This is a genomic window from Acinetobacter sp. V115_6 (assembly GCF_031799025.1).
In the GTDB taxonomy this organism is placed as follows: domain Bacteria; phylum Pseudomonadota; class Gammaproteobacteria; order Pseudomonadales; family Moraxellaceae; genus Acinetobacter; species Acinetobacter pittii.
The window spans coordinates 1,441,788-1,499,458 of record NZ_JAVQNO010000021.1; the positions used below are offsets into that span (position 1 = coordinate 1,441,788).

Below are 57,671 nucleotides of genomic sequence, written 5' to 3' on the forward strand. Positions count from 1 at the left end.
CAGCATCATTTACAATCTCAGGCACCTGAAAAACTGTTTTTACACTACCCGACTCTGGATTCACTCTTAAAATCTTACCTGTTGCGCGCTCTGTTAACCAAATTTGATTATCTGGTCCCCATAACAAAGCATGCGGCTTATTTAAATTAGACAGAATAACTTTTTTGTCAAAGTTTTCTGTTTTTGCTTTAGCGAATTGAGATGGAGTAAGAGGAACATCAGCAAATGCTGAGAGTGTAACTAGCTGAGCGGCGCCTAATAAAGCAATTTTTGCCAGTAAATGTTTATTCATGTGTCCACCTTATAAATTGTCAAAATTTTCCGAGAATTTTTAAACCTCTAATAAAGGGTTTGTAAGAGTTCTCTATATGATTTGTATTATGATGAATAACGAACCTATTAAAATCTAAATTTCTGAAAGGCTCTGTTGCATAAAAGTAGCTATTAAAACTGAATAAACTCTCTTTAAGATGAGCAACTTAACTATACGATTTATCTATTCTATTCATTATATATCTGAACTTTTTTGAAATGCCCATGAGTTAAATAAATATTTATTAACGAAGTAATTGATAGTTAAAAATTAATACTCAAAGAGACAATTCTAATTATAAAAATATACATCACTAAAGACTAAAAGTTAGAAGCTGTAATTGAGAGCTATTTCTACAACGAAGGTGCCTTATGTGTGCAAACTTTAAACCTATTAAGAAAACACATGCCAATCAATTAGAGTTATTTGAACCTACTTTTGAATATAAGATGGATATTTTCCCAAGTGATGATTGCCCACTGATTTTATCGAATGAAAATGAGCTTGAGTGGAGAAAAGCTAAATTTGGAATGCTTCCCCCTTATGCCAAAGAAATTGCTTTCAAATATGCAACTTATAATGCCAGAACAGAGACAGTACAACAAAAGCGCTCTTTTAAACATGCTTGGTTAAATGACCAATTTGCGCTTATTCCTGTTGAAGCCATTTATGAACCTAAATATATCAATGGAAAAGCACATTGGTATGGTATTTTCCGTCAAGATGGGCAACCTTTTACCCTTGCTGCAATCTATGAAGAAACACTTATAGATGAACAGAAAGTTAGGTCAATGTCGCTATTAACAATCAATGCTGATCATCACCCTTTTATGAAACAATTTCATAAACCGGATGATGAAAAACGCTCAGTTATTGTAATACCAGACGATCTTAGAAATGATTGGCTCAACTGCACTCATTCTGAAGCCAAAGATTTTTTCTTAGATATGCCTGCGAATGAATTTGCCTCAATGCCAAAAGCTGAAATGAAAAATTATGATTAAATCGGTTTAGTCGACTTAGGTTAGTCAGCCTTAAAAACTTATGCTATTCTTCGGGCACTTTTAAATGCCTCAAACTCTCTATACCTATGACACTTACGCCACCTTAAGTTTATTTACCCTTATCTATTGTAAATAACTCATTACTGTTTAGTGATGTGGTGTAGTCGCTTGTGTTGGTATATCACATCACTAGCCTTTTCAAAATTTAGAACTTAGGCTATTTCTCATGTTATCGAATGTCCGAGAACAATGGTTCTCTAATGTCCGCGCAGATATTCTTTCCGGTCTTGTTGTGGGTCTTGCTTTAATTCCAGAAGCAATTGCATTTTCAATTATTGCGGGTGTAGACCCCAAAGTCGGTTTATATGCCTCTTTTTGTATTGCCGTTATTATTTCTTTCGTAGGCGGTCGTCCCGCTATGATTTCGGCGGCTACAGGCGCAATGGCTTTGGTTATGACAACGCTTGTAAAGGATCATGGTCTTCAATACTTATTTGCAGCAACAGTATTAACTGGCGTTATACAGATTTTGGCAGGATATTTCAAACTCGCTAAACTCATGCGTTTTGTTTCTAAATCGGTGGTTATTGGATTCGTTAATGCCCTCGCCATACTCATCTTTATGGCCCAATTACCGGAATTAATAAGCGTTACATGGTATGTCTACTTATTAGTAGCAATAGGTTTAGGAATTATTTACCTTTTCCCCTATATTCCAAAAATTGGAAAGTTCTTTCCCTCGCCCCTTATTTGTATTGTAGTAGTCACATTACTCGCTATTTTTTTAGGATTTGACGTTCGAACGGTTGGTGATATGGGTTCATTACCAGATACGTTACCTATATTTCTAATTCCGAATATTCCTTTAAATTTAGAAACCCTCCTTATTATTCTTCCATATTCTTTAGCCCTTGCCGCGGTTGGCTTACTTGAATCAATGATGACTGCAACAATCGTTGATGAAATGACAGATACATCTAGTGATAAATTTCAAGAATGTAAAGGTCAAGGTATCGCAAATATTGCTTCAGGTTTTATGGGCGGCATGGCTGGTTGTGCCATGATTGGTCAATCAATGATTAATGTAAAATCTGGTGGTCGTACACGTTTATCCACTTTTTGTGCAGGTATATTCTTACTTATTCTCGTTGTATTTTTAAGTGACTGGTTAAAGGTTATTCCCATGGCCGCTCTGGTTGCCGTCATGATTATGGTATCAATTAGTACTTTTGAGTGGAGTTCACTGACTCAATTTAAAAATAATCCTAAAAGTAGTAATGTCGTTATGATCGCAACCGTTATTGTAGTAGTTGCTACCCATAACTTAGCGTTAGGTGTATTAACTGGGGTATTACTTTCAGCACTTTTCTTAGCAAATAAACTAGAAAACGATATTCGTATTGAAACTTCATTCGAGGGTCAAGCTCGTCTATATGAATTAAAAGGTCAAATATTTTTCAGTTCATCTGAAAAATTTATGCAAGGTTTTAACTTTAAAGAAGATGTTAAAGAAGTCATTATTGATCTCACCCATTCTCATATTTGGGATGTGACCTCAGTTGCCATGTTAGATTCTGTTGTGAATAAATTTCAAAAGAACGGTATTCAGGTAACGGTTCGCGGTTTAAATGAAGCCAGCTCAATCATGATTGATAAATACGGTACTCATGCAAAAATCTAAAAAAGGTCCTTCGGGACCTTTTCTAATTTAAATAACTGCTTTTACTGCGCAGATTTATATAGCAACCGATTTGGGCTACCTGAAGGATTTTTTACAACATTACTACTTGCTTGATTTAAAAGATTGGTCGAGATTGTCTGAGGTGTTGCAGTGGGCGTACTTTGCAACATTTCAGCCACCACACCAGCCACATGTGGAGTAGCCATTGAAGTTCCATTTAAAACTTTAGTTGCTGTATTACTCCCAATCCAAGAAGAGTTTATCTGGCTTCCGGGCGCAAAAATATCAACACAACTTCCATAATTCGAATAACTCGCTCGAGTATCTGTACTATCTGTAGCAGCAACAGTAATTGCCTTACTTACTCTGGCAGGAGAAGAACTACATGCATCTGTATTCGAGTTTCCTGCAGCCACAACCATTACATAACCATTATTAAATAAGTTTTCTACTGCACTATCTAAAGATGTGTTTGCTTCACCACCTAAAGACATATTCACTACAGCTGGCTTTTTACCATTTTTCAATATCCAATCTAGCCCCGCAATCACATTACTCGAAGCACCAGATCCATCACATCCTAAAATTCGTATTGGTACTAAACTTACGTTCTTAGCAACCCCATAGGTACTACCACCAACTGTTCCTGCCACATGTGTACCATGACCATGACAGTCACTTGTACCATTTCCATCAGATATCGCGGTATAGCCACTTAATACCCGTCCAGAGAACTGTTGATGTGTAGACAATATTCCTGTATCAACAATATAAGCGGTTGTGCCTGAACCTGTTTGTAAGTACGAATAGGCTGAATCTAGAGGTAAGTTTCTTTGGTCAATACGATCTAGTCCCCAATCTGGGTTACTTTGCGTAGTCGCATCGACTTTCATGATTGTGTCATTTTCTACTGAAACGACTTTCGGATTTTTTTTCATTGCTTCAACAAAAGCAGTACCGGCAACATCGGGTAAATAAATTGCAAATCCTTTAAGTACAACATCATAGGTCTGTAATACCTTCCCACCATGTTGTTTAGCAATACCTTGTGCAAACTCGTTAGAAGAACCCACATCCTTATTAAGAATAACAATATATTGATTTTTAATAATTCCTTTTGCTTCAGATGAGCCTAATACAGAATTTGTTGTAGCAGGTGCAGCATAGGTTAAATGACTCAGCGCTATTGCTAAAAGAAAAGTCGAAACTTGGCAAAACTTCATAGAAAATCTCCATATTTTTTACTTTAGACATCATTGTTATGATCAGTACAGTCTTTATATTTAGGGATTAACATCTTTAGAAAGGAATTTTTATTATATTCTCCATATATTATAACCACGTCATGTTTTCATAAAACTTGGACCTATACAATGCTATTATCTTTTTTCATTTAAAATTGAGAACCAATTCAAATAAACCAATACATCAAACATTTTAGAATAAATAATTATCTTACTTTATTTATAATTTAGTTTAGGTAGGATGTATAATGTAAAAATATATAATCATTAAAAATAATATAAATGTAGAAATAATGAGATATGTTCCAGTTGTATTAAAGCTTTTTAAAAATTTCCAGATATCCATAAATAAAAATATAAAACAGTAAGTTATGAAAATTCTTGCAAATTATAATATAGCCTTCAACTAAAAGAGATTTACAATTTTTTAAACTATATGTGTTCAGTATCAAATATGTAAATATATATTGCAAAAATATATGATAATTAAGGAAATGTGCAGTCCTTTAAATGGCCATAATTAATAAATACCAAAATCAATTATATTCTATAGTTTTTTTAATTTTAGTTCTGGCAGCTCAACCTTACAACCAGCTAAATGATGCCTACAATTAACGCTATATTCGATAAAGCCATCTTTAATAAAGTAATTACAATATTCATTTATACTTATGATGGGATCAAATGTCGGTTTTTCCAAGTTACCATTAAAAAACCATTGGTTGCCGTTAGAGAAAGGATAATGTACAGGAATATAATGAAGATATCCGCAAGCAGGACACATATGTTTATACATGCCTCCTTCAAAATACTGTACTTTCATTAACACTCCTTTAAAAATAAAAAAGCCAACTCATAAGAGCCGACTAAACCATTTATTTACAGATACTATATATTATTAAATTATGTGATATAGCCTTCTCTCTTTTATTTTTCTGTTTTTAATTTATCTAACCTATATGACAAATTCATGAAGTTCCGAGTGTAATCTCACACTTTGTTAGTTTGGTAAAATATATTTTATATAATCCATTAATTAAATGATAATTCCAGTTAAATAATGAAAAGCAAATACTAGTTTGTTTCTTATTTGGCAGAGGGCTATGTGATTAACTCATATTAATCATTAAATAGATATTACCGCCATATCCAAGAAAAAATTCGAATTATCTTATTGTTTTTAAAATCAAATAAAAAAGTCCGCATCTTGGGAAGCTACGGACTTGAAACTCAACTAAACAACAGCTAAACATTTTGCCGCTTAGTGAGAAAGCACTATCTTTTTAATCTAATTAAGTTCTATAGTCAGGTCAATAAGGATACTTAATTTTTATAAAAATTAGGTTGAGTTGTGATTTATCTCACATTTTATCTTCTAATAAGTTTAATCTGTTTTTCTTTACTCAATTACATTCTATTTCAAACACTTAAATTAAAATATTATTAAAGTAATGATTTAAAATAGAATAATGGTTAATTTTAGGAATAAGCTTGAAAGAAACAAAATCCTGATCTTGCCTTTTCTTCATTTCAAAATAATTTTGGCTTTGCCATTTCAACTCATCAAGTTCGAGTTCACCACAGAAAATTGAACATGGAGTAGTAATTCGTTTTGACTGATGAACAGGGCTGTATTTTAAGATATCTTCGCTTGAAAGATTGAGAGCATGATTTAAATGTGTACTTTGTATAGGCTCCAAATCATAAATTCCACTTAACAAAACCATCTCAGATATGAGTGGATGGCCTAATGACAAAGCAGCCAGATGCGCCCCTGCCGAATGCCCAACCAAAACTACCTCATTAGTTTTCCAGTCTTGCTCTCGAATAAAATCGAGAGCTTGATTAATTTGAGAAGCGATATCTGAAATTTTGCTTTGTGGGGCCAGATCATATTCTAAAAGAACGCACTGGACTCCTTTTGCTAGAACATACGGTACGATGAATGCAAAATCTGATTTATCACACCATTGCCAATATCCACCATGAATAAAAATAACAGTCTTTTTGGTTTGCTCTAATGGGAAAAAATCTAAAGTTGACCGTGAGTGCGTACCATATTGGATATCTGCAATATGGGTAAATTTTTGATAGCTCAACAAGCTTGTTCTTTTAAATTCTGCCAATATTTCATGTTCATTCGCTACGGTTTTAGCATTGTCATATGGTCGCATAGGTCTCTCACTTCAAAGATTCTTCATGACTATTTAAAGCAAGCTTGGCTGATGAACGTTTTAAATAATAGAAAAATGTAAGAATAACAACTAATGGGACTCCAAACTGTAAAGTTGACTTGAATTCATTAGTAAACCATGTCGTGACAGTGATACTTAAAATTGCGATTAATCCCAACAGTGAAATTAACTGGCTCGCTGGAACCTTAAATTTTAACTGTTCTCCTTTTCGTGCCATATTCCTTCTAAAAAACATATGGGTAACAAAAATACTGCCCCAAGTGAACAACGCACCAAACATAGATAAAGCAATCATGATCGGGAAAGCCGAAGCTGGGTTAATGGTATAAATAATACTCGCGACTCCAATACCTACTGCTGACAATAACAACGCATTAATTGGTACACCATTATGACTAATACGGCCAAATAGTTTTGGTGCATCACCAGCTCGTGACAAGCTAAATAGCATACGTGTTGAGATATACAGCATACTATTCATAGCTGATAAGGCCGCGACAATTACAATAAAATTTAAAATACTATCTGCATATGGAATTCCTACAATTTTCATTACCATCACAAAAGGGCTGGTCGCTTCGGCTCCAATTAAAGTTGTCCAAGGAACAAGTGCCACAATGAGAAATAAAGACAGCAAATAAAATAGGATTAAGCGAATTGCCGTACTTTTAAAAGCTTTCTTAACAGCTCTTTCTGGATCTTTAGCCTCACCTGCTGCAACAGCGATCATTTCAATACTTAAATAACTAAATATTGAAATGATTACTCCAATCCAGACTCCACTAAAACCATGAGGGAAAAAGCCCCCATGCTCGGTTAAATTAGAAAGAACCTGAGCTGTTCCTCCATGACTTTGAGTCAGAATGCCAATTGCTAAAAGAATAAATACAATAATTGCAAAGACTTTTATGGTCGAAAACCAATATTCAACCAATCCAAAAGCTTTAACACTATATGCATTAACCACAAGTAACGTCAGCGAAAAAAACGCAATCCAGACCCAGGAACCGACATCTGGAAACCATAATTTCATATAGTCAGCAACTGCTGTAATTTCTGTACCGACCGCTAATACAATACACGCCCAATAACAATAACGGACTAAAAACCCAGCAAGCGGACTTACATAATGCTCAGCATATGCCCCAAATGAGCCTGACGTAGGGTGCTGGACTGTCATCTCAGCCAAACAAGCCATAATAGCAAATGCGATTAAGCCACCAATGGCATAACTCACAATGACGGCAGGACCAGCAAAGCTAATTGCGAACTTGCTTCCCATGAACAGCCCTGTACCAATCGCTCCACCAATCGCAATCATTCCCATCTGTTTTGCGGATAATTTTTTATGTAAACCCGCTTCTCGATTTTGTATTTCATCAAAACTGCTCATAGGCCCTCCTAGCCATTTTTCTGATATTGATCTCTAACGATCAGGTCACTTCACTGCGCACCAGATAACGCTCATTTTTCCATTCACTATTCAGCATAATTTGCTTAAGTTGTTGTACGGCATTCCAAATATCTTCAAATCCTAGATATAAAGGTGTAATTCCAAAACGTAATACTTCCGGCTCTCGATAATCCCCAATTACCCCACGCGCAATAAGCGCCTGAATAATTTCATAACCGAACTCATGTCTATAACTGACATGACTACCACGATATTTATGGTTTAAAGGGGTAATCAGTTCAAAACCAAACTGGGTACACTCTTGTTGAACAAGTTGAATAAACAAATCAGTTAATTTGAGTGATTTCTCACGTATTTGTTGCATATCAGCTTGTAAGAAAATATCGATACCACATTCAATTAGACTCATAGAAATGATGGGTTGAGTTCCGCACAAGTAACGGCGAATACTGTTAGCTGGTTCATAGTGCTGAGCCATATCAAAAGGTTTCTTGTGGCTCCACCAGCCTGAGAGAGGTTGCCAGAACTGATCACGATGCTTTCGATTTACCCATAACAACGCTGGAGAACCTGGGCCACCATTTAAATATTTATAAGTACAACCAATCGCAAAATCACTATTGCTCTGATTAAGATCCATAGACACCGCACCAACCGAGTGACATAAATCCCAAATAATCAAAGCATCTTTAGCGTGAATTTGTTGATTAATAGATTCCATATCATAGAAATATCCAGTCCGATAATTCACATGAGAAAGAACAACTACCGCCACATCTTTTGCTAGAACACGAGATAAACCATCGGTGCCATCAATCAATTCAACTTGATAACCCTGATGAATCAAATCGATAAAGCCTTCAATAATATAAATATCGGTTGGAAAGGCATCTTTTTCTGCAACAATAATTTTACGTTCCGGAAATTTTTCAGCTTGAATTTTTACCGCTGCTGATAAAACTTTGAATAAATTTAGGGTCGTTGAGTCTGAAATAACGACTTCACCTTTTTCAGCACCGATAAGCTGCGCGACTTTATCTCCGAGTCTAGTCGGTAGTCCCCACCAATCTGCTTTATTCCAACTATTAATGAGGTCCTCACCCCACTCTTTTGCAATAATATGCTGAGCAACCTCTAATGATTTTTTTGGTCTTGCACCCAAAGAATTACCATCTAAATAAATGACATTTTCTGGTAGTGCAAATTCGTCTTTAAACTTTTTGAGTTCATCTTCCTGATCCCAATAGAGGCATTGTTCGTGAGTAATCATTTGTTATTTCACCTATTTTCAACATTTCCTTTGTATTTGAATTTTATCATGCCAATTCTTTCGATTTATTCGATAATATTTGATTAAAATTTGCTATTTTCGTATAAAATTCGAATTGAAATTAAAAAACATGGATGAAATTCGAAAATGAATGTAGATGCAATTGATCTTAAAATTTTAAAATATTTGCAAGATAACGCTCGGTTAAGTAACCAAGAACTGGCCGATCTCGTTAACCTTTCGGCTTCAGCTTGTCATCGGCGAGTTAAAATTTTAGAAAGCAATGGTGTAATTGAAAAATATCAAGCGAAAGTTAATTATGAAAAACTAGGTATAAAAATTGAGGCAATTGTCGAAATAAAGCTTGCCCAACTCACAGAAAATGATCACAACTTCTTTTTAAGTCAGATCAAAAATTTTGATGAAGTCATTAATGCATATATTATTACTGGCGAATCTAATTATGTTTTACACGTTGCGACCAAAGATTTGAGTTCTTTTTCTCATTTCGTCATTAATACCTTAAATAAAATAAAAGGTGTAGTGAGCATCAATTCCAAGATCATTTTACAGAAGATTGTGCAAAAGCCACTTTGACCCATCATTTTTAATTATAGAGCCATCTCATGATCGAAACTCAGCGTTTAATTTTAAGACAGTGGAAAGAAAGTGATGTTGAGCCTTTTATAACAATGGGCTTAGATCAAGATGTTATGCAATTTTTCCCAAATCTATTAACACCCCAAGAAAGCCATAATTTAATCCAAAAAATTTCATCTCTTATTGATAAAAATGGTTGGGGCTTCTGGGCAGTAGAATTAAAAGAAACTCATCAATTTATCGGGTTTATTGGTTTACATAGCCAACCTGAACAATTTGACTTTTCCCCATGTGAGGAAATTGGGTGGCGACTTGCAAAAGACTTCTGGAAACAAGGTTATGCAACTGAAGGAGCAAAAGCGGCTTTAGACTATGGTTTTAATGTACTGAATTTAGATAAGATCGTTTCATTTACCGCTAACATAAATACACCCTCTCAAGCCGTCATGGAAAGACTTGGAATGCACAAAGTTAAAAACTTTGATCATCCCAAGGTTCCTCTCCATCACCAACTAAAAGCACATGTGTTATATGAAATTACAAGCTCTTCATTAATGTTTGATTAAAGTCAAAATTTTAAATTATTAATAAAAATTTTCTTAATCATCGAAATCATAGCCAACAGATGTAGAGCACTCCCAATACTCATGGATTTTACTTGCGATATCATCTTTTCCCATGGTAGTGAGTACATAAAAGAGTTTAGCCTCTTTATTTTTTCTTAGTATTAAGAGGTTGTAGTAATCATACTCAGGCCCATTAAGACCTAACGTTGGCTGTGATTCACAGTGCTTTTCTGCTTTGTAATGCCATTCAAGCTTATAAGTATCAAGGCCATCAGCAGCATTGATTACAATACCGTCATTGGCTCCGCCAATAAATCCAATTTTCATTGCTTTCTCTAAATTCTTATTAGGGTTAATTTTAAATATAACTTTAAACAAGTATCCTTCAATTTATAAAATGTATGTCAATACGTATCCTATGTAAGCAAAATTAACCATAAATATAGATGGCTTTTAAGATTTCTTAATTGCAAAACTTTGACTCCCTATTTTTACTTTAAACACAGGAAAAGTTTTCTATTAAAAAGCATTTATTATTGTTTTTTGTTTTTCAAAATTACACGCTATAATTTTCAAATCATTTATCCTCCCTACCCATCACATTAATCAAAACACCTTTTGAAAGAATTAATGGGTGGAGTTTTAAATTAATTTTATATCTCGAAGTTTCTTTAATTAATGATTTTAAAAAGGATATATGGTAGATGTGTCTTAAAAATTTTGCTTTAAATGATTTTGGAGATATTTAGATATGTCTAAAATCGTAATGTTTGACATGGATGGTACGCTATTAGATCTCGCTTTTGATGATTTCATCTGGAATGAATGTCTTCCCAAGCGACATGCAGAGATACATCAACTTCCACTCGACCAAAGCCAAAAAACACTATATCAGTTTTATCAATCACATAAACATACGCTTGTTTGGTATTCATCAATTTATTGGACCAAAACTGTAGGCGTTGATGTACTCAAATTACAGCAAGAATTTCAGACAAAAATTCAAGCTCGGTTTGGTTGTATTGAGCTTCTGCAGGAACTGAAAAAGCAAGGATATAGTTGTTGGTTAGTTACAAATGCCGATCGTGCAAGCTTACGGTTAAAGCTCGATAATGTTGCAATTGAACACTTCTTTGACGTAATCGTATCGAGTGAACAAATTGGTTATGCAAAAGAAGATATTCATTTTTGGCAAGAGCTCCAAAAATTACACCCTTTTGACCCAGACGTAACCATTTTTATTGATGATACAGCTGCTGTACTAAAAACAGCTGAAAAATTTGGTATCAAGCACTTGTTTACTATCTTGCAGCCCTCAACTCTAAAGGATGTAAGAAAGCATGAAGATTTAGAATATAAAGCGCTAGATCGACTTACAGAATTGCTGTCTATATTGAATCAAATTGATAGAAAGGATAATGATGTCAAAATCGCTTGAAAACGATGCTGTAGAGACCATGCGTATCGACAAATGGTTATGGGCTGCTCGTTTTTTTAAAACTCGTTCAATTGCTAAAGCAGCAATCGAAGGAGGTAAAGTACATCACAATAATGAGCGTGTAAAAGTTTCCAAAGAAATTCGCATTGGAATGGAACTTATTATTCAACAAGGTTTTGATAAAAAAACCGTTGTCGTAAAAGCGCTTTCGAACACACGTGGTCCAGCACCAGTTGCCCAGCAACTTTATGAAGAAACAGAAGTAAGTATTGCTAGACGGGAGTTGATTGCATCCCAACGAAAATTGCATAATCTTGCTCGACCTGATCATAGACCGAGTAAAAAGGATCGTAGACAGATTAATCGGTTTAAACAGGACAATGATCAACACTGGTCGTATGGTGATGAATAAAAACGTCGAGTTGTGTCGCACACACACAGACAACACATAGAAGCTATAGAAAAAATCTGTCACTATTAGCCCTGTGAAACAAGTTGAGATTCAATGCATCCACTTGGGTTAAACGTGATGAACTTAGAGTATTGAGGTTTTTGAGATGGATGAGAATAAAAGCAAAGCATTACAAGCCGCGCTAAGTCAAATTGAGAAGCAATTTGGCAAAAATACGGTGATGCGTCTCGGTGACAACACTGTTCAAGCAGTTGAAGCTGTATCTACAGGTTCTTTGACTTTAGATATTGCATTGGGGATTGGTGGTTTACCGAAAGGTCGTATCGTTGAGATTTATGGTCCAGAATCTTCTGGTAAAACCACAATGACTCTCCAAGCGATTGCACAATGTCAAAAAGCTGGTGGTACTTGTGCATTTATCGATGCGGAACACGCATTAGATCCACAATATGCACGTAAGCTGGGCGTGGACATTGATAATCTACTTGTATCGCAACCAGATAACGGTGAACAAGCACTCGAGATTGCAGACATGCTAGTTCGCTCTGGTGCAATTGATTTAATCGTTGTCGACTCAGTTGCTGCTCTTACTCCTAAAGCAGAAATTGAAGGCGAAATGGGTGACTCCCACATGGGCTTACAAGCTCGTTTAATGAGTCAGGCATTACGTAAAATTACGGGTAACGCTAAACGCTCGAACTGTATGGTTATTTTCATTAACCAGATCCGTATGAAAATTGGTGTAATGTTTGGTAGCCCTGAGACTACGACTGGTGGTAATGCATTAAAGTTCTATGCTTCTGTACGTTTAGATATCCGCCGTATTGGTCAAGTCAAAGAAGGTGATGAAATCATCGGCTCTGAAACTCGAGTTAAAGTTGTTAAAAATAAAATGGCTCCTCCTTTTAAAGAAGCTATTTTCCAAATCTTATATGGTAAAGGTACGAACCAGCTTGGTGAACTTGTAGATTTAGCTGTACAACAAGATATCGTGCAAAAAGCAGGCGCGTGGTATTCGTATCAAGGCAATAAAATTGGCCAAGGTAAAAACAACGTTATCCGCCACTTTGAAGAGAACCCTCAAATGGCTGGAGAAATTGAAAAGATTATCCGTGAGCAACTGCTAACTACGGGTACTAATGGTGCTGTACAGGTGGAAGATGAAGAAGAAGATCTTCTATTAGAGTCTTAATTACCGCTTATAAGTCTTAAAACGCCCTTCGGGGCGTTTTTTACAAGGAAATATTATATATGTTCAAAAGAACAGAAGAACAGCCCCAACAACGCTCTTTGCTTACAGGTCAACGTTTGCGCTCATATGCTTTTGCGTTATTGACTCGTCGAGATTATTCGAAAGCAGAACTTATCGAGAAATTGAATCGTTACGCACAAAACCCTGAAGAGGTTAAGCAACTTGTTGAAGAGTTATCTGAGCAAAATTATCAAAGTGACCAACGCGTTGCAGAACTAACATTGGCTAGCCAAATTCGTAAAGGCAAAGGACCAAAACGTATCAAACAAGCTTTAAAAACTAAACAAATCGAAAATGATTTAATTGCAGATGAAATTCATAATATTGATTGGGTGGAACAGGCTTATCAACTTAAAGTGAAAAAGTTTGGTGAAGAAGTAGAAAAAGATCCTAAACTTAAAGCAAAACAGATGAGGTTTTTACAATATAGAGGATTTGATTTAGATGTAATTATGAAGGCAATCCAACGGAGATCGGATTAGAAGATGGTGGCAACCCCACTAGCAAAACTTCGGCACATCATAGATCTGCTACCGTTGCTACCTTCCGGTCCTGGCGGGGTTCACAGAGTACAATTGCGAAGCCACCAGCGGGGCTACCATTGCAAAACAGAGTATAGAGATTTTTAAAAGAGTTGCAAGCCTTCTTCTCAATTTTAAGCAAGTTTATGTTTCAATTGATTAATTCATCGTCAAAAACATATAAATTCCTAGAAACTCTTATCTTATATTCTTTCTTGATACTTATTTTGAATAAAATATGCTTGAAGATTGTAAACTATTCTTGCATTTATATTGTTAGCTGTTTTAATTGCAATGATCAATTAAAACCTTAGATAGCTAATGTGAATAGTTTACATATTCCCTTCTCAAGTTAGCTTTTACATAAAATTATGGACCTATACTCATGCGATTGATGAAGCATTCTTTATTATTTATTGCCTTAATGAGCACTACTTCTCTCTATGCCAATATTCCAATTGAATCGCGCGGTTTAAGTCAAAGTGGTGGTAGTTCAACTAACACTTCATCGAATAACGCTTCAGTCCCTAGTAATTTAAATTGGGAATTGATGCAAAAAAACCAACAATTAGAAAATGATATACGTACCTTACGCGGGCAGTTAGAAGAACAATCGAATGATATTGAACAATTGAAAAAAGATTTATCTAATCGCTATACTGATTTAGACCAGCGTTTAGAATTACTGAATCAAAAAGTAGATCCAGAAAGTGCAACGCCAGACAATACAGCAAGTAGTGATGCTACAGCTACTGGCAGCTCAGAAGCTCTACCTACCGACAATAAAGCAGCAAGTACTACAACTTCTGCAAGTCAAGTTACTCCCCCCTCACAAACGCAAGTAACACAACCAGCTTCACCGCCTGCTACGCAAAACCAATCGAACCCTGTAGAACTTGAAAAAGCAGCTTATACTGTCGCTTTAGATGCCTACAAACAAGGTGGAGCGAAAAAAGCGATTGCTCCAATGCAAAACTTTATCAAAAATCATCCTAATAGCGTTTATACAGGGAATGCCTATTTTTGGTTAGCCGAGTTTAATTTAGCAACTGATCCGGTAAATTATAATGAAGCTAAAAAGAACTATAATGTAGTCGCTACGCAATACCCAAATTCTAGTAAAGCTCCTCGTGCGCTTTATCAACTCTACAGTATTGCCAAAGATGTTGATAAAAACACTGTATCAGCAAACCAATATAAAGCTAAAATCTTAAGTCAGTATCCAAAATCTGAAGAAGCCAAATTTTTTAATAAATAAAAGTTTTTAAGAAAAAAAGACACCGCAGATTGCGGTGTCTTTTTTTGAATATCTCGGGTTAACGCACAATACCACGTTCTGACTGCTCAACAGAGTCAATTAATAATTGAGCTTCTGGAACATTTGGAAGAATATCATTTTTAATCTGCTCAACAGCTTGAACAGAAGTCAGGCCTGATTTGAAAATCAATTTATAAGCTTCTCTAAGGCCTTGAATTGTATCCTTAGACCAACCCTTTCGGCGCATACCTTCTATATTAATACCAAACGCATGTGCTGGATTACCAGATGCCATAACATAAGCTGGCACATCTTTTAAAATTAAAGATGCTCCACCAACCATACTGTAAGAATCGATTTTACAGAATTGATGAATTCCCGAATTACCACCAATAATGACATGGTCACCGATATGAACGTGTCCAGCAACACCAACATTATTTGCGAAAATATTATGATCACCAACAATACAGTCATGTGCAATATGCGTATTAACCATCAATAAGTTATGACTACCTATTTTAGTTAAAGCATTATCTTGTACAGTTCCTCTATGTAAACTGCAATGCTCACGAATTAAATTATGATCTCCAATCTCTAACCAAGTTTCTTCACCTTGATATTTCAAGTCTTGGCAAACTTCACCAACACTTGCAAACTGGAAAATCTCATTATTTTGACCAATTTTGGTAAAACCACCAACTACAACATGTGAATGTAATTTAGTACCAGCGCCAATCGTCACATTTGGACCAATAATACAATAAGGTCCTATCTGGACATCCGGGGCAATCACTGCAGATGGATCAATAATGGCCGTAGAATGAATTAAATCGTGATTGCTCATGCCTGCTCTGTTTTTTGGTGTGAAATCATAATTTCAGCGGTTGTTGCTACAATACCGTCAACGGTAGCCGTACAGTTATATTTGTAGATACCGCGTTTTTGCATTACTAATTCAGATTTTAATACAAGTTGGTCGCCAGCAACTACTTGTTTTTTAAATCTAACCTTTTCTGCACCAGCAAAGAGGAATAAAGAACCCGGTTTTGGCGTCTCATTGTTCATAATAAAACCTAGAACGCCCGAAACTTGAGCTAATGCTTCTACAATTAAGACACCTGGCATAATCGGATATTCTGGGAAATGTCCTTGTAGGAACTCTTCATTGATAGAAACATTTTTATAACCAACAATACTATTGTCAGTAACTTCAGTCACACGATCAACCAATAAGAATGGGTAACGATGCGGCAAATATTGACGAATCGTTTGAATCTGCATTGGTAATTCAGGGATGGCAAATTTAGGTGTAGTTGACTCGGTCATAATATTCTATTTACGCAAATTAAAAGTTGATTCAAGAGACTCTATTTGAGCTTGTATATGATCAAGTCGTTTAGTGATTTGGGTCAATGGCACATCTGCTAATTGTCGCAAGCGTACAATTGTCTTTTTCCAATGACTATTTTCAAATAATCCAATTCCTGAAGAATAGGTACCAGCTTCAGAAATATTTTTTGTGACCATTGACATTCCAGTTAAAGTCACATTATCAGTGATTGAAAGGTGACCAGACACACCGCAAGCTCCTGCAAGAATACAGTTTTTGCCAATTTTAGTGCTTCCAGCAATTCCACATTTAGCAGCAATAGCTGTATTGGAACCAATATGAACGTTATGTGCGATTTGCACAAGATTATCAATAATTACCCCATCTTCCAAAATCGTATTATCTAGTGCCCCTCGATCAATACTACAATTTGATCCAATACGGACATCATTACCAATAATAACTGAACCTAATTGTGCAATACGATGCCATTTACCTTGATATGGTGCAAAGCCAAAGCCTTCACTACCAATTACAGTACTTGCATGAACTCGAACACGATCAAGTAATTTAGAACCGCCAGTAATGGTGACATGAGAATCGATAAAACAATCCTTTCCAATTTCCACATTATCATCCAGACGAGTATGAGACTGAATAATCGTGTTCTCACCTACTACACAATTTTCACCAATTACAACGTAATGGCCAATATATGCTTTTTCAGAAATAATTGCGGAAGGATGAATTTGAGCAGTACTTTCAATACCTATTGATGTGATCTTTTTATCAAAAGCATGGGTAAGGATGGCAAAAGCCAAATATGGATTATCAACAATAATAAAATTTTGTTTATCAGTAAGCTGTTCTTTAATAGAGCTTGTAACAATGTACGCACCCGCACGGCTAGCCTTTGCTTGATCGATATACTTTTCGCCATTTACGAAAGTAATATGAGAAGGTTCAGCATTTTCTAAACTTGCTAGGTTTATGAATTGAAGACTACCCGCACCGACTAACTCACCATTCACTAGGTGAGCTAGTTCATCTAAACGATAATGTTGCACTTTCATTAATTTATTTCATTGAATTAACCTTTTGTATCATTTTATCAGTTAAATCATATTTAGCGTCATAGGCAACGGTCGAATTTTTATTCAAAATGAAGTCAAGATTATTTTCTTTTCGTAATTGTTCAGCTGCTTGCTTCACACGACTCTCGAAAGTTGAGTTCATTCCTTGCAAACTAGTTTGAACTTTAGATTGCAAACCTTGTTGAGTTGAGTTGAATTCATTTAATTTTGACTGATATTGAGTCTGAAGCTTCTTAATATCATCTTCTTTCATTTTTTGCCCTTGGGTTTGGGCTTGACGTTGAAGACCTTCTAACTCTTTACCCAACTGCTCAAGACGAGTTGTTGTTGGTTTAACAGATTGATTTAAACTTGCATTTTGTTGTTTTAAATAAGTACTACTTTCAACAACTTTAGCAAGATCAATAACACCATAACCAGCTGCATTAGTCATAGCAGAAACTGTAAGGCCTAATCCTAACATTAATATATTTAATTTTTTCATCTTAATTTGTGTCCTTATTGCATGTTTAGTCAAGTCGTACTTAGAAAGTACGACCGATTTCAAACTGAATCTCTTTAGTTTCGTCACCAGGCTTGTCATTTAACGGGAATGCATAGCTAAGAGATAATGGTCCAATCATAGTGATCCATGTGAAACCAACACCTACGCTATAACGCATATTGCCTAAATCAAAACCGTAATTGTCTTCACAGTATTTTTTAGCATTTGGAATTTCTTGGCCATTCATCATCATAGAATAAGAGCCAACATCACATTTAGTATCAAATACTTGACCACCTTCAGCAAAAAGAACTGGTCGTACTTGGCGAGTCCAATCTCCTTTGAATGGCAATGGTAAAGCAAGCTCTGTACCAAACTGAACTAAAGCATTACCACCAACTTCTTCTGGAGAAGAGTCATTTTTGCCTTCTTCTTGTAAATTCACGCTTGAATATTTCGGCCCCAAGGTACTGTTGTCATAACCACGAACAGAACCATAACCACCCGCATAGAAGTTTTTATAGAATGGCAAATCATTACCATAACCAAGCTTACCATAACCACGCAATACAAAACCTGAATTACCGATTGGTAAAAATGCTTGTGTATCATAAGTTACTTTTTGGTAATCGACATCACTACCCGGCAAACCAATTTCAAGTCCTACTCGATGAGACATACCTGAAGTTGGGAAAATTGGACGGTTTAATGTGTTATATGACCAACCTAAATTCAAATTATAAGTAAAGAACTCACCCTCAAATGCACTTCCATAAGGCTCAGAAGTTTTGCCATCTGGACACTTATACAATCCTGTTGTTGGATCTTTCTCAAGGTCAACGAGGCAGTAAGTACTTGTTGAAGTGGTTTTCCCACCATTTGCCTTTAAGTAGTCACGTACATAAGTAGAGACATAAGGACCAGTTGTTACTTTAGTATTATCAACACCGACAGAAGCACTTAGGCTTTGGTTTTCATCAATTGGGTAACCAAAACTTAAACTACCACCAAAACTATCGGTAACATAGTTATTAACGTTGTAGTCATCATTTAGCTTTGTTTTACGATAATAAACGTTATAACCGCGGCTTACCCCATCAATCGTGAAGTAAGGGTCGGTAACACTTAAGTTATAGTAGTCTTGAGTTTCAGAACGAGATAAATCGATCGAAACACGATTACCCGTTCCCATAAAGTTAGTTTGACTCAAACCTGCTTGGAAAGTGATACCACCACTTTGCGAGTAACCTACCGCTAACGTCGTAGTTCCCGAATGCTGTTCTTCAACATTTACGTTTAAGTCCACCTGATCTGGTGAATTTGGAATACGAGCTGGTTTAATATCAACTGTTTTGAAGAATCCAGTACGCTCTAAACGAACCTTAGACAAATCAATTTTTTCATTACTCGCTAAAGCGCCTTCCATTTGACGCATTTCACGACGCAATACTTCATCGGCAGTTTTACTATTACCTGTAAAGTTAATACGACGTACGGTTACTTGCTGACCTGGGTTTACATAATAGTTTAAGTCAACAACACCCGTTTCGTTATTAATTTGCGGAACGACATTTACATCTGCAAAGTAATAACCAGCATTACCATATTTACGCAATAACAATTGCTTAACAGCATTTACTTTTTCTTGAGAATAGGTATCGCCATCTTTATAGATTTTTAAAGCTTGCAGCTCTTCAGGTTTATAAAGTGCGTCACCTAAAAATTTGGTTTGGCCAAATTTGAACTGACTACCTTCCTCTACAGCAACTTCAATAAAGATATTCTTTTTATCTTCACTAATATTAAGCTGTGAGTTATTGATATGAAAATTGATATAACCCTTATTCAGATACATCGCACGCAAAGCTTCAAGGCTCGCTGCCATTTTCTCTCTAGCATAACGGTCATTACGAGTTACAACTGAAGCCCAGCCACTTTCTTTCACTGCGAAAGCTTGTTTAATTTCACTGTCTTTAAAAACAGTATTACCAATAATATTGATGTTAAAAACTTTAGCTGCCGTACCTTCATTAAAATTTAATTTAAGTTCAACACGGTTATTTGGGCGAGCTATAGTATCAACAGTTACATCAGCATCATAACGACCTTGCTGAGTATATTGCTGCTCTAATTCAGTTTCAATTGTTTGCAGAGCTGACTTCTTGAAAACTTCGCCTTCAGCAATGCCCATTTTTTTGAGGCCTTGCTCTAAAGCCTCTTTAGGAATAAGTTTGTTACCCTTAAATTCAAGTTTTGAAATAATTGGGCGCTCTACGACATTAAAAACTAAAGTATCGTTATCTTTTGATGCTTTAATATCGTCAAAAAGTCCAGTGGCATACAATGTTCGAATTGCTTCTGCGATCATCGGTTCATTAACGCGATCGCCACTGTTGATTGGCAACATGGTAGAAACATTTGCAGGAGTAAGACGGACCAAACCATCTATACGAATATCTCGAACAACGAAATCATCAGCTGCATATGCTTGTTGTACCGCTGCCATAGCGCTAACAAGTGCCAAAGGCATTAAAAAATGTGTGTGCCGCATGCCAGTTTTTCCAGTAAGTTATAAATCCATATACGTTTACAAACGCATAAAATCGTTAAATAAAGCTAAAAGCATCATACTACCGAGCAGTACCATACCAATTTTTAGACCAAACATTTGTATTTGTTCAGAAACAGGCTTCCCACGAATAGCTTCAATAATGTAATAAACGAGATGTCCACCATCAAGCATTGGAATTGGCAATAAATTTAAAATTCCAAGACTTACACTCATTAAAGCCATAAATGAGATAAAAGTCTGCCATCCCATTTCTGCACTTTGTCCCGCTACTTTCGCGATTGTAATTGGTCCAGAAAGATTCTCTAGACCAATTAAACCCTTAACCATTTTTACTATTGAACTCAATATCATGCTAGAGATTTGGCTAGTCTTATCTAGCGACATCTGGAAAGCTTGCAATGGAGTATATTGAATTGTTTGCTTATATTCGTCAGGAATTGTAATTTTTCCTGCGTCACTTTTTACGCCTAAAACCCCACTCACTTGTCCCATATTGTCACGCTTTCCTTGAGGCATAACTTGCAAATGAACGAGCTGACCATTACGTAACACATCAATACCAAGTAATTTTTCTGGTGAATGTTGTACAACTTCCACAACATCAAACCAGTCTTTCATTACTTGACCATTAATTGAAACAATACGATCACCGACTTTCATTCCTTGTCGAATTGCTGCTCCATCTGCAGTCAACTCGGTTACAATAGCTGGAATAACGGGACGATATGGTAAAAAGCCTAATACATCTAAAGCTGATTCATTCTGATTTTTTAAAAAGTCTTTAATCGGCAAAATAATATTTTTCTCAGTACCTGCACGATCTACATCGATATTCAAGCTACCAGTTTCACCTACACGATCAATCAAAGCAAAGTTAAGTTTTTCCCAAGTTTGCGTTTCCTTTCCGTCAACAGCAATAATCTTGTCACCTACTTGTAGTTGAGCTATTGCTGCTGGCGAGTTGGGTATAACTTTACCCACTCTTGTATTTAGTTGTTCCTGTGCTGGTAAAAATAAAATCCAGAAAAGTAAAACAGCAAAAATCAAGTTAATTAAAGGTCCAGCCGCAACAATTGCTATACGCTTCCATGGTTTTTGACGGTTAAATGCATAAGGTAAATCTTGCTCTGCAACATTACCTTCGCGCTCATCGAGCATTTTTACATAACCACCTAAAGGCAAAGCTGAAAGTTGGTACTTAATTCCAGATTTTTTTGATGTCCACTTAAGTAATGTCGGACCAAAACCAATAGAATAAACTAGAACCTTAACACCAAGTTTTCGTGCCACCCAATAATGACCGAACTCATGAATTGCAATTAATGGACCGAGCAAGAGAGCTGCTGCTGCAATCATAAATAATGCGCTCATTTCAGCCTCCTATACTTGATATATACTGCTGTGCTACATGTCGTGCTACTTCATCTTTATTCAAAATAGACTCGATATTATCAGCAACTGAGTTTTCCAATTTTTGCAAAGTATGCTCTACCACTTGTGGGATATTTGTAAATCCAATCTGTTCCTTTAAAAATGCAGCAACAGCAACTTCATTTGCAGCATTTAAAATAGTAGGTGCCAGCCCTCCTGCACGCATTGCCTGACGGGCTAAATCAAGTGCTGGAAATTTCTGGATATCCGGTGCTTGAAAATTAAGCTGAGAATACTCAAATAAATCTAAAGCAGGAACACTAGTCTGTAAACGTTCTGGCCATGCTAATGCATGGGCAATCGGTGTACACATGTCTGGATTACCCATTTGCGCCAATGTTGAACCATCAACATATTGCACCATAGAATGAATAATACTTTGTGGATGAACAACAACTGTAACAAAATGTTCAGATATTGAAAACAAATGACATGCTTCGATCAACTCCAACCCTTTATTCATAAGAGTAGCTGAGTCAACTGAGATTTTCTGTCCCATAGACCAGTTGGGATGCTTACAAGCCTGTGCAGGAGTAACTTTTTTTAATTGTTCTAACGAATGGTTTAAAAATGGTCCACCTGAAGCAGTCAATAAAATTCTTGATACACCCTGTTGCGGTTGTCCATTTCTTTCAGCCTCTAAATAATTATGAGGTAATGACTGAAAAATAGCGTTGTGTTCTGAATCTACCGGTAATAATAATGCCTGATGATCACGTGCTGCTTGCATCATGATTTCACCAGACATGACCAAAGCTTCTTTATTAGCAAGCAATACGCGTTTACCAGCTTTTACAGCCGCCAATGTTGGTAATAAACCAGCTGCTCCAACAATTGCAGCCATAACTACATCAACATTAGGGTGAGATGCGATACTTACCAGCCCTTCCTGATCAGTCAAAATTTCAATATTTTGTAATTCACTCTTTACAAATAAAGCTGCTAATTCGTCAACTTTTTGCTTTGGAACAACTACAACTTTTGGTTGAAATTGTTTACATATATCAACCAATTCAGAAATTCGACTATGAGCTGAAATTGCAAATACTGAATACTTATCAGGATGTTGATTTAAAATTTTTAAGGTACTTTGCCCAATGGAACCGGTTACACCCAATATGCAAACAGATTGTGTCATTTATAAATCTACACCAATAAGTTTTAATATATACATTCCCGTTGCAAAGATCGGGGCTGCAGCAAGTAAAGAATCAATACGATCTAAAACACCACCATGACCAGGTAATACACGTCCAGAATCTTTAATACCAGCACGACGTTTAATCATCGACTCAAATAAATCACCTAAAACTGAACCGAATACTGTAATTAGTGACAAGATAAGAAACAGGATTTGCTGAATTAAAGTTAAATTTAGATACTGATATTGCACAACCAACATTACCAGTATGGTCGTGATAATACCACCATACAAACCTTCTACTGATTTGTTCGGACTTACGGTTGGTGCTAGTTTTCTTTTACCAAATTTACGGCCAACAAAGTAAGCACCACTATCTGCACCCCACACGAGTAAGAACAGATACATTAACCACCATGGCGAACTTTGCCACACAACAAAAATTGAAGTTACCGCCGCACAAACTAAAATAATGCCAATTACATATAGAGTAGCGTTATACCACCCATCAAATTCAGGAAAAGATTTGACCCAATAAACGCTTACAAGCCAAGTCAAAATTGAAGCTGACCACAACAGTAATGCAATATCATGGAAAAATAGAGCAACGCCTGAAACGAATGCAACAAGCAGACCGTAGCACCAAGCTTTTGGCTTTACAGCATTGACAGTTTCATGGGGCATTAATTTATACCATTCATACCCCGCAACCCCTGCTGCTACAATCATAAGAACCAACATTGGATAATGTGATTGCGTAGCAAACATACAGCCTAAAACAACTGCGACAAGTACCAATGCGGTAACAATCCGCTCTAACATTATAAGTTCTCTATTTTCTCTTGCTGAATTTGTTCAGATGTTTTACCAAAACGACGTTCACGCCCTGAAAAAACATTCAATGCATGATCGAATTCTTGTACTGTAAATTCTGGCCATAAAGTATCAGTAAAATACAGCTCAGCATATGCTGCTTGCCATAACAAGAAATTAGATATGCGATAATCTCCGCCTGTACGGATTAATAAGTCCACAGCTGGCAGATCGTTTAGACTGACATATTTTTCGAACAAATCAACATTTATTTGATCAGCACCAAATTCACCACGGGAAACCGCTTCAGCAACTTGTTTTGCTGCATTTGCAATATCCCACATCCCACCATAGCTCACAGCAATAGTTAAGGTCATCGTGTTATGGTGTGCTGTCTGTTGCTCTGCATCTTCCATTAAGGCAACTAGGTGTGACGGTAATCGAGAACGATCACCTATGAAACGCAAAGCAATATTAAATTTCTTCATGCGAGGTATTTGCTCATGAATAGTTTCTTCAAGAAGCTTCATAAGCAGATCGACTTCAAATTGTGGTCGATTCCAGTTTTCGCTTGAAAATGCAAAAACCGTTAAAGCACGAATACCTGTTTTTTTACAATGTTCAACGATAGGATCAAGAACATTTTTACCCTCTCGATGTCCATCACCTTTTTGCATTTGATTTTTTTTTGCAAAGCGGTTGTTGCCATCCATGATGATGGCAACATGCTTAGGAAGATGATACTCTTCTGAATCGGTCATAAAATTTAGACCTTCATCAATTCTGCTTCTTTCGCTGCAAGACGCTTGTCTACTTCTGCAACATATTTGTCAGTGATTTTCTGGATATCATCACCTGCACGGCGCTCATCATCTTCAGAGATTTCTTTCTCTTTTAATAATGCTTTGATATCACCTAACACATCACGACGAATATTACGAATTGCAACTTTTGCATTTTCAGCTTCGCTACGCGCAATTTTTTGCATATCACGACGTGTTTCTTCAGTTAATGCAGGTAAAGGTACACGAATGGCATCCGCTGTAATCGGGTTTAAACCAAGATCACTCTCACGAATTGCCTTATCAATAGCTGAAACCATTGTACGTTCAAATGGCTGAACAAGAAGTGTACGAGAATCTTCAACACCAACGTTTGCCACTTGATTTAAAGGCACATCAGAACCGTAGTAAGGAACCATTACCCCATTTAAGATTGATGGGTGTGCACGGCCGGTACGAACTTTAGCAAACCCTAGTTCCAAAGACTCAAGAGTTTTTAACATACGCTGTTCGCTGTCTTTTTTCAGATCGTTAATCATATGATCTACCTTACTTATTTATTCAAGGATGTTTTAACAAATTTAATTTAGCGCTAGTATAAAGAGCTTTCGTCAACACGTACATTATTTAGTAACGCGCGTACCTTCTTTTTCGCCCATGACTACTGACAATAGCGCGCCTGATTTATTCATATCAAAAACTTGTAATGGCACATTATGGTCACGACATAAACAAATAGCGGTCAAATCCATAACACCAAGTTTTTCGTCCAATACCTGATCAAAGGTTAAATGATCATATTTAACTGCATCCTCGTATTTACTTGGATCTTTATTATATACGCCATCAACTTTGGTCGCTTTTAGAATTAAATTTGCTTCAATTTCAATTCCGCGTAAGCAAGCTGCCGTATCAGTCGTAAAGAATGGATTTCCTGTACCAGCAACAAAAACACAAACTTCACCCTGACTCAAGTGACGAATAGCATCACGACTTGAATAAGACTCAACTACTGTACCAATTGGTAATGCAGACATAAGACGAGTTCTGATATTACGGCGAACCAATGCATCACGCATAGCCAAACCATTCATTACAGTTGCAAGCATACCCATTTGATCGCCTGTTACACGACCAACCAAGCCATCTTTTTGCAACTGACTACCACGATACAAGTTACCGCCACCAACAACGATACCCACTTGCACACCTAAGCCAACTAAGTGAGCAATTGAAAGGGACATTTGATCAAGAACTTGGGCATCAATACCCATGTCTTTGTTACCTGATAATGCTTCACCAGATAGTTTTAATAAAATGCGTGAATAACGGGGGCTAATTGTTTCCGCCATGAGTTTGCTCCAAAACCTCTTAAACTGAATGCTTTTTTGAATCGTTATCGATTAAACCGACTTAATTTTAATTAACTTTGCAAATAAGTCGTATTCATCCGCATCGGTGATTTCGACTTCCAACATATCGCCTGGTTGAATAGTGCTCTTATCGATATCTTCTACAAAGACATTACCGTCAATTTCCGGAGCATCGGCATAAGAACGTGCAACAGCAACAGGATATTCATCTTCCAAACTATCGACTAATACAGTCATCGTTTGACCAATACGTTTTTGCAACTTAGCAGCAGAAATTTGTTGCTGCACTTGCATAAAGCGCTCGTAACGCTCTTGCTTAATTTCTTCAGGCACATGATCGGGTAAATCATTTGCCGTAGCGCCTTCTACTGGTGAGTAGGTAAAGCAGCCAACACGATCAAGTTCAGCTTCAACTAACCAATCGAGCAATATTTGAAAATCTTCTTCAGTTTCGCCTGGGAAACCCACAACAAATGTAGAACGAATTACAAGTTCCGGGCATTTTTCACGCCACAATTTAATTTTTTCTAGTGTATTTTCACTGTGAGCCGGACGCTTCATTAACTTAAGAATACGCGGGCTTGCATGTTGGAATGGAATATCAAGATATGGCAGAATTTTTCCTTGTGCCATCAAGTCAATAACTGCATCAACATGTGGGTATGGATAAACATAATGTAAGCGCACCCAGATGCCAAGTTGACCTAGTGCTTCACACATATCAAAGAATTTTGTTTTAACAGGCTGGCCATTCCAGAAATCAAGTTTGTACTTGGTATCTACACCATAAGCTGATGTATCTTGGGAAATAACCAAGATTTCTTTAACACCTGCTCTTTTAAGCGCAGCGGCTTCTTCCAGTACACTTCCAACTGGACGCGATACTAGATCGCCACGCATACTTGGGATAATACAGAAGGTACAACGGTGGTTACATCCTTCAGATATTTTTAAATAGGCATAATGTTTTGGTGTTAAGCGAATTCCTTGTTCAGGAACCAAATCAACAAACGGGTTGTGTTTAGGTGGTGCTGGGACATATTCATGTACAGCTTCCATTACATCTTGATAAGCTGCTGCACCAGTAACCTTTAAAACATTTGGATGCATTTGACGAATTTTGTCTTCGTCTTTACCTAAGCATCCAGTAACGATTACTCGACCATTTTCACTCATGGCCTCGCCAATTGCATCTAGCGACTCTTGTACCGCAGATTCGATAAAACCACAGGTATTAACAACAACTAAATCAGCACCATCATAATCTGATGCAACTTGATAACCTTCAGTCTTTAACTGAGTTAAAATTCGTTCAGAATCTACCAATGCCTTAGGACAACCTAAAGAAACAAAACCGACTTTGGGGGTCTTCATGAATCTGCGCTCCACTTGAATGCGCGTATTGTATGTCTTTTCTTGTCTCAAGCATAGGTGGAAAGCCTACTCTTTGTGTAATGCACCAAAATACGACCAACATTTGCACCAAAACTCACCTTTGCACCAAGTTGGATCATGTTATTATCTATATTCAAGCCATCAGTTTTGATCAATCGATATAAAGACCGATTTAAGCGCGTTTTTAAATACTTTTAAAACTTTAAAATAACCCATAAACAAAGTTGGCGTACATTTTGCATCGTTCATGTTCTATAACGGTGAAAATCCGATAACCAATGAAGATGCCATTGCGCTATTTTAAGACAGGAACGATTCGCTAATGGATCAACACAACCCTATCGACTATCGCCTATTGGTAGACAATTTAACTACTGCGATTTTATTGATCGATAGTAACTTAAACATTTTTTATTTAAATTCTGCCTGCGAAGCACTATTTGACATTAGTTTGCTTCGAGCTTCAGGACAGCCCGTTTTAAACCTACTTCATGCGCCTGATGATACTTTTAATACACATGAAGCTTTATTAAACACCATAAAAACGGGGCAACCTTATACCCGTCGAGAAGCGGTTATTAATGTCAACTTTAAAGACCTTCATGTCGATTACACAGTTTCTCAATTAAATGCTGGTAAAAGTTATCACCCATTACTCTTAATTGAGCTCAACCCGATTGATCGTATGTTAAAGATTTCTAAAGAAGAAAATCTGGTACAACAACATCAGGTCGCTAGGCAGCTTGTACGTGGCGTGGCGCACGAAATTAAGAATCCACTTGCAGGTATTCGTGGCGCAACTCAATTACTCGCACGCAGTTTGAATGATAAGAGTTATGCTGAATTTACAGATGTCATTATTAATGAAGTAGATCGTTTAACTAACTTGGCAGATACCATGTTGGGGTCTAGACAACTCCCAAGTTATGAAAATGTTAACGTACACGAGCCTTTGGAGCGAGTGCGTTCACTTATCGCCAACCAGACAAAGAAGAAAATTAAAATTATACGGGATTATGATTTGTCTTTACCCGATGTTAATGCCGATCGTGATCAATTAATACAAGTCATGCTCAACATTAGTGTAAACGCAATTCAAGCCATAACAGAAAATAAAGCATTTTTTATAGATCACGAACCGGAGTTAATTCTACGTACACGCATACAACGACTTGTCACAATTAATGGTGTGCTGAATCGATCTACTGTGCGAGTCGATATAGAGGACAATGGACCAGGCATTCCTGAAAGTATTTTGGAGTCAGTATTCTATCCATTGGTTACTGGACGAGCAAAAGGTACTGGGCTTGGCCTGAGTATTGCACAGAATATTATGCATCAACATAACGGAATGATTGAATGCCAATCTGTTCCTGGAAAAACAATTTTTAGCTTATATTTACCTTGGGAGTCAGACCGTGTCGCGAAATAAAATATGGGTTATTGATGATGATCGCGCCATGCGATGGGTATTGGAAAAGACCTTTAAAGAAGAAGGTTTTGATGTTACCAATTTTGAAGAAGCTCAAACTGCGCTTGAACGTTTGCACCATGATGCTCCCGATGTCATCTTAACTGACATCCGCATGCCTGGAATTGATGGTTTAACTTTTTTATCTAAAGTCAAAAACACTCATCCAGACTTACCTGTCATTATTATGACAGCACATTCTGACTTAGAGTCTGCTGTATCAAGCTATCAAACGGGTGCATTTGAGTATTTACCAAAACCTTTTGATATTGATGAAGCTTTAGCTTTAGTCAATCGCGCGATCCTGCACATTAATAAACTACAACAGCAAGAAGCTACAAAAACAGCCTCACCTCTTCAATCAACAGAAATTATTGGTGAATCTCCGGCAATGCAGGAGGTTTTCCGTGCTATCGGTCGTTTATCTCAATCTCATATTACTGTTTTAATTAATGGTGAATCGGGTACAGGTAAAGAATTAGTTGCTCATGCCTTACACAAGCACTCCCCACGCCGTGCAAAGCCTTTTATTGCCTTAAATATGGCTGCGATACCAAAAGACTTGATTGAAACCGAGTTGTTTGGTCATGAAAAAGGCGCTTTCACAGGGGCGAATACTCAGCATCAAGGACGCTTTGAACAGGCAAATGGCGGAACATTATTCCTTGATGAAATTGGTGATATGCCATTTGAAACTCAGACTCGATTGCTTCGCGTACTCGCTGACGGTGAGTTCTATCGTGTAGGCGGACACATTCCCGTTAAAGTAGATGTTCGAATTGTTGCGGCAACGCATCAGGATCTAGAGAAACTGGTAAATGAAGGTCGCTTCCGTGAAGACTTATATCACCGCTTAAATGTGATTCGTATTCATATTCCTAAGCTTGCCCACCGTAGTGAAGATATTCCAATGCTTGCACAGCATTTCCTTGCGCGTGCAGGTAAAGAGCTTGGCGTAAGTCCAAAAATCTTACGTACCGAGACGACAGACTATATGCAACAGTTACCATGGCCGGGTAACGTACGACAACTTGAGAATACTTGCCGCTGGCTAACCGTAATGATTACTGGCCGCGAAGTTTATCCTGAAGATTTACCTTCTGAGCTCAAACAAGTTCCATTGCAAAAGAATAGTGATTCTAGTCAACCGGCACCTTCTTTTGAGCGTATTTCTCTACACCATTGGGATGAACTACTAAATCAATGGGCTATTCAAAAGCTTAAAAATGGTGAAATGAAAATTTTAGATATTGCCACACCAATGTTTGAACGCACGTTGATTAACGCAGCCTTGCAACAAACACGTGGACGCAAACGTCATGCAGCAGAATTATTGGGTTGGGGTCGCAATACCTTAACACGTAAGTTAAAAGAACTTGGAATGGATTCTGCAGATGATGACGAAGAAGATGAGCACAAGGTGACTCAGACCGAAGCCTAGAAATCCGGTTATTTAACTTCAGAGCGGTTAAGTCATTCTTAGCCGCTTTGTTTTCCAATCAGATTTTTCATTAAAATATAATGTAAACATAAGGTTACATCATCAAACCCTTCTACAAACAACTCTAAGCTTATATTTTGTATTAGTTTATTTTTTGAATTAGCCACTTACTGTTCAGCATATGATCTAAAAAAATGGTTATAACCATCACTAAAGATAGTTTTGCTATACTAGATAAGCAAAGTCAGTTGTTGTTATTAAATTTTATGCATGATTCAGTCCTGGATTCACATCACCTTGCATGTGAGAAACCTCAAACACGCCGCGGTATTGAACGTCGTTTAGCCCTATTGTTAAGCGCGACCGAGCTGTTTCTAGAGAAAGGATATGATGCAGTATCTCTTGATGATATTGTCAACCATGCAGGCGGTTCTAAGGCGTCAATTTATAAGTATTTTGGCAACAAAGAAGGTCTTTTTACTGCTATTTGTGATTATAAACGTGAAATGTTTTTTAAAGATGTTTGTATTGCATTTCAACCCGAAAAAAGCACTTTAAGAGAATACCTAATTCAAACCCTCAATCGGGTTTATATTCACATCATTCAACCAGAGCATGTTGCGTTTTTACGACTTATTATCGAACAAACTGAATGTAATACTGTCCTCATACAATACCTATATGACAAATGGGTACACAATTTACAGAATACGCTTACTCAAGCATTAGAGTTTGCAGACAAATCAGGAGAAATCACATGTCCTTCTCCTTATTATTCTTCACTGATGTATTTTGGGATTTTGCGCGACATTGAATGGCGTATGATTATGGGTATGCCAGCTTTGCCAGATGAGAAAGAAGCTCTTGATTACATTGAATATTGTGTGGATATTTTTTTAAAAGGCCATCATAAAGTCTAATTCTTTTGCATTTTAAAATGCTTATAGTATAGTAGACTTCTTTTTTCCCACATCCACCCAGCCAACAACAGATAATTGTTATATTTCAAAACAATTATTATGGAGTAGCTACATGGCTCTAAGACATTTCCTGACTTTACGTGATCTATCCACTCTAGAACTTAATCGCATTTTAGAACGCGCAAGCGAACTTAAAAAAATGCAACATGACAATAAGGTCTACCAGCCTTTTGTCGGTAAAGTATTGGGAATGATTTTTGAGAAATCAAGTACGCGTACACGTATCTCTTTTGAAGCAGGTATTAACCAATTTGGCGGTAGTGCGATTTTTTTATCGCCTCGTGACACACAATTAGGCCGTGGTGAACCAATCGAAGATTCTGCACGTGTAATTTCAAGTATGCTTGATATTGTGATGATTCGTACTTTTGGTCATGACATTGTTGAACGCTTTGCATCTTATTCAAAAGTTCCTGTAATTAACGGCTTAACTGATGATCATCATCCATGCCAGTTACTTGCTGACTTACAAACTTATATTGAACACCGCGGCAGCATTGAAGGCAAAACCGTTGCTTGGATTGGTGATGGTAATAATATGTGTAATTCATATATTGAAGCTGCACACATGATGGGTTTCAAACTCAAAATTGCATCGCCAAAAGGATATGAACCTAAACCTGAATTTTTAGCCGAGTTTGGTCATTGCGTTGAGCTTTATGATAATGCAGAAGATGCAGCAGTAAATGCTGACCTTATTGTGACTGATGTATGGGCAAGCATGGGCCAAGAAGAAGAGCAAAAACTTCGTGAAAAAGCCTTTGCTGATTTCCAGGTTGACGAAAAATTAATGAGCCTTGCTCACCCAGATTGTTTATTCATGCACTGCTTACCTGCTCATCGCGGCGAAGAAATTTCTGAAACCATGCTCGATTATAAAAATGCAGTCGTATGGGATGAAGCAGAAAACCGTCTCCATGCTCAAAAAGCTTTAGTCGAATTTTTATTGAATGAAAATCTAAAAAAAGCTTAAATGTTGAGTTCAAAAAAACAGCATCTTAATGATGCTGTTTTTTTATTTTATAAGACTTGTACTCTTCCAGTTAATTATTTTTAAAAATTTGATAACGTTGCCGAATATATAAGCAGGCTGTATTTCAACTATTCTCTAGAATCGTGTATAACATTCTACACAATAAGCTAAGCCTACTCTTGTAGAGTGCGATCATGACAACCCTTGAACAATCATTATCTCAAATTCCCGCATTTTCGATTATTCATGAACATTTATTTAGCTCGGCCCAGCCTTCTGCTGAACAACTAAAATTGATTAAAGAGTTTGGTTGTAGCACAGTCATTAACCTTGCTTTAACTAATGCTTCAAATCACCTTGAAAATGAAGATCGTATTTGTTTAGACCTTGGTTTAAATTATATTCATATTCCAATTGATTGGGAGATACCTTCTGCTGAGCAGTGCTTATTAGTTTTAGATTTGATTGATCATTTAGTGCAAAATGAAATTGTTTGGATACATTGCGCCAAAAATAAACGCGTAAGTTGCCTTATGTATGTCTATAGACAGTTTTATATGAATATGGATATGCCTACGTCTCAGGATTTATTACACGAAATTTGGGAACCTAATGAGACTTGGACTGGACTCATCCATAGTATTACCTTACAGCTACAAGGCCGTAAGGCAACTTTAGAACTTCAACAGTCTTTGCAGCAGGCCGATCACTTGGTGTGATGAGAGACTAAAACAGTCGCTGTAGCCAAAATACCTTCTTGACGACCGGTAAACCCAAGTTTTTCGGTTGTCGTTGCTTTAATACTAATTTGATTAATATCTACATTTAGAACATCAGCAATGCTTTGACGCATTTCAAGATTATGCTTAGCTAATTTTGGACGCTCGCAAGCCACCGTAATATCGGCATTATTTAACTGATAACCACGGTCTAAGATTAATTGATAAACATGCTTTAACAATACTCGGCTATCTGCGCCTTTGTATTCTGGGTCAGTATCAGGAAAATGTTGTCCAATATCTCCAAGCGCTAAAGCACCTAATAAAGCATCACATAGCGCATGAAGTACAACGTCACCGTCAGAATGTGCTTTCAAACCATGTGTATGTGGAATTTGAATACCCGCCAATGTAACGAAGTTCCCCTCTTCAAAGGCATGTACATCCATTCCTTGTCCAATACGAATCTGAGCAACCATATAAATTATTACCTTCCATAAAAACTTAAGAAATCTTGTATTCAGCCTTTCTGTTTCGCTATAGTACACCTAGCAAAGTAGACTGAAAGTATAAGCGATCATGCTGTCTAATACTGATATGAATCAATTGAAAAGATTAAGTTTTGTCGTGACACTGAGTTGTTTATGTTCACCTCTTGTCTTTGCAGAATCAATAGACTGTTCCAATACTGGAGCTGAGCTTAAAATCTGTTCAAAAACATTTAGTGAATCGAGAAAGCAACTCAATAATAAATATCTTTCTGCATATTTAGTTACTGATGCCCCCTTACAGCTTTTACAGGATACACAAAAGTTATGGTCTAAACATACTCAGCAATGCAAGAGTAATACATGTATTCAACAACAGTTTGATTTACGTACTGATGACTTAAATTTTTATGCTTCACTTAAGCAAACGCTTACCCAGCATTATCTTAAGTTTGAAAATGGACATATAGCAGCTCAGCCTGTACACATTCAAGTCCATCAGCTCGCGAAAGATAAAATTAAGATTGAAGGGATAGCATACCGCAATCCAAATAACCGCAAAGAAACTCAAACGATCTCATTGATGGCCTATAGTTCACCTGAACAAAAAAGTGAGATTTTAGACAATGAGCACAACTGTAAATATCAGTTTAATTTTCAAAAAGCTTTACTTAATGTGAAAACTCAGCAAAAAGGCTGTGAACGTTTTAGCGGAATCTACCGCCTATATGATTAACGCTTAAAATAAAAGCCAGTGTTTGAACACTGGCTTTTTACTTTCTACGCTGGATATTTTTGAGCAATATCCTGACCGACTAAAACTGCGGTTGCCGCAGACAAAGTCCAACCTAAATGCCCATGCCCTGTATTATAAAAAACACGAGGTTGTTTAGATTGCTTAACAACAGGCAGCATATTCGGCATCATTGGTCTTAACCCTGCCCAAGGCACCACATGCTCAGTTGAAATATCAAAGTTACGATTAACCCAATTCACTAATGGTTGAATACGATCAGCCCGTATGTCACGGTTATAGCCATTAAACTCAGCAGTCCCTGCCACACGCAGTCGATCTTTACCTAAACGAGAAGTCACAATTTTTGCACTTTCATCTAGCAAGCTTACCCAAGGAGCATTGTTTACACTGTGCTCATCTTTTAATTGCACGGTAATTGAATAACCTTTTACTGGATACACATTTACTCGCTCACCAATCATATCGGCAAGTTGATAACTCCCCACACCACCACAAACAACAAGTACATCACCTTCAAGCTGAATGTTATCGGACTCAACCAGATAAGGATGCTCAGCACTTGGCTGACAAGTTACGACTACTTTGTCTGCGCTGCACTTAATATCCATAACTTCTAGGCCAAACTTATATTGAACGCCATATTGTTTAGTCTTCTCAGCCAAAGAGGTTGAATATTTATGAATATCACCCGTCGCATCACTTGGTGTGTAATAGCCACCGAAATAGTCACCCGTCAAAGATGGTTCTATTGTTTTCATTTCATCAGGTGAAACCGAATAGCGTTCCAATGTACCTTTGTTCAATACGTTATTAACTTGTTTAGCAATCTCGTAGTCAGCCTTACTGTGATACATATGGAGGATTCCACGTTTCTCCAAATCAAACTCAAGCTGCTCTTTTTCAGCAACTTCAAACAAACGCTTACGAGCAAGCAATGCCAAACGCACCGTCTCAATCGTATTTGCTTCATAGTTTTTAATATGTGATAGAAATTCAACCAACCAACTATACTTATGCAAACTAAATGAAGGGTTCAACAATAGAGGAGCATCTTTTTGTCTCATCCATTTAAAGCCTTTAATGACGGTGGCTTTTTGGTTCCATACTTCGGCGTTACAAGCCGATAATTGCCCTCCATTGGCAAATGATGTTTCCATTGCAGGGTATAAATGTCGATCAATCACTGTGACTTGATAACCCAGTTGCGATAATTCATAAGCAGAGGTAACCCCTGTGATTCCCGCACCTATCACAATAACATGTGGCATAACAGACTCCTCAGAAATGCAAGAACATTTCATCAGTACAGCCCATCTGTCATTGGTACCTGAGAGTTTCGACCCCAACGTTACCTTTTAACGTTTAGATCTTCCCCTTCGGTGAGTTTATAATTTATAAGTTATTGTTTTCCATTCTTATAAATCTAAGCTTCTCTCCAGATTTTTTAATTATTACAGTCCTTTTGCCTGAGAGTTTCCGGGCTTGTTGCTCCTTCGGCGGGTTCTTAATGAACCTCTCTCCCGCAATAATTTTGTATTTATATAAGCAATGTATCTGCCACATTAGAAAAAACGCATTCTTTTCTTGTAAACTTTTGTATAAGCAATTTTAAAAATATAAGTTATTGATTTAATTAACAATAAAAAAGGTAAATTTTTATAAATTCACCTTTTGCACTTAAATTAGAATTTTCCGTTGAGCACTTGGTCTGAAACCATACCCTTCCATTGCTCACGCAAGGTTGGTAAGTAGAATTTTTCACCAATAGTGACCAACTCAGCATCAATCAATGCATGAACTTCGTGCATAAAAATATAATCCAAAGCAACTAAAGAAAGCTGATGATTTTTTTGCGCTGTTTTCTTACGTTTTACCTGTGCTTGTTTCACTAGCTCATTTGCAAAGTTTTTATCTTTATAAGCAGTGATTGCATTTAAACGAAGCTCAATCACACCCCATCCCGCTAATAGCTTTTTAAAGACTTCAAAATCTTTTGAGGTTGATTCCCACGTTACGTTTTCTAAATCATTATCTTCAGGTAAAACTGGTAATAATAAATCCGCTGTACTTGGGAAAATCTTTTTAAGATTTAACAGAAACTTAACCGGCTGATCACTAGGATAATCATTAAATTGCACGTGTTGTTGGGTATCTGTCAAATAAATAGAGAGCATTCAAAAATCCTTAACTAAGCAGCTGTTTTTAATAATTTTATCTCTAACTTTGCGAAATAAATGCAAAACAAAAAACAATATAAAAACAGGACAAGGTGGGCATTTTAACAATTATGACGGCTTATTCAACGCCAATTCGCCATTAATTAGTGAAAGTTTCAACCTTCGTGATAAAAAGCTCTCCGAAGAGAGCTTAATTTTACATAGGATAATTAAAAATCTACTGCAATTCCTGATTTTGATTAACCTTGATATTGATCAACTTTATGGTTTGGTTGATCTACAAGCAATTCAATAAAAGATGGAATAGATGTAGTGTTAAGCAGATAAGGATTAAACTCATCAACATGATGATGATGAAAGAATTCTTTTATTTTCGTGTTAATGGGAGCAAATTTCATACTCCAATGTTTAAATAGACGTTGTTCGGATGGTTCTGAAAAGATGATTTCACAGTTCTGATGTCTCGAATCTTTCAAAATTAATTTATAAAATAGCGATTCAACTTGTTCTTTCTCACCTTCTAAATACTGTAAGAAGTATCCATTACCATAGTAAAGTACTCCTGTAATATCATTATGAGAGTTGAATTTGACTGCTTCAGTGAGAATATCAATTAAATCTTGTTTTATTTGACTATGTTCACTATTGGTTTTACTTGCATACATAAAGCCTATTAAACTCATAGCGATACTCGAAGATAGATTTCACTGTACATTCTGACATTTGCACATATTTCTTACAATGTAACCTAATTAAAACCTTGTATTTCAAAAGTAAAGATTATTTTCTTTTTGAAAATGACAAACTTTAACAACCCGAAATCTTTTGTAAATTAATGCCAACTTAACAAGTTAATCAGACACTATTAATTTTAGTACAATTGAAAATTGTTTTTAATGCGTGGATGTCTAATGGAGAATCATGAAGTTATTCTTCAAGATGAACATCGTAAACAGTTTAAAATTGTCAAAGTTCAAGATGTTCGTTTTGATAAGAATACCCTTAACAATAGCTATCAATGGTTATGGATATTTGACCATAGTTCGGAGTTTTTCCCATTTGAGTTATGGGATGAGCTTGATCATGCAACTGTTCATCAAAAAATCAAACTTGGCAATCAAGTTTTCAAGATTATCAAGATTCTGACGAAGAAAACGAAAGTTAGGCCCTCATGAAAGATAAGTACTTAACCAAGTTAAAATCACTGAAACCAATGCTTTCGGCTGTTCAATCGGAATCATATGGCCCGTATTTTTAATTATCTCAAGCTTTGCATGTGGCAATTGATCTAATAATTCTATGGCTTCTTCCTTGGAGCGGAGCTGGTCCTCAGCACCAGAAATAATTAAAGTTGGACATGCGATCTTACTCATATCATAAGAGCTTCTATCTAACATCGATTGTTTTACGAACTCTCCATAACCCAAAGCTTTCCCCATCTCCTGGATTCTTTTTACAAGAGTACGATTCTGCACATTTGATGGATGAAGTGTTTTTTCAATTGATATTGAGCTTAGCCCATGGAAAGTTTTCTCAGAATTAAGTTTAATTGCGGTTAACTTTTGATTTTTCTGCTCTTCTGTATCTGAACGTAATGAAGAGGCTATTAAAACAAGCGCCTTAACTTTTTCAGGAAATTGCTCCACTATAGATCTCGCAATGTATCCTCCAAGTGAGAATCCAATTAGTACAAAGCTCTCAGGCGCATTTTCAACAATATTTTGAGCAATCTCTTTTATTGTTTGCCCTTCTTTTAAAGTAGCTCGAGATATATTCCACTCTTTAGGCACCTCATTTATGACTTCATTCCACAGAGATTCGTCAAGCATATAACCAGGAATTAAAACAACTGAAAGTGGCTTTTGATTCATAAGTTTTTTAATACCTTACTTGTAAATTATAGCTAACAGCATTTTATGCTAATAAAAAATCTATAATTAGAATATTGAAGTAAAAAATAAAATCACTATATAAATTAAACAGAAATAACTGTGGAAGCACGCCAGACTAAAACATTCCCTTTTTATGCTTGAAGGAGATACACATGAAAGTTAGAGCATCACGTACGTATTCCGCTTCAGCAAATAATTATTTTATTTCTAAGGAATATGATTGTACTGTTATTCCTGTAAAAGGAATGTGTTTTATAGACTCTGGTTTAACTGAGAGTGGAGTGATTGAACCAGTAGAGATTATTGAAGTGACTATAGAACCAGAATCTAACTCGTATCATGTTCTTTTAGCACGCGATATACATGAGTACGAAAAAGAAGAGCTAAAAAAGAAGTTTGAAACTATGAAATCTCATGGTTGGGAATACATAGACGGCTTACTTTGATATTTTCAAATTTCAAGATACAAGCTAAATCCTTCCACCCCAAAAGAGCCCTCATTTGAGGGCTTTTATATAAATATTAGCGTGTACACTTTTATTAATGATTTATCTGTATATACAGATAACCGAATGCACAGCATATTGTATGCTTAAAGATTTTAAACATATTTAGCTAAGAAGTTTATTCACATTCTTTTCAATTAATTTTTTGCTTTGGTTATTAAGTATATAAAAGTATCCAATCAATCCAAAGAATATGACTGCATAAATTATGACAATCCAAATATATTTAAATATATTATCGAACAACATATGATTTAAGACATCTACATCAATATTGATACCAAAGTTATGTACATATCGACTTAAGAATAATGCAATACAATAAATCAATATTGGAACCGCAAGAACTCCTGTCCATATATTGATTTTATTTTTCTTAACTTCTAGTTTTTCAAAATCATCTTCTCCAAAATATTTTCCAACTTCAATAATTTGCTTATTCAAATCATCTTTTAATGATATAGGTAATCTGTTGTCTTTAATATGATATTGAACGTTTTTCAAGATTTCTGCACTTTCTAATGCCTCACCTAAAATTGTTAAATTTCCCATAGAAAAACCAGAATGTAATTAGTAAAACCATGGATTTTAAGGCAAATTTTGTGATTAAAAGCACTTTTTAACACAAAAGTAATAAATTGAGCTGAGTTACAAAACATTCAAAAGAAATACGAGAAGCCGAAAACGTTCCAAAGATTACTAAACATAGCTTCCTCTGACTATGTTTCTCAATTTTTTAAACACTATGAGAACGACTGAATTTTTATCCTGAACTATAAGATTATCAAAAGCCAAGTTTTCATAGGAGTTAAGTATTCGAATTATTAAAATAAAAAGGCACTTTCGAAATAGTTCCAAAGTGCCTTTCTATTGTTTGAGATTCTAAAAATATCTTTATTTTTAGATAGATTACTTACTATTTGGTGAAACCATCTTTTCAGGTTTAACTACTTCGTCAAATTGTTCAGCTGTAACCAAACCAAGCTCAACAGCGACCTGCTTCAAAGTTTTATTTTCTTTATAAGCAGTCTTTGCAACTTTTGCAGAATTTTCATAGCCGATTACTGGATTTAAAGCTGTAACTAGCATCAGAGAATTATGCAAGAAGTGATCAATCTTATCGCGATTAGGCTCAATTCCCACCGCGCAGTGATCATTAAAGCTATTACATGCATCACCAAGCAACTGAATAGATTGCAATAAGTTATAAGCAATCACTGGCATAAAGACGTTTAATTCGAAGTTACCTGAAGCACCTGCCACGTTAATGGTCGTATCATTTCCAAGCACTTGCGCAACAACCATGGTCATTGCTTCACTTTGTGTTGGGTTTACTTTCCCAGGCATAATGCTTGAACCAGGCTCATTTTCTGGAATACGGATTTCACCAAAACCGCAACGAGGTCCACTTGCCAACCAACGAATATCATTCGCAATTTTGTTTAAGCTTACAGCCAAAGTTTTCAATGCACCTGATGCAAAAACAGCGGCGTCCCGTCCTGCTAGTGCTTCAAATTTATTAGGCGCGGTTACAAAAGGTAAACCTGTGAGTAATGCAAGCTGAGCTGCTGCTTTTACTGCATAGTCAGGATGTGCATTTAATCCTGTACCTACCGCTGTGCCACCTAATGGCAACTCATATAAACCACTTAAAGCTTGTTGTAGTCGAACCAATCCATGCTCAAGCTGTGATACATAGCCACTAAATTCTTGACCTAAGGTTAATGGAGTAGCATCTTGCAAATGGGTACGGCCAATTTTAACAATATCCTGAAACTCATCTGACTTTTTTTGCAAAGTCGCTTTGAGCTGCTCTACAGCAGGGATGAGTAATTCATTAATTTGCAAACTTGCTGCCACGTGAATGGCCGTTGGAAAGGAGTCGTTTGTTGATTGAGCACGATTAACGTGATCATTTGGATGTACTGGTTTTTGAGCACCTAAGGCTTGCCCTAATTTCTGGTTTGCAATATTGGCAATCACTTCGTTACAGTTCATGTTGCTTTGCGTACCAGAACCCGTCTGCCAGACAACTAAAGGGAATTGGGAATCCCATTTGCCATCAATGACCTCTTCAGCAGCACCCACAATATATTGACTCAAATCTTGTGGTAGTTGTTCAAGTTCAGCATTGGTTATTGCAGCAGCCTTTTTTACCAAACCCATCGCTCGAATCATGGCACGGGGTAATCGTTCTTGCCCGATTTTAAAGTTCTGTAAGCTGCGTTGAGTCTGTGCCCCCCACAATGCTTCATTTGGAACTTCAATCTCACCCATAGTGTCATGTTCAATTCGTGTTTGCATAGAAACCTCGGTTATCTCAATAAAGAACTCACGGGCTGAAGCAAGTGTTTGCTCTGGCTAGTTAATTTTGAATATCGTACTCAAGCATACCAGTATTGTAAATAAGAATCATTATCTTATCTTCCATTTAAAGTATTTTGATAGAAGCGCCATTCATCTTCGATCATTTGTTTTAATGGGCGCTTCGGTGTCCATTGCAATAAGGTTTTTGCTTTCTCAATATTAGCACCAACTTGATCTAACTCGACATGTTTATAAATTGCTGATTGTGTAGGAACTTCAGCTTTAGTAACTTGTGAAATTTCATCGAGTAATTGACGAATTGAATGAACTTGGTCATGTGCAATATTAAATGCTTCACAACAATGCGTTTGTTCACGCAGCCAATGTAAGCTCGCAATGACGGCTTCACATAAATCTAAAACATGTAAAAAACTACGTTCAGTCGTATGATCTGACGTTTCAGCTTGATCTTGTAATTCAATTAAATCACGTTGCATTGCTGCGACTTGCATCGCAAGCGGAACAATATTTTTAGGGAGCTGAGCGACATACTCTCCGAGTACCCCATGTTCAAATGCACCTACGATATTAGACAATCGTAGAATCGCAATTTTCCACTCATGGTCAATTTTATAAGTATCACGGATAATTTCTTCAATCATCTGTTGAGACTTAATGTAGGGATTAGGATAAGCATAATTAAATTCTTCTGTTTCACTCAATTGCAAGCCAGATTTCCCATAAGCTGCAAGGCTAGACAGATGAATAAAGTGACGAACACCCGTACGTTGCATGGCACGAAGCAAGCTCATGATACAACTAACATTATCATTATAATATTCAAGAGGTTTAAGGTTAGATTCTTCAATTGATTTGAATCCGGCAGTATGAATAACTGCATCAATTGAATATTGCTCAAACACCTTATTCAGCGCTGGTGTATTGCGTACATCAAGTTTGACAAATGGAACGTACATACCAGAAATAAACTCTAGCCGTTCCAAAGTTTGCAAGGTTGAATTAGCCAAATTATCGACGATTACCACCTCTTGCCCTTGAGCCATTAGACTCAACGCAATGTGTGAACCGATAAAGCCTAAACCACCTGTCACTAAAATCATTGTATACTTACCTTTCTCTTAATGTATCTACGCCCATTTAGACGTATGACCATAGTGAATTCTCAATGAGTACATTACTACTAATTACCTCTGCTCCTACTTCCATTCATGCTTGGCATGCGTTAGGACTTGCTCAGGCACTCAAAAGTAAAAATGAAGACTTCCGTGTATTCTTTTACCAAGATGGCGTGCAGGTTGCTAATGATTTTCAATGGGTTCCTGACGACCAGCGTAATTTAACGCATGAATGGCAAAAGCTTGCTATTCGTCTTCCTGTTTGTGTGAGTGCTGCCCTCGCTCGTGGTATTACAGATGCAGAAAATGCCAGTCGTCATCACCTTACTCATCACAACCTTGCCAAAGACTTTGAACTTGTCGGGTTAGGTGAACTTGCTGATGCAGTACAGTCAGCATCTCGTCTTATTCAATTTTAAGTTACTTTGTTTGCTTAGATTGTTGCTTTTAAAAGGTATATTGTGTGAAATCTGTACTCGTCATTTTAAGCCAAGCCAATTTAACCAGTCTTCAAATCAATGAAAGCCTTTCTGCTACTATGGTTTTAGCAACCTTTGGCTCACCAGTCAAAGTATTATTGAAAGATGCTGCTCTTAGTCTTTTGCAAAATGATTTGAGCTTTGATCAGTTTCGTCAGGCTTTCAAAGTGGCCTCAAATATGGTCGAAAGTTTTGAGTTCTACGACTTGAGCCCTATTCTGATTGAAAGTAAAAATCAGCAGCATCCTCTTGTACAAAAAACCGAACAAGAAATTGAATTCGTTCAGTTGAATGCTGAGTTTATTCAATCTTTTGATCATGTTCTATATTGGTAGATAAAGGTGTAAGTTTAATGAATCCGTCAACACTTTATCTTGTGCAATCTTCTTACCATACTACACCTAAAATTATTGAGGAATTACGCAATCTTTTTCAGGTAGGTGACCAAATTGTTTTTATGGGTGATTCAGTTGCACACCTTTCTGCTGAAATGATTCAACCATTTGAATCTGTTTCATGCTTAAGCATCGAAAAAGACTTACTTGATACAGATACTTTATCTAAGGTAAAGGTATTAGATTATGATCAATTTGCTGATCTGGTTTTAACGTTTAATCGCTGTATTTCTCTTAAATAATTATTTAGGCTGGTTTCATGAACTTAGAATTAGACCAAGATGGTCATTTGGTTGATTACACAATCTGGAATCCCGAAGTTGCTCAAGAGCTTGCCAAGTCACTTGATCTCGAACTCACCGATTGGCATTTTGAAGTTTTAGCGGCTGTACGTCAGTTTTATCAACAGTTTGGACATTCTCCAGCAACTCGCCCGCTGATTAAATTTTTAATGAAAACGGTTAGTCCAGAGATTAATAATGCTGTTTTACAGCAACAATTTAATACTGGTTTAGTGGCGCGTCATTTAAGTCGTTTAGCAGGAATCCCTAAACCAGCAAATTGCTTATAAAATTAGGTAAACTTTTTGGCGGCAGCGACGCATAAAATCGTTGCTGCTGTAACCACTAACATTGACCAACTTACTTGTTCGTGTAACAAGACCGCAGCAATACCTAATCCCATTAAAGGTTGTAAGAGTTGTAGTTGGCTAATCGCAGCAATCCCTCCTTGTGCAAGCCCTTTGTACCAAAAGAAAAAACCTATCAGCATACTAAATAAAGACACATAAATAAGGCCGACCAAAGCTGATGTAGATACGCTCTGAAATGAAGCTGGCATATAGAAAATAGTCAGAAATAGCATAAACGGTAATGATAAAATTAGCGCCCAACAAATGACCTGCCACCCCCCTATTTTTCTTGAAAGTACACCGCCTTCTGCATAGCCAAAACCACATAAAATAATCGCCATTAACATATAAAAGTCTCCTATCCCAAGTGAGGTATCACCAGAGATGAAGAACATATAAGCAAATACAACCGCGCTCCCCAAGATTGCAAATATCCAGAAAAATTGATTGGGTTTTTCTCCGCCTCTCACTACAGCAAATATTGCAGTTGCGAGAGGTAAAAGGCTAACAAAAACGATTGAATGAGCCGCATTCATGTATTGGAGAGCAAGCGCTGTAAATAGTGGAAAACCTATCACCACGCCTAAAGAAACGATGGCAAGAGGCCACCAATCTTGCTTGGCTGGTTTCTTTTGTTTTAAAACCAAAATAAGAATAAGACCTAAAATACCTGCAATTGCCGCACGTGCCGCAGTTAGAAAACCCGGTTCGAACCCCATTACGGCTACGCGTGTTGCTGGTAGCGACCCAGCAAAAATAGCCACGCCAATAAAACCATTCACCCAGCCATTCATAAACCTAGTCATAATTTACTCCGTTACTATACGAATAATTTAAGCTATGCTAAGGTGAATAAACCAGATACAAAGCAGTACAATTTAAAAGAACTGTAATGTATTAATAACCAATACAGTTCGGATTGTAAGTCAGTGAACCAGAACAAAACCAAAATTGAAATTGTCATTTCAGAGATTGAGCGACAAATAAAAAATCGGTCTTTATTGCCGGGAGCACGCTTGCCTTCTGTTCGTAAGTTAGCAAATAACCTTGGATTTTCTGTATCAACGGTTGTAGAAGCCTATGAAAGATTAATTGCTCTAGGCAAAATCGAATCAAGAACTGGATCTGGTTTTTATATTGTTGGTCCGCTTGCCCCTCTTTCTTTAAGCGAATTAGGCCCTAAATTAGATCGCTCAGTCGACCCATTATGGATTTCACGTCAATCCTTGGAAGCAAAAGCAGATGTTTTTAAGCCCGGTTGCGGTTGGTTACCCGATGACTGGATGCCATTAGACAGTATTCGTAAAGCATTAAGGTCGGCTGCAAGGAGCCCAGATGATTGTTTGATGGGTTATTCAACGCCATTAGGATTACCAGCTCTACGTGACTTACTGGCAAGACGCGCTCAAGCAAAAGGTATCAATGCAAATCTTAATCAAGTGCTTTTAACAGACTCTGGAACTCAAGCAATTGATTTAGTATGCCGATTTTTACTAAAGCCTGATGATGTCGTTCTTATTGATGATCCTTGTTATTTTAACTTTCATGCATTACTTAAAGTTCATCAAGTCAAAGTTATTGGTGTTCCCTACACACCAACAGGTCCTGACTTAGAGGCATTTAAAGAAGCAATTGAGACTTATAATCCACGTCTTTATATCACCAACTCAGGAATTCATAATCCAACTGGTGCAGTACTTTCTCTTTCTACGGCGCATCAATTATTAAAACTTATTGAACAATCAAATTTGATTGTTGTTGAGGATGATATTTTCTCAGACTTTGAATATAGCCCTGCTCCTCGGCTTGCTGCTTTGGATAATCTTTCGCGTGTAATCTTTATTGGGAGTTTTTCTAAAACGTTATCAGCATCTATTCGTTGTGGTTATGTTATTGCTAAACCAGAATGGATTGATCAGCTCACTGACCTGAAAATTGCCACAAGCTTTTCTCACAATGGTGTATCAGCTGAAGTTTTATTAAGTGCTTTAACAGATGGATCTTATCGTAAACATATAGAATTATTAAAGGTCCGATTAGCAAAAGCGATGCACGATACCATTACTCAGTTAGAACCATTGGGTATAAAACCATGGATTAAGCCTCAAGCTGGAATTTTTGTTTGGTGTCATTTGCCAAAGGGAGTTGAAGCTTCAGAAATTGCAAAATATTGTATTAATCATCAGGTTATTCTTGCGCCAGGAAATGCGTTTAGCCAAGCTTCCAATGCTGGTCAATTCATACGCTTTAATGTGACACAGTCAAATCATGACCACATTTATAAGACTCTAGCTGATGCGATTCAACAAGAGTCTTCGTAACTTATAGAGAAGAAAATTAAGCTTGTTTCTGTTTTTGCTGCATATATGCAAAATAACCCGGCCCAGCTGAAACCTGAACTTGTTTTGCATGTAAAGGTTCACGGCAAACCGAACATACCATGACTGGTTCAAATTTATGACCACAAGTTTTATGGCGATATTCTAAAGGTTTACCTAATCCCTGATCCATCCATTTATCTGCCCAATTCGCCATAGACAAAATAATTGGATAAAGTTCAAAACCTTTATCAGTCAATTTATATTCAAAGCGTTCCTGACGATCAAAATAAGGGGCTTTGACTAAAATTTCATATTCAACCAAACGCTTTAAACGATCCGAAAGGACATGACGAGTGACACCTAATGACTTTTGAAAATCGTCAAAACGGCGTATTCCCATAAAAGCATTACGTAATATTAGCATCGTCCATCGATCGCCAATCACTGATAGCATACGAGCAACCGAACAAGGTTGATCACCGATGTCATCCCATTTCATCTTTATGCGTTCCTCGATATTTCCTAGCCTAATGGCCCTATTGTTTATACCCTAAACCACTTACTACGAGTTATGCAAGATTCATTATAAAAATAACTTCTTATCAACTTTATAAAAGAATTTTTATTATAAAAAAATAGAAAGCTATTATATAAATTCATTTAACAAATATAACTCACCCAATTGTATAGTGAGTTATATCTATTATTACTCATCATTAATTTGAGATGAATACGCCCTTCAATATATAACCCGCTTCCAATTTTGCACTTGCCGGAATTCGGACCAGACAATTGGCTTGCATTAAATTACTGAGCATGTGTGATTGCTGTTTTGCCAAACTTTTAACTTTGAGTTGTCCATTGTCAAAATAGGCATGCATTCTTAGAAAACGCTCGCGTGCATCTTCTTTTAAATCGTGATCTAAAATTGCACTAAACCACACTAGGCCAGCGTGGTTTCCCTGCAAAGTGTCAAGCAATGCTTTACCGTAAACCTGCATAGACACATAGACCGCAGCAGGATTACCAGGCAACCCCAGTAAATAACAGTGGTGATCTGATTCAGGCTGAGAATATTCAGCAAAAAAGAGTGGCTTACCCGGCTTTTGTTTTACTTTCCAAAAGATCTGTTCAAAACCAACTTCAAAAGCACATGGCCGAACAAAATCATAGTCTCCAACAGAGACTCCACCTGTGGTTATGATGACATCATGGCTATCTTTTAATTGGTCGAAATATTGTGTGACCTGTGCTGCCTCATCTGCCACATGAATGAGTTCAACATCTAAACCATAATCTTCAAACCAAGCTTTTAGTAACGGGCCATTTGCATCAAAGATTTTACCTTCAGCTAGATCTTCTGCTGTTTCGGCAACTTCATCACCCGTGATCAAAACAGCGACTTTCGGCGCACGATAGACTTCAACGGTTTGCACACCTGCCATACTTAAGGCAGCCAAGCTTCCAATATTTAAAAATTGTCCAACTTGGGCAAGCAACTGCCCGTTCTGGATTTCTTCACCCGTAAAACGGATATCAGCTTTAGGGCGAATATGTTCAGTTAACGAAATTTCTTGTGCTGAAACGACCTCTACTATTTCTTGCCTCGCAACATGTGTTGTGCCTTCAGGAATTTTGCCACCAGTAAATATGCGAATTGCCTGTCCTTCATTCAGAATGTCATGACTTTCGCTTCCGGCGCGAATCTCGCCAGTAACCTGAAACTTTTGATTATTTAAATCTTCTGCATGGCTACAAAGTGCGTAACCATCTACAGCACTTTGAGAGAAACTTGGTAAATTAATTTCTGAATAAATTTCTTTAGCAAGATATCTACTTAGGCTATTTTGAAGAACTTGCTGAATTGAGTCTAATTTTTTAGGTCGGTTACTAATCAGCTCAATTGCTTCATCCACGCTAATCAACCCACGTTCTGCACCACAACCAGTCATTATTCATAGCCTCCCGGATGTGGTAGATCACGGCAAACATCAAAAATATGGACTAAGGCAGGTAAAATAGCAGCCATTGATTCGCTTGCTCCACCACGGCTTCCCGGTAAAGTCACCACTAAAGAGCGATCAATGAAACCAGCTACTCCACGCGACATTGCAGCATATGGCGTGCGTTTTTGCCCAAATGAACGCGCAGCTTCCATTAACCCATCTAGCTTACGTTCAAGAAGTGGCTCTAACGTATCGACCGTAATATCACGCTTACCAATTCCAGTTCCACCAACGGTCATAATGCAAGCATATGATTTGCTCAACTCAAGCACTAAGTTTTTCAAAGTATCCGCTTCATCTGGCAAAATTTGGTAATGAATTGGATCAAATCCTGCCTCGGTTAAAGTTTCAACCACAGATTTTCCGGCAGTATCGGGCTTTCTACCTGCTGCTACGGTGTCTGACAACACAATAACAGCAGCCGAAACAGGCTGACGAAGAACTCGCTTAAAGTGTGATTTGCCACCTTTTTTCTTAAGCAATTTACATTGATCCATCCAGAGTTCTTCTGGTTCACAATGCGGTTTTAACATGTCGTAAATGGTTAACCCTGCAAGACTTGCAGCCGTTAAGGCTTCCATTTCTACGCCAGTTGGACCAATGGTTTCCACCACGGTAATAATCTTTACAAAATCATGTTCTAATTCATATTCAACATCTGCACGATAAATCGGCAGTGGATGACACAAAGGAATCAGCTCATCAGTTCGTTTTGCTGCCAAGATTCCTGCTACACGTGCGGTTTTTAATGCATCCCCTTTTTCGGTATTTCCTTGTCTTAATAATTCAATACAGTGTGGTGGTGCATATAAAATCGCTTGTGCTTCAGCAACACGATAACTTTCCGGCTTCATTCCTACGTTTTTCATTATTTATCCTAGTCTTGCTTATTTCAGTGTGAGTGTTCATGGCCGGCATGATGGTGATGTTTGTGTTCGTGCAGTGCGTCCTTACGAATACAGCAGCCTTCTACATAGTGACTTGTACCATCTGTAAAGAACTCTTCTTTAAACACAGGCACTTCATGCTTTACCCGCTCAACCGCTTCTTCGCATGCTTGAAAAGCTTCACGGCGATGGGCTGCATAAGCAATTGCAATGATTGCTGTTTCGCCCACATCTAAATATCCAATCCGATGAACCACTCGCACATAAGATACCTGATACTTTTTCTCAATTTCCAGTTCAATTTCACGTATCATTTTTTCAGAAAGTGGTTTATACGAGGTATATTTCAATGCTTTAACAGCTTTACCTTCATGATGATTGCGAACCGTACCCATAAAAATATCAATTCCACCGCATTCAGGAAATGATTCAATAGGATCAAAGGTATCAAGGCTTAAAGCCTGCTCTTGTATACGTGCAAAATCTCGCATGGCTCATCCTCCTGCAACTGGTGATAATAAAACCAAAGTACATGGCTGATTTAAGGCAGATTGTCTGGTTATAACGTTATCCTCTATCGCACATGCACATTTTTCCATGGCCTGTGTGCATTCCGGATGTAAAGTCACAATTTGATCTAAGACATCTTTCACTAGAATATTGGTAGGACAAACGATCGAAAGATTTTGGGGAAGCAATTTTTCAATTGCACCGAATGATTCGATTTTAATTTGGATAGATTGCTGCATTTATCCCCCAAGCATATGCATACTGATTTTACGGGTTTGTTGATGTTGTAAGGCATGAAAGCCTTTTGCTTTGTGCCAGATATACGGCATAACTTGATCTTTTAATTGCTGACTATGCAGAACATGATCGGTTGAGTTATGTGCGCGTAATAATGCTTGAAGCTGCGGCTTAATATTTAAACCCTGCGGTGCAAATAGACAGTTATATAGCTCACCTTGTGCCGTTAGTCGTATGCGGTCACATTGGTGGCAAAATGAATGAGTAATGGTCGAAATGATGCCTAGCGCGTAGCTATTGTTAAGTAAATATTGGCGTGCTGGCTCATGTTGCTGCTCAATCACTTGTACTGAATAATGTGGTTGCAACGCTTGTAAAATTTCAGCTTCACTCACCACATCTTTATTTGACCAAAGTGCATCACCATCAAGTGGCATGAATTCAATAAAACGTAGCGGAATATGATTGGCGATAGACCATTTCACCATCGGTAGGATTTGATCGTCATTTTTATCTTTCATTAACACGCAGTTAATTTTAAAAGGTAGCCCTGCATCTTTTGCAGCTTGAATACCCTCAAGAACTGGTTCTAACTTTTTCTTAGTGAGCTCTTTAAATTGAATCGGATCTAGGCTATCTAGACTAATATTTAAATCATCTAGACCAGCATCTTTTAATTGCTGAGCGTATTTTGCAAGATAATGTCCATTGGTGGTCATTGAAATACGCTTTAAACCTAATACTTTTAAAGCTTGTAAATCGCGAACGAAATGAACAATACCTTGACGCATTAATGGTTCACCACCCGTAATACGGATGCTTTCAATACCTTGTTGCACCATAAAACTGCAAAACTGAAAGAGCGCCTCAAAACTAAGCAAATCTTGTTTATTTAGCCATTCAGGATGTTCAGGCATGCAATACACACACTTAAAATTACAGCGATCAGTTACCGAAATTCGTAACTTTCGCTTGATGCGCCCATATTGATCTTGCAAAAGCATTGGCGCAGTTTCAGAGTGATATTGTTTCATCATTTGCACTCATATCGAGAACAGTTCAAATATTGCAAGCACTGATTATGAGCAATTAAACTTTTAAAATTGCGCCTTAGTAGTGCTTTGATCTTTCATTGCAAAATTTGTTCCAATTCTATTTATCATCCATAACTTTTCGGGTTGTAATTGAAATTTCGGCCGTACCGTTTTAGCTCAAACTTTAAAGCTTTACAAAATCGGTGCGGCGTCAACCTGTTATATGCCCTACTTATTTCTAGCACTTTTCTAAGCGGATGGGTACATATTTATGGTACGGCGTTTTAGATAATGGATCACAATGTTCAGCGGAAATTAATTGATTTAATTGTGGTCCAATTGGTTCTCCACCTTGAAACCGCATGCCATAACCATGTGGAAGCGAAACAACTCCTTTTCGCATTCCCTCATCAAAATCTACAGTAACCTGAATTTCTCCATGTTGTGAGATACATTTGATTTGATCACCCATAGCTACATTTAAGGCCTCTGCATCTTCAGGATGAATTCGTAAAGCTCCTTCAGCATCTACTTTTCGCCAAGCTGGATCACGGTAAATTTGATTGGCGTTATAGCTACGTCGCTCACCTGATAAAAGTATGAATGGAAATTCTTCAACATTAACCTGATGATTTTTTAAATTTGCCAGCTCAGCTAACATCTCTGGAATAGCAAGACGTATTTTCTTATCTTTATAAGCAACCAGTTTCCAGATTTCGTCATATTCATGTTGCGATAACACTACGCCTGAACGTTGCTTTAAAATTTGTTCAAATAAACGAACACCTAAAGTTAAAGGGTTACCTTTGTAACCTGCACGGCGCACTGCTTTGGTGTGTAAGACAGCATATTGAATCGATAGTGGCAATAAAAAAGCAACTGAACCAGCTGATTTTTCTAAGTGTTTACCTAAAGTGCGATAGAGAATTGAGGCTGCAAAAGGAATGTATTTTTTATTTCGTGCAAAAGTAAGCCCCAATGCCGATAGGTAAGGTAAATAGGCTGTTTTTTTCGAGTCGACTGAAGCTATTTTTTCTAAAATTGGAAAGCGTTTTGGAATCACCTGCATAGCTTCAAGTAATCGAGTATAAATTTCGGCTTCCGGTAAAGTATTCGTTTGAGCGGTCAAGACAGGATGTCTGAGATGAAAACCATTCTTAGGAAATTCCAAATTAAAACCAGTAAATTCCCATTTTTCAAACTGAGTGTGAGCCGGCAAAATGTAGTCCGCAAGCCTAGCGGTTTCCGTCATGGCAACATCGACCACAACCAATAAATCTAAGGCTTTAAATGCTTCCTCAAAAGCTTGTGTATCAGGATAAGTTAATAACGGATTACAACTATCTACAAACACAGCACGAATTCGCTTTTCCCCTGCTTTTAAAATTTCATCGGGTAAAATATTAGGCGGGAAAAAACCGGAAATCGGGAACATTTTATGGTAAACACTACGTCGATATTTCGGCTTTCTTTCATCTGTATCGCTTAAGATTGGAATAAACATAGTATGTAAATTATTAGTACCTTGTTTTCCAAAGTTCCCTGTCAGTAAGTATAAAAGCTTTTCTAAATAACCATTTAAAGTCGTATTCAAAGTATGTTGAATACCTAAATCAATCCGCACACAGCCTCTTTTTGCTTTAGCAAAGTCTCGAACTACTTGGTAAATCAAATCGACTGGAACATCTGCCTTGACAATATAGTCTTCAATTGGAACTCGACTAAATGCTGTTTTTACGTCTTCAAAACCATGCGTATGCTGCCCAATAAACGCTGCATCATAAAGCTTTTCTTTAATAATGATCGCAATCATGGCTGACATTAAAAAAGCATCTGTCCCCGGTTTTAATTGCACATGGATATCTGCTTGTTTGGCTGTTTCGGTAACACGCGGGTCAAACACCACCATGGTTCGATTCGGATCTTTCTTAATATGTTTTAGGGTATCTCTTGCGTTAGGAATGCCATGGGCCTGAAACGGATTTGTTCCAATGAAAAGTACGTAATCTGCATACTCCACATCTTCTGTGGTATGGCATGCCTGACTACCGAACAAACGCCCATTGAGCCAGAAATCACCCGTTTTTTCTTGAGCAAGAGAGTTATAAGCATAATAACTTTTCATGGCCAGCAAGAGCTGTCGGCCATACACTGCACCGAGATGATTGCCTTGACCACCGCCCCCAACCGAAGCAAAAGCAGTCCCACCAAAATCATCTCTAATCTGCACTAATCGATCAGCAATTTCTTGTATGGCTACATCCCAACTCACTTCTTTAAATGATCCATCGTGCTGAAGTTTTAAAGGTGTAGTCAAACGGTCTGCGTGTTGCTGGTAATGCTGTAATCTGGCAGCTTTTTGACAAATGTAACCTTGAGAAAAAGGATGTTCGGGATCACCTTTAATTTTGACAAACTGGTTATCTTTAATTTCGACACTCAAACCGCAGTTTCTAGAACATAAGATACATGCGGTCACATCTGTTTTACTTTGCTGAGCTGCGTCCATCATTTTTCTGGCTCCGTTTATTTTTATACATCTAGCTAGAATTAAAACAACAGGTTCCAAAATAGAACTTACATATTAGATAGTCAAGAACGCATCATTTTAAATTTGTTTATAACATCACTTTAGTTTGTAAATTGATAGAATCTAATGTTTAACTCGCGGTAAATATCTCTTTAAAAGCATTGATTTGTTTATATTGTTGAAGCTCATCCAAAGAGTTAATGCTATGAAAAAATAAGTTTTGTTTTTGAAATACGGCGACTTGTGCATGTAAAAGCTTAAAGCACTCTTTTAAACTTAATCGTTGTTTGTCAATTTGCTCTCTTATCGTAAGCAAGCTTTCACGCTTTAATAAGCAAAATGGGTATAAAGCATCCCCATTAATTGAAACATAGGCTGCCTGAGCTTGTTTATTTTTGCGAAGTGCGCTGTGTAATTTCGCAACAACTTGCGTAGGTATATACGTCACATCACAGGGAATACACAAAACATAATCTGCTTTTACATGTGACCATGCGCTTTTCATCCCCATAAGTGGGCCAAAAAAACCGGAAGCATCATCTTGAAAACACTTAATATCAGGCACAATACTTTGATAAATCGAATAATCACGATGACTATTTACCCAAATTTCAGATACAGATGACTTTAGTTTTTGATGAATTTTGGATAGTTGCGTATCGCCATCGAATTGCTGCAACAGCTTATTTAAACCATTCATACGGCGGGCTTGTCCACCCGCCAAAATGACCAAATCAGTTACGGGATATCCCTTATTCACACTTCCACCTCTTGTTGGCAAGCTTTAATCAAGCCACGAATCTCAGGTAAACATGAACCACAGTTCCCACCTGCTTTTAAACATGCAGTAACCTGTTTTTCATGGGTAATGTTTTGTGTTTTTATCACGTCGATAATTTTATTCTTACCTACTTTAAAACAACTACACACTAAAGGCCCATCATTATTAGTAGCCGACATTGGCATACCCGCTAGTAAAGCTTTTCGGTGCAAGGCGCTCAAACGTTCTCGTTTAAACAGACTCGCTACCCAATCACGGTTTGGCAATAAATCTGGCGGTGCAATATATAGACTTGCAATTACAATGCCATCTTTCAAAATAACGCTATGGCTCAGTTGTGAAGAGATATCTTCTATGCTTAACCATTCAAAAGTTTCATCGGCAAATGGTAAAAAGCTTTTCAGATTCTTTTGAGTATCGTGAAAAGTTTGGCGGTCTGCAAGTTCATAACGATTGGTTTTCACCATTTTGACTTTGGTCCACCATGCACAGTGATGTAGCGATTCTTGAATATGCGAATCGTATCCTTCACGAATATAGAGCACGCCCTGCCAAGTGGTATAGAACGGCTGAATGATTACAGGCGTATGTTTGAACTCAGGTTCACCTGAAATTGCATCAACTTCTGGATTAACGACTTTACCAATGCGGGCGTCGGATGCAACCTGTTCAGTCCAGTGAATCGGTGCAAAAATTTGCCCACGACGTACCCCCGATGAGAAGGTCACACGTAGTACACAACTGCCCCATTTCGAACGAACTTCTACTAAGCCTTGATCACGTACACCAAATTTCAAGGCATCACTTGGATGAATCTCACAGAATGGTTCAGCGCGGTGACTGGTCAAATTTGGTGACAAACCAGTACGCGTCATGGTGTGCCATTGATCACGAATACGTCCCGTGTTCAAAATGAGCGGATAATCTTCTGAAACTGCATGTACCGGATCAATTGCAACAGTCGGAATCAATTTTGCCTTGGCATTTTTATGACTAAACTGGCCGTTGCCAAACAGTTGTTGAACGGCTTTAGCGTCTTGGTTTTTATCCCATACTGGCCATTGAATTGGTTGTAGAGCGTCGTACTCCACAGCGCTCAGATTCATTAAGCCTTTTAAGTTAAAATAACGGAAATTATTACTTTGTTCACGAGCATCTATGTCTGTATTGTCTTGTGCAGATAACGCTGCATGCTCATTAAAGATGTCACTTGCATTCGCAAAGTCAAAACCTTTAAAGCCCAATTTTTTCGCGACTTGGCTAACAGACCACCAATCTGCTTTTGCTTCACCCGGCGCAGGTAAAAATGCGCGCTGACGTGAAATACGACGCTCAGAATTGGTCACTGTGCCATCTTTTTCGCCCCAACCTAAAGCTGGAAGCAATATATCGGCGTAAGCCGTAGTATCGGTATCGGCACAGATATCTGACACGACGACCAATTCACATTTCTCTAATGCACGTTTCACCTGATCGGCATCTGGCAAACTCACCACTGGATTAGTTGCCATAATCCAGATCGCTTTAATTTTTCCGGCTTCAACCGCATTAAATAAATCAACTGCTTTCAAACCAGCTTGAGTTGCAATAAATGGGCTATCCCAAAAGGTTTGCACTACTTTTTGATGTAATGGGTTATCTAAGTCCATGTGTGCCGCTAGCATATTGGCTAAGCCACCCACTTCTCGACCACCCATCGCATTGGGCTGACCTGTCATCGAAAATGGTGCAGCACCAAGCTTACCAATTTTGCCTGTTAGTAAATGACAATTAATAATACTGTTGGCCTTATTTACGCCCTGACTTGATTGATTCACACCCATTGAAAATAGGGTAATTACTTTTTCAGTTTGAGCGAATTTTTCAAAAAACTGCTGTAATTTATCGAGTGCAATTCCCGTACGCTTTGCCACATATTCAATATCGGCTTCTGGCTGACTGCTTGCCAAAACTCCTTGCAAACCTTCGGTATAAGCATCAACAAAAGCCTGATCGGCATGACTATTTTGATATAGATATTGGAATAGACCGTTGAACAATGCGACATCTTGGCCCGGTAAAATCGGTAAATGTAAATCCGCTTGTTCACAGGTACTGGTAAAACGTGGGTCAATTACCACCACAAACATATCTGGATTTTGGCTTTTAGCCTGCATAATCCGCTGATACAGCACAGGATGGCACCATGCGGTATTAGAACCGACCAATACCACCATATCTGCATGTTCAAAATCTTCATAACTTGCAGGCACAATATCTTCACCGAAACTACGTTTGTGACCAGCCACCGCAGATGACATGCAAAGGCGTGAGTTGGTATCGATATTTGCAGTGCCTAAATAGCCTTTTACAAACTTATTCACCACATAATAGTCTTCAGTCAAAAGCTGACCTGAAACATAAAATGCAATGCTGTCACGACCATATTGATCGATACAAGATTGGAATTTATCAGCAATTTTATTGATTGCCGCATCCCATGTCGTTACCACCCGATCAGCTTTGCGCCCCATCATTGGTTGTAAAACACGTGTTTCTAACCCTAAAGTATCCGCAAGTCGGCTACCTTTAATACATAAGCGCCCAAAGTTGGAAGGATGCTCAGCATCCCCCTCAACTTGCACCACAGGTCCTTGAGGTTTTTGTTGGACGTTTACGCTAACACCACAACCTACACCACAATATGGACATGTTGTTTTAGTGTTTTTTGCAACATGATCGGAGCTATCGACTTCAACGCTTGGAATACTATTCATAACTGCTCCTTTCCCTATTTAGCCTGCATTTTTTAATGCAAAATCTCGACCAAATAGCAGTTTATTTCTAAATGAAGAAACAGGTGTTTGGTCTGCAATTAATTCTGCATACCACATGCCATCTTCAGTATCACCAAACAGTACTGCACCGATTACCCGATCGCTTTGAATGATAATACGCTTATAAATCTGGCGTTTTTCATCGTTCAGGATAATGTCTTCATAATCATCTTTCGGCTCAAAATTGCCAGCAGAGAATACATCGACACCACTGACTTTTAACTGAGTCGGCACAGTTGGTGCTTTAAAAGTTAAACTGCCGTGCTCTGCTAAATGGGTCGCGCAAATAAAAGCTTGCCCCCATAGTGGCTCAACCAAACCAAAAGTTTGACCACGGTGTTCAATACACTCACCCACCGCGTAAATACTTGGGTCAAATGTTTGCATGGTGTCATTCACTAATACACCACGATTGCAACGTAATCCTGCACTTTGGGCCAAAGCAATATTTGGACGAATGCCCACTGCAAATACCACAAGGTCAGCATCTAAGACCGTGCCATCTTTCAAACGGATTTGTTTGACATGACCATTTTCATCACCAATTAACGCCTCTGTATTGGCTTCGGTAATGATTTGAATGCCTTTTTGCTCAATACTATGACGAAGTA

60 protein-coding genes, 1 other RNA gene and 1 riboswitch (2 of these 62 cut by a window edge) are annotated in these 57,671 nt (G+C 37.4%); of the genes, 22 read left to right on the plus strand and 39 right to left on the minus strand.

The window, feature by feature from the left end:
- Nucleotides 1–292, minus strand: partial view of a glucose/sorbosone family PQQ-dependent dehydrogenase gene (locus RMA94_RS15210; RefSeq protein ID WP_064784803.1) — the 5' end (the start) only. Its footprint begins 1,145 nt before the window's first position; 292 of the gene's 1,437 nt are visible here — the first part of the coding sequence; its start codon is at nt 290–292; its stop codon lies off the left edge, out of view.
- 392 nt (nt 293–684) lie between these two features.
- Here RMA94_RS15210 and RMA94_RS15215 point away from each other — a divergent pair, with 392 nt between their 5' ends.
- Entirely contained in the window at nt 685–1,317 is a 633-nt protein-coding gene (locus RMA94_RS15215; RefSeq protein ID WP_311083688.1) for an SOS response-associated peptidase family protein, read from the plus strand.
- A 226-nt stretch (nt 1,318–1,543) separates the two neighbouring features.
- Entirely contained in the window at nt 1,544–2,998 is a 1,455-nt protein-coding gene (locus RMA94_RS15220) for a SulP family inorganic anion transporter (protein WP_311083689.1), read from the plus strand.
- A 41-nt stretch (nt 2,999–3,039) separates the two neighbouring features.
- Here RMA94_RS15220 and RMA94_RS15225 read toward each other — a convergent pair whose 3' ends face one another.
- The 5 genes from RMA94_RS15225 to kynU all read right to left on the minus strand — a co-directional run bounded on the left by RMA94_RS15225 (nt 3,040) and on the right by kynU (nt 9,121).
- Entirely contained in the window at nt 3,040–4,221 is a 1,182-nt protein-coding gene (locus RMA94_RS15225) for a S8 family peptidase (protein WP_311083690.1), read from the minus strand.
- A gap of 568 nt (nt 4,222–4,789) precedes the next feature.
- Nucleotides 4,790–5,065 carry a DUF6527 family protein gene (locus RMA94_RS15230; RefSeq protein ID WP_078224162.1) on the minus strand — a complete coding sequence of 92 codons (276 nt, stop codon included), beginning with the start codon at nt 5,063–5,065 and terminating at the stop codon, nt 4,790–4,792.
- Nucleotides 5,066–5,669: 604 nt separating this feature from the next.
- Nucleotides 5,670–6,416 carry an alpha/beta hydrolase gene (locus tag RMA94_RS15235; protein WP_311083691.1) on the minus strand — a complete coding sequence of 249 codons (747 nt, stop codon included), beginning with the start codon at nt 6,414–6,416 and terminating at the stop codon, nt 5,670–5,672.
- A 7-nt stretch (nt 6,417–6,423) separates the two neighbouring features.
- Nucleotides 6,424–7,830, minus strand: a complete 1,407-nt coding sequence (locus RMA94_RS15240) for an amino acid permease (protein WP_311083692.1) — start codon at nt 7,828–7,830, stop codon at nt 6,424–6,426.
- 40 nt (nt 7,831–7,870) lie between these two features.
- Nucleotides 7,871–9,121 (minus strand): kynureninase, encoded by a 1,251-nt coding sequence (gene kynU / locus RMA94_RS15245; protein ID WP_311083693.1) that lies wholly within the window; start codon nt 9,119–9,121, stop codon nt 7,871–7,873.
- Between the two features lie 147 nt (nt 9,122–9,268).
- On the opposite strand from kynU, the gene gigD reads away from it, so the two are divergent.
- Together gigD and RMA94_RS15255 are read left to right on the plus strand one after the other, a co-directional pair.
- Nucleotides 9,269–9,718, plus strand: coding sequence for an Lrp/AsnC family transcriptional regulator GigD (gene gigD, locus RMA94_RS15250; protein ID WP_004791887.1), 450 nt, complete (start codon nt 9,269–9,271; stop codon nt 9,716–9,718).
- A 29-nt stretch (nt 9,719–9,747) separates the two neighbouring features.
- Nucleotides 9,748–10,287, plus strand: a complete 540-nt coding sequence (locus tag RMA94_RS15255; RefSeq protein ID WP_311083694.1) for a GNAT family N-acetyltransferase — start codon at nt 9,748–9,750, stop codon at nt 10,285–10,287.
- Nucleotides 10,288–10,320: 33 nt separating this feature from the next.
- Here the strand turns inward: RMA94_RS15255 and RMA94_RS15260 are convergent, their stop codons facing one another.
- Nucleotides 10,321–10,614 (minus strand): hypothetical protein, encoded by a 294-nt coding sequence (locus RMA94_RS15260; RefSeq protein WP_025465974.1) that lies wholly within the window; start codon nt 10,612–10,614, stop codon nt 10,321–10,323.
- A 424-nt stretch (nt 10,615–11,038) separates the two neighbouring features.
- On the opposite strand from RMA94_RS15260, the gene RMA94_RS15265 reads away from it, so the two are divergent.
- From RMA94_RS15265 to RMA94_RS15280, 4 genes are all read left to right on the plus strand, one after another.
- Nucleotides 11,039–11,725 carry an HAD-IA family hydrolase gene (locus RMA94_RS15265; RefSeq protein ID WP_311083695.1) on the plus strand — a complete coding sequence of 229 codons (687 nt, stop codon included), beginning with the start codon at nt 11,039–11,041 and terminating at the stop codon, nt 11,723–11,725.
- Nucleotides 11,709–12,137: an RNA-binding S4 domain-containing protein gene (locus RMA94_RS15270; protein ID WP_044102169.1), complete on the plus strand. Its 429-nt coding sequence runs from the start codon at nt 11,709–11,711 to the stop codon at nt 12,135–12,137. The genes RMA94_RS15265 and RMA94_RS15270 overlap by 17 nt, the downstream gene beginning before the upstream one ends.
- Before the next feature lie 145 nt (nt 12,138–12,282).
- Entirely contained in the window at nt 12,283–13,329 is a 1,047-nt protein-coding gene (gene recA, locus RMA94_RS15275) for a recombinase RecA (RefSeq protein WP_002115680.1), read from the plus strand.
- A gap of 59 nt (nt 13,330–13,388) precedes the next feature.
- A complete protein-coding gene (locus RMA94_RS15280) occupies nt 13,389–13,871 on the plus strand; it encodes a regulatory protein RecX (protein WP_311083696.1) in 483 nt (160 codons plus the stop codon).
- Between the two features lie 13 nt (nt 13,872–13,884).
- On the opposite strand, the gene ffs is transcribed toward RMA94_RS15280, so the two are convergent.
- Nucleotides 13,885–13,981, minus strand: an RNA gene (gene ffs / locus RMA94_RS15285) — signal recognition particle sRNA small type.
- A 314-nt stretch (nt 13,982–14,295) separates the two neighbouring features.
- Here ffs and RMA94_RS15290 point away from each other — a divergent pair.
- Nucleotides 14,296–15,168 (plus strand): YbgF trimerization domain-containing protein, encoded by an 873-nt coding sequence (locus RMA94_RS15290; RefSeq protein ID WP_311083697.1) that lies wholly within the window; start codon nt 14,296–14,298, stop codon nt 15,166–15,168.
- 58 nt (nt 15,169–15,226) lie between these two features.
- Here RMA94_RS15290 and lpxA read toward each other — a convergent pair whose 3' ends face one another.
- The 12 genes from lpxA to rimO form a co-directional block, all read right to left on the minus strand.
- Nucleotides 15,227–16,015 (minus strand): acyl-ACP--UDP-N-acetylglucosamine O-acyltransferase, encoded by a 789-nt coding sequence (gene lpxA / locus RMA94_RS15295; protein WP_017385998.1) that lies wholly within the window; start codon nt 16,013–16,015, stop codon nt 15,227–15,229.
- Nucleotides 16,012–16,497, minus strand: coding sequence for a 3-hydroxyacyl-ACP dehydratase FabZ (fabZ, locus tag RMA94_RS15300; protein WP_002115603.1), 486 nt, complete (start codon nt 16,495–16,497; stop codon nt 16,012–16,014). Before fabZ ends, lpxA begins: the two co-directional genes overlap by 4 nt.
- Before the next feature lie 6 nt (nt 16,498–16,503).
- Complete coding sequence (gene lpxD / locus RMA94_RS15305) at nt 16,504–17,574, minus strand: UDP-3-O-(3-hydroxymyristoyl)glucosamine N-acyltransferase (protein WP_014206984.1); 1,071 nt, start codon at nt 17,572–17,574, stop codon at nt 16,504–16,506.
- A 4-nt stretch (nt 17,575–17,578) separates the two neighbouring features.
- Complete coding sequence (locus RMA94_RS15310; protein ID WP_014206985.1) at nt 17,579–18,079, minus strand: OmpH family outer membrane protein; 501 nt, start codon at nt 18,077–18,079, stop codon at nt 17,579–17,581.
- A gap of 40 nt (nt 18,080–18,119) precedes the next feature.
- The gene (bamA, locus tag RMA94_RS15315) at nt 18,120–20,630 is read right to left on the minus strand and encodes an outer membrane protein assembly factor BamA (protein WP_311083698.1); all 2,511 of its coding nucleotides are present in this window, start codon (nt 20,628–20,630) and stop codon (nt 18,120–18,122) included.
- Between the two features lie 36 nt (nt 20,631–20,666).
- Nucleotides 20,667–22,022 (minus strand): RIP metalloprotease RseP, encoded by a 1,356-nt coding sequence (gene rseP, locus RMA94_RS15320; RefSeq protein WP_044102158.1) that lies wholly within the window; start codon nt 22,020–22,022, stop codon nt 20,667–20,669.
- Between the two features lies 1 nt (nt 22,023).
- Entirely contained in the window at nt 22,024–23,220 is a 1,197-nt protein-coding gene (gene ispC / locus RMA94_RS15325; protein ID WP_284090547.1) for a 1-deoxy-D-xylulose-5-phosphate reductoisomerase, read from the minus strand.
- On the minus strand, nt 23,221–24,045 hold the full coding sequence (locus tag RMA94_RS15330; protein WP_017385994.1) for a phosphatidate cytidylyltransferase: 825 nt from the start codon (nt 24,043–24,045) through the stop codon (nt 23,221–23,223).
- Nucleotides 24,045–24,797, minus strand: coding sequence for a polyprenyl diphosphate synthase (gene uppS / locus RMA94_RS15335; protein WP_002115643.1), 753 nt, complete (start codon nt 24,795–24,797; stop codon nt 24,045–24,047). The genes RMA94_RS15330 and uppS overlap by 1 nt, the downstream gene beginning before the upstream one ends.
- Nucleotides 24,798–24,802: 5 nt before the next feature.
- Nucleotides 24,803–25,357 (minus strand): ribosome recycling factor, encoded by a 555-nt coding sequence (gene frr / locus RMA94_RS15340; protein ID WP_002115638.1) that lies wholly within the window; start codon nt 25,355–25,357, stop codon nt 24,803–24,805.
- Between the two features lie 84 nt (nt 25,358–25,441).
- Nucleotides 25,442–26,170 (minus strand): UMP kinase, encoded by a 729-nt coding sequence (gene pyrH, locus RMA94_RS15345; protein WP_000852257.1) that lies wholly within the window; start codon nt 26,168–26,170, stop codon nt 25,442–25,444.
- A gap of 51 nt (nt 26,171–26,221) precedes the next feature.
- Nucleotides 26,222–27,565: a 30S ribosomal protein S12 methylthiotransferase RimO gene (gene rimO / locus RMA94_RS15350; RefSeq protein WP_032003820.1), complete on the minus strand. Its 1,344-nt coding sequence runs from the start codon at nt 27,563–27,565 to the stop codon at nt 26,222–26,224.
- 343 nt (nt 27,566–27,908) lie between these two features.
- Between rimO and glnL the strand changes: the two genes are divergently transcribed.
- The 5 genes from glnL to RMA94_RS15380 all read left to right on the plus strand — a co-directional run bounded on the left by glnL (nt 27,909) and on the right by RMA94_RS15380 (nt 33,170).
- Nucleotides 27,909–29,018, plus strand: a complete 1,110-nt coding sequence (gene glnL, locus RMA94_RS15360; RefSeq protein ID WP_002115631.1) for a nitrogen regulation protein NR(II) — start codon at nt 27,909–27,911, stop codon at nt 29,016–29,018.
- Complete coding sequence (gene glnG / locus RMA94_RS15365; protein WP_002115702.1) at nt 29,005–30,498, plus strand: nitrogen regulation protein NR(I); 1,494 nt, start codon at nt 29,005–29,007, stop codon at nt 30,496–30,498. Before glnL ends, glnG begins: the two co-directional genes overlap by 14 nt.
- Nucleotides 30,499–30,764: 266 nt before the next feature.
- Nucleotides 30,765–31,418 (plus strand): TetR/AcrR family transcriptional regulator, encoded by a 654-nt coding sequence (locus RMA94_RS15370; protein ID WP_033848018.1) that lies wholly within the window; start codon nt 30,765–30,767, stop codon nt 31,416–31,418.
- Between the two features lie 112 nt (nt 31,419–31,530).
- The gene (gene argF / locus RMA94_RS15375) at nt 31,531–32,451 is read left to right on the plus strand and encodes an ornithine carbamoyltransferase (RefSeq protein WP_311083699.1); all 921 of its coding nucleotides are present in this window, start codon (nt 31,531–31,533) and stop codon (nt 32,449–32,451) included.
- A gap of 194 nt (nt 32,452–32,645) precedes the next feature.
- Nucleotides 32,646–33,170: a protein tyrosine phosphatase family protein gene (locus tag RMA94_RS15380; protein ID WP_141315793.1), complete on the plus strand. Its 525-nt coding sequence runs from the start codon at nt 32,646–32,648 to the stop codon at nt 33,168–33,170.
- On the opposite strand, the gene ispF is transcribed toward RMA94_RS15380, so the two are convergent.
- Nucleotides 33,158–33,649, minus strand: a complete 492-nt coding sequence (gene ispF, locus RMA94_RS15385) for a 2-C-methyl-D-erythritol 2,4-cyclodiphosphate synthase (RefSeq protein WP_002115651.1) — start codon at nt 33,647–33,649, stop codon at nt 33,158–33,160. The two genes, RMA94_RS15380 and ispF, sit on opposite strands and share 13 nt — an antisense overlap.
- Before the next feature lie 100 nt (nt 33,650–33,749).
- On the opposite strand from ispF, the gene RMA94_RS15390 reads away from it, so the two are divergent.
- The gene (locus tag RMA94_RS15390; protein WP_016140721.1) at nt 33,750–34,394 is read left to right on the plus strand and encodes a hypothetical protein; all 645 of its coding nucleotides are present in this window, start codon (nt 33,750–33,752) and stop codon (nt 34,392–34,394) included.
- A 44-nt stretch (nt 34,395–34,438) separates the two neighbouring features.
- Here the strand turns inward: RMA94_RS15390 and RMA94_RS15395 are convergent, their stop codons facing one another.
- From RMA94_RS15395 to RMA94_RS15405, 3 genes are all read right to left on the minus strand, one after another.
- Entirely contained in the window at nt 34,439–35,683 is a 1,245-nt protein-coding gene (locus RMA94_RS15395; RefSeq protein WP_017385991.1) for a D-amino acid dehydrogenase, read from the minus strand.
- A gap of 176 nt (nt 35,684–35,859) precedes the next feature.
- Nucleotides 35,860–35,948: riboswitch (glycine riboswitch) on the minus strand.
- Between the two features lie 149 nt (nt 35,949–36,097).
- On the minus strand, nt 36,098–36,589 hold the full coding sequence (locus RMA94_RS15400) for a hypothetical protein (RefSeq protein ID WP_311083700.1): 492 nt from the start codon (nt 36,587–36,589) through the stop codon (nt 36,098–36,100).
- Between the two features lie 242 nt (nt 36,590–36,831).
- On the minus strand, nt 36,832–37,275 hold the full coding sequence (locus RMA94_RS15405; RefSeq protein ID WP_005073889.1) for a BLUF domain-containing protein: 444 nt from the start codon (nt 37,273–37,275) through the stop codon (nt 36,832–36,834).
- A gap of 228 nt (nt 37,276–37,503) precedes the next feature.
- On the opposite strand from RMA94_RS15405, the gene RMA94_RS15410 reads away from it, so the two are divergent.
- Entirely contained in the window at nt 37,504–37,767 is a 264-nt protein-coding gene (locus RMA94_RS15410; RefSeq protein ID WP_068530949.1) for a hypothetical protein, read from the plus strand.
- Here RMA94_RS15410 and RMA94_RS15415 read toward each other — a convergent pair.
- On the minus strand, nt 37,762–38,463 hold the full coding sequence (locus tag RMA94_RS15415) for an alpha/beta hydrolase (RefSeq protein WP_311083701.1): 702 nt from the start codon (nt 38,461–38,463) through the stop codon (nt 37,762–37,764). The genes RMA94_RS15410 and RMA94_RS15415 overlap by 6 nt on opposite strands.
- Nucleotides 38,464–38,636: 173 nt before the next feature.
- Between RMA94_RS15415 and RMA94_RS15420 the strand changes: the two genes are divergently transcribed.
- Complete coding sequence (locus RMA94_RS15420; RefSeq protein WP_311083702.1) at nt 38,637–38,930, plus strand: hypothetical protein; 294 nt, start codon at nt 38,637–38,639, stop codon at nt 38,928–38,930.
- Between the two features lie 165 nt (nt 38,931–39,095).
- Here the strand turns inward: RMA94_RS15420 and RMA94_RS15425 are convergent, their stop codons facing one another.
- From RMA94_RS15425 to galE, 3 genes are all read right to left on the minus strand, one after another.
- On the minus strand, nt 39,096–39,542 hold the full coding sequence (locus RMA94_RS15425) for a DUF6097 family protein (RefSeq protein WP_311083703.1): 447 nt from the start codon (nt 39,540–39,542) through the stop codon (nt 39,096–39,098).
- 357 nt (nt 39,543–39,899) lie between these two features.
- Nucleotides 39,900–41,294 carry a class II fumarate hydratase gene (gene fumC / locus RMA94_RS15430; protein WP_005068873.1) on the minus strand — a complete coding sequence of 465 codons (1,395 nt, stop codon included), beginning with the start codon at nt 41,292–41,294 and terminating at the stop codon, nt 39,900–39,902.
- A gap of 116 nt (nt 41,295–41,410) precedes the next feature.
- Nucleotides 41,411–42,418, minus strand: coding sequence for a UDP-glucose 4-epimerase GalE (gene galE / locus RMA94_RS15435; RefSeq protein ID WP_014207002.1), 1,008 nt, complete (start codon nt 42,416–42,418; stop codon nt 41,411–41,413).
- A 65-nt stretch (nt 42,419–42,483) separates the two neighbouring features.
- On the opposite strand from galE, the gene tusD reads away from it, so the two are divergent.
- From tusD to RMA94_RS15455, 4 genes are read left to right on the plus strand one after another with little or no spacing between them, the layout of a single operon-like run.
- The gene (gene tusD / locus RMA94_RS15440) at nt 42,484–42,852 is read left to right on the plus strand and encodes a sulfurtransferase complex subunit TusD (protein WP_002115623.1); all 369 of its coding nucleotides are present in this window, start codon (nt 42,484–42,486) and stop codon (nt 42,850–42,852) included.
- A gap of 44 nt (nt 42,853–42,896) precedes the next feature.
- Nucleotides 42,897–43,247, plus strand: a complete 351-nt coding sequence (locus tag RMA94_RS15445) for a hypothetical protein (RefSeq protein WP_017385985.1) — start codon at nt 42,897–42,899, stop codon at nt 43,245–43,247.
- Nucleotides 43,248–43,264: 17 nt separating this feature from the next.
- The gene (locus tag RMA94_RS15450; protein ID WP_068563102.1) at nt 43,265–43,549 is read left to right on the plus strand and encodes a DsrH like protein; all 285 of its coding nucleotides are present in this window, start codon (nt 43,265–43,267) and stop codon (nt 43,547–43,549) included.
- A 17-nt stretch (nt 43,550–43,566) separates the two neighbouring features.
- Nucleotides 43,567–43,878: a TusE/DsrC/DsvC family sulfur relay protein gene (locus RMA94_RS15455; protein ID WP_002115694.1), complete on the plus strand. Its 312-nt coding sequence runs from the start codon at nt 43,567–43,569 to the stop codon at nt 43,876–43,878.
- 2 nt (nt 43,879–43,880) lie between these two features.
- Here RMA94_RS15455 and RMA94_RS15460 read toward each other — a convergent pair whose 3' ends face one another.
- A complete protein-coding gene (locus RMA94_RS15460) occupies nt 43,881–44,744 on the minus strand; it encodes a DMT family transporter (protein WP_311083704.1) in 864 nt (287 codons plus the stop codon).
- A 123-nt stretch (nt 44,745–44,867) separates the two neighbouring features.
- Between RMA94_RS15460 and RMA94_RS15465 the strand changes: the two genes are divergently transcribed.
- On the plus strand, nt 44,868–46,259 hold the full coding sequence (locus tag RMA94_RS15465; protein ID WP_311083705.1) for a PLP-dependent aminotransferase family protein: 1,392 nt from the start codon (nt 44,868–44,870) through the stop codon (nt 46,257–46,259).
- A gap of 16 nt (nt 46,260–46,275) precedes the next feature.
- Here RMA94_RS15465 and RMA94_RS15470 read toward each other — a convergent pair whose 3' ends face one another.
- The 10 genes from RMA94_RS15470 to nirD all read right to left on the minus strand — a co-directional run.
- The gene (locus RMA94_RS15470; RefSeq protein ID WP_005068860.1) at nt 46,276–46,758 is read right to left on the minus strand and encodes a helix-turn-helix domain-containing protein; all 483 of its coding nucleotides are present in this window, start codon (nt 46,756–46,758) and stop codon (nt 46,276–46,278) included.
- A 217-nt stretch (nt 46,759–46,975) separates the two neighbouring features.
- Nucleotides 46,976–48,211 (minus strand): molybdopterin molybdotransferase MoeA, encoded by a 1,236-nt coding sequence (locus RMA94_RS15475; protein WP_130172481.1) that lies wholly within the window; start codon nt 48,209–48,211, stop codon nt 46,976–46,978.
- Nucleotides 48,211–49,134: a bifunctional molybdenum cofactor biosynthesis protein MoaC/MoaB gene (gene moaCB / locus RMA94_RS15480; protein WP_000799986.1), complete on the minus strand. Its 924-nt coding sequence runs from the start codon at nt 49,132–49,134 to the stop codon at nt 48,211–48,213. Before moaCB ends, RMA94_RS15475 begins: the two co-directional genes overlap by 1 nt.
- A 23-nt stretch (nt 49,135–49,157) precedes the next feature.
- A complete protein-coding gene (locus RMA94_RS15485; protein ID WP_032006877.1) occupies nt 49,158–49,643 on the minus strand; it encodes a molybdenum cofactor biosynthesis protein MoaE in 486 nt (161 codons plus the stop codon).
- 3 nt (nt 49,644–49,646) lie between these two features.
- Nucleotides 49,647–49,901, minus strand: a complete 255-nt coding sequence (locus RMA94_RS15490) for a MoaD/ThiS family protein (protein WP_032006875.1) — start codon at nt 49,899–49,901, stop codon at nt 49,647–49,649.
- Nucleotides 49,902–50,942, minus strand: a complete 1,041-nt coding sequence (gene moaA / locus RMA94_RS15495; RefSeq protein WP_311083706.1) for a GTP 3',8-cyclase MoaA — start codon at nt 50,940–50,942, stop codon at nt 49,902–49,904.
- Nucleotides 50,943–51,171: 229 nt separating this feature from the next.
- The gene (locus tag RMA94_RS15500; RefSeq protein ID WP_311083707.1) at nt 51,172–53,445 is read right to left on the minus strand and encodes a molybdopterin-dependent oxidoreductase; all 2,274 of its coding nucleotides are present in this window, start codon (nt 53,443–53,445) and stop codon (nt 51,172–51,174) included.
- Between the two features lie 148 nt (nt 53,446–53,593).
- On the minus strand, nt 53,594–54,223 hold the full coding sequence (locus tag RMA94_RS15505; protein WP_311083708.1) for a molybdenum cofactor guanylyltransferase: 630 nt from the start codon (nt 54,221–54,223) through the stop codon (nt 53,594–53,596).
- A complete protein-coding gene (locus RMA94_RS15510) occupies nt 54,220–57,000 on the minus strand; it encodes a molybdopterin-dependent oxidoreductase (protein ID WP_311083709.1) in 2,781 nt (926 codons plus the stop codon). Before RMA94_RS15510 ends, RMA94_RS15505 begins: the two co-directional genes overlap by 4 nt.
- 18 nt (nt 57,001–57,018) lie before the next feature.
- A protein-coding gene (gene nirD, locus RMA94_RS15515) for a nitrite reductase small subunit NirD (protein ID WP_005068836.1) crosses the window boundary here: on the minus strand, nt 57,019–57,671 show its end. Its footprint extends 970 nt past the window's final position; only the last 653 of its 1,623 coding nucleotides appear in the window; the start codon falls outside the window, past its right edge; the stop codon is at nt 57,019–57,021.

Coding starts and splice junctions, on each gene's coding strand:
- RMA94_RS15475 (WP_130172481.1), bottom strand. CDS start 48,211: ATGACTGGTTGTGGTGCAGAACGTGGGTTGATTAGCGTGGATGAAGCA.
- lpxD (WP_014206984.1), bottom strand. CDS start 17,574: ATGAAAGTGCAACATTATCGTTTAGATGAACTAGCTCACCTAGTGAAT.
- RMA94_RS15490 (WP_032006875.1), bottom strand. CDS start 49,901: ATGCAGCAATCTATCCAAATTAAAATCGAATCATTCGGTGCAATTGAA.
- bamA (WP_311083698.1), bottom strand. CDS start 20,630: ATGCGGCACACACATTTTTTAATGCCTTTGGCACTTGTTAGCGCTATG.
- RMA94_RS15455 (WP_002115694.1), top strand. CDS start 43,567: ATGAACTTAGAATTAGACCAAGATGGTCATTTGGTTGATTACACAATC.
- RMA94_RS15470 (WP_005068860.1), bottom strand. CDS start 46,758: ATGAAATGGGATGACATCGGTGATCAACCTTGTTCGGTTGCTCGTATG.
- RMA94_RS15230 (WP_078224162.1), bottom strand. CDS start 5,065: ATGAAAGTACAGTATTTTGAAGGAGGCATGTATAAACATATGTGTCCT.
- RMA94_RS15405 (WP_005073889.1), bottom strand. CDS start 37,275: ATGAGTTTAATAGGCTTTATGTATGCAAGTAAAACCAATAGTGAACAT.
- pyrH (WP_000852257.1), bottom strand. CDS start 26,170: ATGGCGGAAACAATTAGCCCCCGTTATTCACGCATTTTATTAAAACTA.
- RMA94_RS15420 (WP_311083702.1), top strand. CDS start 38,637: ATGAAAGTTAGAGCATCACGTACGTATTCCGCTTCAGCAAATAATTAT.
- galE (WP_014207002.1), bottom strand. CDS start 42,418: ATGATTTTAGTGACAGGTGGTTTAGGCTTTATCGGTTCACACATTGCG.
- RMA94_RS15485 (WP_032006877.1), bottom strand. CDS start 49,643: ATGCGAGATTTTGCACGTATACAAGAGCAGGCTTTAAGCCTTGATACC.
- ispF (WP_002115651.1), bottom strand. CDS start 33,649: ATGGTTGCTCAGATTCGTATTGGACAAGGAATGGATGTACATGCCTTT.
- RMA94_RS15370 (WP_033848018.1), top strand. CDS start 30,765: ATGCATGATTCAGTCCTGGATTCACATCACCTTGCATGTGAGAAACCT.
- tusD (WP_002115623.1), top strand. CDS start 42,484: ATGAGTACATTACTACTAATTACCTCTGCTCCTACTTCCATTCATGCT.
- gigD (WP_004791887.1), top strand. CDS start 9,269: ATGAATGTAGATGCAATTGATCTTAAAATTTTAAAATATTTGCAAGAT.
- lpxA (WP_017385998.1), bottom strand. CDS start 16,015: ATGAGCAATCACGATTTAATTCATTCTACGGCCATTATTGATCCATCT.
- uppS (WP_002115643.1), bottom strand. CDS start 24,797: ATGACCGATTCAGAAGAGTATCATCTTCCTAAGCATGTTGCCATCATC.
- rimO (WP_032003820.1), bottom strand. CDS start 27,565: ATGAAGACCCCCAAAGTCGGTTTTGTTTCTTTAGGTTGTCCTAAGGCA.
- RMA94_RS15450 (WP_068563102.1), top strand. CDS start 43,265: ATGAATCCGTCAACACTTTATCTTGTGCAATCTTCTTACCATACTACA.
- fumC (WP_005068873.1), bottom strand. CDS start 41,294: ATGCAAACACGAATTGAACATGACACTATGGGTGAGATTGAAGTTCCA.
- RMA94_RS15215 (WP_311083688.1), top strand. CDS start 685: ATGTGTGCAAACTTTAAACCTATTAAGAAAACACATGCCAATCAATTA.
- RMA94_RS15330 (WP_017385994.1), bottom strand. CDS start 24,045: ATGTTAGAGCGGATTGTTACCGCATTGGTACTTGTCGCAGTTGTTTTA.
- RMA94_RS15395 (WP_017385991.1), bottom strand. CDS start 35,683: ATGCCACATGTTATTGTGATAGGTGCGGGAATCACAGGGGTTACCTCT.
- RMA94_RS15270 (WP_044102169.1), top strand. CDS start 11,709: ATGTCAAAATCGCTTGAAAACGATGCTGTAGAGACCATGCGTATCGAC.
- RMA94_RS15380 (WP_141315793.1), top strand. CDS start 32,646: ATGACAACCCTTGAACAATCATTATCTCAAATTCCCGCATTTTCGATT.
- frr (WP_002115638.1), bottom strand. CDS start 25,357: ATGATTAACGATCTGAAAAAAGACAGCGAACAGCGTATGTTAAAAACT.
- RMA94_RS15510 (WP_311083709.1), bottom strand. CDS start 57,000: ATGAATAGTATTCCAAGCGTTGAAGTCGATAGCTCCGATCATGTTGCA.
- RMA94_RS15260 (WP_025465974.1), bottom strand. CDS start 10,614: ATGAAAATTGGATTTATTGGCGGAGCCAATGACGGTATTGTAATCAAT.
- RMA94_RS15235 (WP_311083691.1), bottom strand. CDS start 6,416: ATGCGACCATATGACAATGCTAAAACCGTAGCGAATGAACATGAAATA.
- kynU (WP_311083693.1), bottom strand. CDS start 9,121: ATGATTACTCACGAACAATGCCTCTATTGGGATCAGGAAGATGAACTC.
- RMA94_RS15460 (WP_311083704.1), bottom strand. CDS start 44,744: ATGACTAGGTTTATGAATGGCTGGGTGAATGGTTTTATTGGCGTGGCT.
- RMA94_RS15240 (WP_311083692.1), bottom strand. CDS start 7,830: ATGAGCAGTTTTGATGAAATACAAAATCGAGAAGCGGGTTTACATAAA.
- recA (WP_002115680.1), top strand. CDS start 12,283: ATGGATGAGAATAAAAGCAAAGCATTACAAGCCGCGCTAAGTCAAATT.
- rseP (WP_044102158.1), bottom strand. CDS start 22,022: ATGAGCGCATTATTTATGATTGCAGCAGCAGCTCTCTTGCTCGGTCCA.
- RMA94_RS15500 (WP_311083707.1), bottom strand. CDS start 53,445: ATGATGGACGCAGCTCAGCAAAGTAAAACAGATGTGACCGCATGTATC.
- RMA94_RS15225 (WP_311083690.1), bottom strand. CDS start 4,221: ATGAAGTTTTGCCAAGTTTCGACTTTTCTTTTAGCAATAGCGCTGAGT.
- RMA94_RS15255 (WP_311083694.1), top strand. CDS start 9,748: ATGATCGAAACTCAGCGTTTAATTTTAAGACAGTGGAAAGAAAGTGAT.
- RMA94_RS15425 (WP_311083703.1), bottom strand. CDS start 39,542: ATGGGAAATTTAACAATTTTAGGTGAGGCATTAGAAAGTGCAGAAATC.
- ispC (WP_284090547.1), bottom strand. CDS start 23,220: ATGACACAATCTGTTTGCATATTGGGTGTAACCGGTTCCATTGGGCAA.
- RMA94_RS15280 (WP_311083696.1), top strand. CDS start 13,389: ATGTTCAAAAGAACAGAAGAACAGCCCCAACAACGCTCTTTGCTTACA.
- RMA94_RS15265 (WP_311083695.1), top strand. CDS start 11,039: ATGTCTAAAATCGTAATGTTTGACATGGATGGTACGCTATTAGATCTC.
- RMA94_RS15400 (WP_311083700.1), bottom strand. CDS start 36,589: ATGCTCTCTATTTATTTGACAGATACCCAACAACACGTGCAATTTAAT.
- glnL (WP_002115631.1), top strand. CDS start 27,909: ATGGATCAACACAACCCTATCGACTATCGCCTATTGGTAGACAATTTA.
- fabZ (WP_002115603.1), bottom strand. CDS start 16,497: ATGACCGAGTCAACTACACCTAAATTTGCCATCCCTGAATTACCAATG.
- RMA94_RS15290 (WP_311083697.1), top strand. CDS start 14,296: ATGCGATTGATGAAGCATTCTTTATTATTTATTGCCTTAATGAGCACT.
- RMA94_RS15410 (WP_068530949.1), top strand. CDS start 37,504: ATGGAGAATCATGAAGTTATTCTTCAAGATGAACATCGTAAACAGTTT.
- RMA94_RS15220 (WP_311083689.1), top strand. CDS start 1,544: ATGTTATCGAATGTCCGAGAACAATGGTTCTCTAATGTCCGCGCAGAT.
- argF (WP_311083699.1), top strand. CDS start 31,531: ATGGCTCTAAGACATTTCCTGACTTTACGTGATCTATCCACTCTAGAA.
- moaCB (WP_000799986.1), bottom strand. CDS start 49,134: ATGAAAAACGTAGGAATGAAGCCGGAAAGTTATCGTGTTGCTGAAGCA.
- RMA94_RS15390 (WP_016140721.1), top strand. CDS start 33,750: ATGCTGTCTAATACTGATATGAATCAATTGAAAAGATTAAGTTTTGTC.
- RMA94_RS15415 (WP_311083701.1), bottom strand. CDS start 38,463: ATGAATCAAAAGCCACTTTCAGTTGTTTTAATTCCTGGTTATATGCTT.
- RMA94_RS15310 (WP_014206985.1), bottom strand. CDS start 18,079: ATGAAAAAATTAAATATATTAATGTTAGGATTAGGCCTTACAGTTTCT.